We start from the raw sequence: 56870 nt of genomic DNA, 5'->3' as shown, positions 1-56870 counted from the left end.
CGGCGGGGCGTCGACCTCGGCATCAACTACTTCGACACCGCGCCGAACTACGGCACCGAGGACGTCATCGGCCGGGCGCTCGCCGGCTGCCGCGACGACGTCGTGATCTCCTCGAAGACGGTCGCCCGTCGGGCCGACGGCTCGCCCGTGTCCGGCGCGGACGTGCGGAGCGCGCTGGACGAGACGCTCCGGAAGCTCCGCAGCGACGTCGTCGACGTCTACCACCTGCACCGGGTGCAGCCCGACGACTACGGGTACGCGGCCGCCGAGATCGTCCCGGAGCTCCTGGCGCTGCGGGGGGAGGGCAAGATCCGCTTCCTGGGCATCTCCGAGAGCACCGGGAGTGACGCCCGGCACGCCATGCTCTCCCGCGCCGTGGCGGACGACGTCTGGGACGTCGTGATGACCGGCTTCACCTTCTTCAACCAGTCGGCCCGCGACGTCCTGTTCCCGGCGACGATCGCGAAGGACATCGCGGTCGAGATCATGGCCTCGGCGCGCAGCTACTTCAGCCGCCCGGAGCAGCTCGCCGCGGAGATCGCCCGTCTGGCCGACGCCGGGGTGATCGGCCGGGACGACGTCGATCCGGCCGATCCGCTGCGCTTCCTCGCCGACGGCGGGGTGCGGTCCCTGACCGAGGCCTCGTACCGCTTCGTGGCGCACGAGCCGGGGGTCCACGTCGTGCTGGTCGGGACGGGGAACCCCGCGCATCTCGAGGAGAACGCCCGCGCCCTGAGCTCCGGTCCGCTCCCGCCCGAGGTGAGCAAGCGGCTCGTCTCGCTCTTCGGCCACCTCTCGATGGCCGTCGACGCGCCGTGGCGGAAGCCGCCGGCCGCGCACGCCCCCAGCCAGGACACCAGCACGACAGGTTCAGGAGAGGATCTGCAATGACGACGACGGAGAAGACGACGCCGAAGGTCCAGGCGTACAGCATGAAGGTGCCGCTGCTGACCAGCGGCCGGACGAACCAGGTGCTGGCCCGCACCGACACCGTGGAGGTGCGCGCCAAGGTCTACGCCGAGGGCGGCGAGAACGGCCTGCACACCCACACCGACGAGGACCACACCTTCTTCATCCTGGACGGGGAGGCCACGTTCTACGACCCGGAGGACCGGCCCACCGTCGTCGGCCGGTACGAGGGGCTGATGATCCCGGCGGGGGCCTACTACCGCTTCCAGTCCACCGGCGACACCAACCTGGTCCTGCTCCGCTTCGGCGCCGACCTCCCGACGCCGGAGGGCACCGTCGCGCCGCGCCTCGGCATCGACGGGCAGCCCCTCGAGGGCAAGGACCCGCGCAACAAGCAGGTGCCGCCGGTGTTCTCCGGCGAGACCTTCGGCGAGGACTGAGCGCCCTCACTCGGCCACCGGCCGGCGATGTCCCTCAGCCGGGCATTTCGTGCGCAGAATGCCCGGCTGAGGGACAACGTTGCGGTTGGCCGGCCGACGGTCCGCTACTTCGGCTGGCAGATGACGTCGACGAGCGCCGGGGTGCCCGTGCGCTGGACGTGCTCGGCGGCACGGCGGACGGCGGCCTGGATGTCCTCCGGGTTCTCGATCGGGCCCTCCGCCCACCAGCCGAAGGACTTGGCCAGCGCGGCGAAGTCCGGCGCGGGGGTGTCGATGGCCATGCCGATGTGCGCGCGGGCGACCGGGGTGCCCCGCTGGCGGGCCAGGCGCTCCTGGTGCTCCCAGTCGTTGTAGTAGGCGCGGTTGTTGAACATCACGACCAGCAGCGGCAGCTCGTAGCGGCTGGCCACCCACAGGGCGCCGGCGTCGAACATCAGGTCGCCGTCCGGCTGGAGGTCGACGACCAGCTTGCCGGAGCCCTTGTGGGCCAGGGCCACGCCGAGCGAGATGCCGATCTGGGTCGCGGTGCCCAGCTGGCGGCCCGGGTGGCGGTAGGGGGCGTCGAAGTCCCAGGTGCGCAGCGCCCACTCGGCGGCGGTGCCGGCGGTGAGGACCCAGTCGTGCTCCTGGACGACCGCCCAGACCTCCTCGGCCAGGCGGGACGTCGCGACCGGGACCTCGTCCCGCTTGGCGGCGGCCTTGGCGCGCCAGCCGGCCCATACCTCGTCGTGCCGGCGGCGGAGGTCGTCGCGCCAGGCCTGCCGCTCGGCGGCGCGCGGCTCGTCGTCCTCGGCGACCAGGCGGCGGCACTCCTCGAGCAGCAGCGGCAGCGCCACGGCGGTGTCGGCGGTGACCTGCAGGTCGGTGGGCAGCAGCTCCGCGTAGTCCTCGCTCCAGGACGAGATGCCGACGTCGTTGAAGCCGATGTCGAGCACGGTCGTGCCCGGCGCCAGGCGCGAGGTGATCCTGCGGGTCACCGAGTCCAGCTTCTGGATGGGCTTGCCCATGTCCTTGACGTCGACGAACAGCACGCAGTCGGCGTCCTCGAGCACGGTGCTGCCGGTGACGTTGAGCGGGTGCCGGTTCGGGAAGTTCAGCCGCCAGTGCGTCTCGACCACGCCGATGCCGACCGTCTCGGCCAGCTCGACGAGCGTGTGGAAGCTCTGCGGGTCGCGCCCGGCGTAGGAGGGGACGATCACCGGCCGTCTGGCGGCACACAGCCGCTGCGCCAGGTCGCGCAGCGCGGCCGGCTCCGGCGCCAGGGGGGAGGGGACGGCGGCCAGGCGCGGCAGGTCGTCCAGCGGCACCGGCTCCTCGATCGGCGACTCCTGCAGCCCGGCGTCCAGCGCGACGTAGACCGGGCCGCGGGGCTCCTCCATCGCGATCCGGTAGGCCCGGGCCAGCACGGTCTGCACCGACGCGAGGCTGCGTGGCTCGTGGTCCCACTTGGTGTAGGCCCGCACGGCCTCGCCCTGCACGTTGGCCGCGTGGATCCAGTCGATGTTCGGCCGGCGCCGGTCGTGCTCGCCCGGCCCGGAGCCGCCGAGGACGAGAACGGGCGTGCGGTCGATGTAGCTGTAGTAGACGCCCATCGTGCCCTGCAGGAGCCCGACGAGGTCGTGCAGGATCACGCCCATCGGCTTCCCGGTCGCCTTGGCGTATCCGTGCGCGAGTGCCACCGCGATCTTCTCGTGCGGGCACTCGATCATCTCGATGTCGTCGCCGCCGTAGTTGACCAGCGAGTCGTGCAGGCCGCGGAACGACGAGCCCGGGTTCAGCGCGACGTACCTCAGGTCCAGCCCGCGCAGCACGTCCACCATGACGTCCGAGCCCCACGCGGGCTTGTCGTACGGGGCCATGTTCGCGCCGCGGGCGTGGTGCTTCTCGTAGGACGCGGGGTGCTTCCCGCTGGCATCCGGCTTCTCGGTCGAGTTCTCGGTCACGCATCCTCCTCGCTGTCGCTCGTCGGCCACGTGACCGGCGGTGCTGTGTCCCTGCGTGACCTCGCACGCTCGGTCACGTGGGTGCTCCTGTCCGGGAGGGGTGCCGGTCGAGGGCGGCGAGGATCTCGTCGGTCGAGCGGACCCGGGCGATGCGGGGGAAGACGTCGTCGGCGAAGAAGGTGCGCTGCGGGTCGCGCCCGGTCAGCCCCTCGGGGACGACGAAGACCTGCAGGTCGAGGTCGCGCGCCGCGTAGGCGGTCGACGCGACGCCGACGTGCGTCGACCCGCCCACGAGGACGAGCGTGTCGGCGCCGCGGGAGCGCATCGCCGGGAGCAGGCAGGTGCCGTGCAGGGCGGACCAGCGGTGCTTCGGGACGTCGAGGTCCCCGGGCTGCTGGCCGAGCTCGGCGATCGTGCGGTACCCGGGGTCGCCCTGCCCGTGCGGCGGGCGGACCGGGCGCGGGTGGTCGGGGCCGAACGCCCGGTGACTCCCGTCCAGGTCGGAGAGCGACCGGGCGAAGTCGAGGCCGTCCGCACGGTGGTCGGCCCGCGCCCAGGCGACGACGACGCCGCGGCGGCGGACCTCGTCGGCCAGCCGCCGCACGTGCGGGATCGCCCCGGCCGCCTCCGCACCGGCGCGGTAGTGCTCGAGCAGGTCGAACGCGCAGAGGAACGTGCGCGCGGGATCGAGCACCTCCTCGCCGCGGAACAGGGTGGGGTCGGCGGCCGTCACCGGGGGGCCGTGCGCACGTGGACGACGGCGACCGCGCCGGCCTGCGCCCGGGCGAGCGCCTCCTCGAGCGCCGGGCCGAGCCGCGCGGGGTCGGTCACCGTGTCCGAGGCCCAGCATCCGTAGGAGCGGGCCAGCCCCGCGAAGTCGATGAGGGGGTCGTCCATGCGCATCCCGATCCAGCTGTTCTCGGGCGGCCGGCCGCGGTGGCGGGCGACCTCGGCCTGGTGCGGCTCGTCGTTGTAGAAGCTGCTGTTGTCGTTGACGACCACGAGCATCGGGATCCGGTAGTGGACGGCGGTCCACAGCGCGCCGGCGGCCATGAGCAGGTCGCCGTCGCCGATGATCCCGACGCCGAGCCGGCCCTGGTCGCGCGCGGCCAGGGCGCCGCCGACGAAGGCGCCGGGCCCGTAGCCGACCCCGCCGCCGCCGGAATGGCCCAGGTAGCTGCCCGCCCCGGGGAACTTCCAGACGCCCTCGGGCCAGGTGCGGGTGTTGCGCACGCAGAGCAGGTGGTCGACCTCGCGCACGGCCTGCCAGGTCTCGGCGACCAGGCGGGACGGCGCGATGGGGGAGTCGTCCCAGCGCTCCTCGACGGCGGCCCACTGGCGGGCCTTGAGGGCGGCCACGCGCCGGCACATCGCCTCGCGGCGGGCCGTGGCGGCGCGGGCGTCGACGCAGGACCTCAGCGCCTCGGTGAGCTGGGCGAGTCCCAGCAGCGGATCGGCGAGGAGCTGCACCGACCGCTCGATCGGGGCGGCGAGGGCGTTGCTCCACGAGCGCAGCCCGAGGTCGCCGTGGGACAGGTCGATGACCAGGGGCCGGGTCCGCGGCTGCTCGCTCTGCGCGTCCCGGGCACCGCGGCTCTGGGCGGCCAGGAGGGCGGGCAGGTCGACCACGTCGACGGCGAGCACCACGTCGGCCTCGCGGAGGAGGTCCTTGTCCCCCGTGGCGTTCTGGGGATGCGCGGTGGGGAAGGCGACCACGTTGCGGTCGTCGCGGTAGCCCGCACCGAGCAGTTCCACCAGGGCGACCAGGGGCGCGGTGACCCGTGGATCGAGCCCGACCCGCCCGGCCACGACGACCGGGCGTTCGGCGGCGGCCAGCAGCTCGGCCGCCCGGAGGACGGCCGTGGGATCCGGGCCGATCGGGGGCGCCGGTGCGTGCAGCGAGATGTCGGGCAGCTCGAGCGGGGCGGGCAGCTCCGCCTCCTGCACGCCGGCGTCCAGCGAGACGTAGGCCGGGCCCTGCGGGGCGGACAGCGCGCGCTGGCGGGCGCGCACCACGTCGGCGACCGAGGCGGCCGGGGTGGCGGGCTCCGCGTCCCAGACGACGTAGTCGCGGACCAGCTGCGCCTGGGTGGTGGCGGAGTGCGTCCAGTCGACGGGGCGGCGCTGCGCGGGGTCCATCGGGCCGCTGCCGCCGAGGACGAGCACCGGCGTGCGGTCGCAGAACGCGTCGTAGACGGCCATCGAGGCGTGCATCAGGCCGACCAGGTCGTGCACGGCCGCCACCGCCAGGTCGTTGGTGGCCTTCCCGTAGCCGTGGGCGAGGGAGACCGCGATCTCCTCGTGCAGGCAGAGCAGCAGCTGCGGATCCCGGTTGCCGCCATGGTTGACCAGGGAGTCGTGCAGACCACGGAAGCTCGACCCGGGGTTGAGCGGGACGTACCGCACGTCCATCTCCCGGAGCAGGTCGACGATCGCGTCGCTGCCGTACGACCCGGCCGGCCCGTCCTCGGGCAGCCCGGCGGGCCGCTCGACGCCGGAGGTCCCGTTCCCGGCCTCCGGGCTCACGGGCGGGCCGCCGCGGTCAGCATCGCCCGCTCGGCGTCGACCGCGGCGCGCAGGTGGGCCGCGGTCACGGCGCCGGGCTCCAGTCCCAGCTCCGGCGTGGAGCCCATGGCCGAGAGCAGCAGCTTGCGGACCCGCCGCCCGTCGAGGCCGAGGCAGTGCGCGGCCAGGTGCGCGATCAGCGCCTCGTCCCCGACCAGCCCGTTCAGGCCGGGGAAGACCGTGGCCGCCTCGGCGATCGTCTGGCGCAGGATCGTGGCGATGGTGTCCTCGTCCGGCAGGCCGAGTCGCAGCACCAGGTCGGCGCGGTCGAGGAAGGCCTCGTCCACGGCGGCCGCGAAGTTCGTCGTCCCGAGGACCAGCACCTGCGGGCAGGTCTTCCGCAGCAGGTCCAGGCCGGACAGCAGCGCGTCGGTGGCCCGATGGACGTCGACCGGGTTGGTCTCGAAGCTCGCCGTGCTGCGGCGGACGGCCAGTGCCTCGATCTCGTCGACCAGCACGACGGTGTGCGGCCGGCGGGCGGCGATCTCCGGCAGCGTGTCGCTGAACAGCCGGAGCACCGCCCGCGGCCCCTCGCCGAGCATGTCGCTCGGGAAGGCGTGCGGATCCACCTCGACGAACGTCGTCGCGCCGCGCTGGGACAGGCCCAGCGCCACCTTCTGCGCCAGGCCCTGGCACAGGGTCGTCTTACCGGTGCCGGGCGGCCCGGACAGCAGGATCAACCCGTGCGGGGCGCCGTTCAGCTGACCCAGCGCCCGGCCGTGCCGCAGGATCAGCAGGGCGGTGCCGAGCAGCCGGTCCTTGAGGCCGGGCGGCGTGATGATGCTGTCCCACGGGCCGTCGTGATGGTCGGCCGGCAGCGCGTGGACCCCCACGATCCCCGGGGGATACGTCGCTGCCGGCCCAGCCGAGCTCAGCGCCATCCTCAGGGCCAGCTGGGGCGCTCGAGCGCCGGCCACTCGATGGTCGAGACGTCGCCGGCCTGCTCGTCGCGGATGTGGTCCGGCGGCTCCTCGAAGAGCACCAGCGGATCGCAGAGCACCCGCATCGTCTCCAGCAGGCTGTCGAACATGTGGATCCGGACGACCTTGGCGGTGTTGTCCGGGTCGTCGTTGAAGTGCTGGTGCCAGAGGAAGTGGTCGACCACGATCAGGTCGCCCTTCTTCCACGGGTAGTCCGTCCCGCCCTCGGGCTCGGTGCCCTCGTAGGAGTGGCCGGTGCCCTCCAGGACGTACAGCCACGCCTCCCCGGGGTGCCGGTGCATCGACTGGCGGCGGCCGGGGCCGATCTCGAACATCGCCATGGTGATGCCGGAGGCCTGGTAGCCGATCGCCTTGTCCAGCAGGAACGTGGTGCGGGTGCCGCGCGGGGTGTTGAGCAGCTCCAGGTCGTCCCAGGACGTGTGCAGCCGGCCGGAGCGGCGCTCCCCCTGCTGGCGGGCGATGCGGCGCTGCCGGCGGGCGTAGGGGTCGTCGCCCTCGACGGGCTCGCTGACCGGGGGACGGGGGGGCAGGGTGGAGAACTCGGCGTGGCCGGCGTCCTCGAGGACCGACATGCCCATCGTCTCGAGCATCGGCTCGCTGGAGAAGGTCATGTAGCGGAGAGGGGCGGTGCCTTCGGCGGCGACGCCGGTGCGGTGCCAGGCCCAGCAGGGCAGGTGCACCGAGTCGCCCGGCCCGACGTCGATGTGCTCGCCGTCGATCTCGAACCACCCCTGGCCGCCGACGACGAGGACCATCGCGTCCCACGAGTGCCGGTGCACCGTCGTGGTGACGCCGGGGTCGATCTCGTGGACGAGGGCATCCATCGTCCGCGTCTGGCGGTCGCCGTCGGCACCGACGTAGACGCCGACGCGGGAACCGCGCTCCGTCTCGACGAGCGGTGCGTCCTCGACGGTGACGATGGTGCGCCAGTTGGCCCGCCAGTCCTCGACGAACTTCTTCCGACGGCTCTTCTGGACGTGGTAGTGCGTGACGGAGGTCGTCGTCTTCGTGGCCATGGGCATCCCATCCGCTGGCTAATGGTCCTACCAAACAACCATAGTGCCGCCGGTGTGGCAAGCGTCATACGAGGGTGCCCTGGGGCCGCCGGCCCGATCGCCGGCCCGATTGCAGAACGGCCGCCGCGCAGGCGCCGGAGTGGCGCAGGTCACGGCCAGGTCGCAAATGGGCTCGTGGTCTTACCAACAGACCATTGGTGAACTATGGTCCCCGTCACGTCCAGGCGCAGCAGTCGGCCTGGAGAACGTCAGCAGTCCCCGCACCGTCCCACGACGCACACGACCTCTCCGGGAGAACACGCATGACTCGACGCACCGTACGACGACGCAGCACGCGGGCAGCGGTGCTGCTGCCGGTCATCGGCCTGCTCGCCACAGCCTGCGGTGGAGGCTCGGAGGAGGGCGGCGAGGCCGCCGGGGGTGGCGGAGAAGCGGCCGCCGAATCCTGCTACGAGGGCGAGACGGCGACGTTCGTCGTGCCCTTCTCCCCGGGTGGCGGTTACGACGTCATCGCCCGTGGCCTCGCACCGTTCCTCGAGGAGGAGCTCGGCGCGTCCGCCGTCGTGGTCGAGAACCAGCCGGGTGCCGGCGGGCTCACCGCGGCGAACACCCTCTATGCCGCGGAGCCGGACGGCCTGACCTTCGGTCTGTTCGCCGCGCAGGGCATCGTCGGCGCCTCGATCGCCGGTGCGGCCGGCGCGAGCTACGACCCGGAGAAGTTCACCTACGTGGCGCGCCTCGCCGAGGACGCGCGAGTGCTCCTGGCCAGCCCGCAGAGCACCCTCACCTCGGTCGAGGACCTGGCCGACGCCGGCCCGTTGCAGTACGCCACATCCGGCACGGGTGCCGCGGACCACGTCGACGCCAACGTCCTGCCGACCATCCTCGGCCTGGACAACGTCGAGATCGTCACCGGCTTCGAGGGCTCCTCGGAGACCGAGCTCGCGGTGACCGCCGGCACGGTCCAGATCGGCAGCGGCACGCTCGGCACCCGGCTCAACGGGATCGAGAACGGTGACCAGATCCCGCTCCTGCTGATGGGTCGCGAGCGGGCCGACGAGCTGCCCGACGTCCCGGCCCTGCTCGAGCTCGACCTCGAGAACCCCGAGCTCGCCGAGGCCTACATCGGCCTGCAGGAGGTGGGCCGTTCGGTCTTCGCCCCGCCGGCGATGGAGGAGAACTGCCTGACGCAGCTCCAGGACGCCCTCGAGAGCACCCTCTCGAACCCGGAGTTCGAGGAGCAGATCGCCGGCAGCGTGGACGTGCCGTTCGAGTACGCGGACGGCGAGGAGCTGCGGAGCGCCGTGGAGAACGTGCTCGGCGCTCCCGAGGAGCTCGTGGCGCTGCTGGAGAAGGCATACGCCGGCCAGTGACGCACGACCCGCGGTGAGCCTGTGCTCGCGGCGGTCGGAACGGGGCAGGGTCGAGGACGACCCTGCCCCGTTCGCACGTCCGGGCCGGGCACCGTCCGGCCGGAACCGGGAGCCCGGGGAAGGATTGCGCCCGGATCGAGGATTGACGCGTTCTGCCCCACCCACCTATGGTCTGAATAACAGACCATTTGCGAGCCGAACTGCTGGTATGCCTCCCAGCGGGAAGGGGACGGCCCGCTGTGAGCTCGCTCCCGGAGGAATCCGGACCCCGCACCGCGCCCGCCCAGGTGGAGCTGCTGGACCGCGCGCGCTACCCCGACGGTCTGGTCGCCACCCTGGACCCTGAGGTCGGCGAGCGGATCGGCGCCGCTCCCGGGGACGCGGTGCTGGTCCGGACCGGCGCCGGCCACGAAGCCGTCGTGCGGCTGGCCGGATCCCCCCTCGAGGACTCCTGCGCCGGGATCCTGCGGCTGGACGCCCTGACCCGGCGGTTCCTCGTCGCGCGGCTCGGTACGGACGTCGAGGTGGCGGCGTGCCAGCCGCGCGAGTCCGCCGAGGTCGGGCTCGAGGTGGACACCGCCGTCGAGCGGCACGGCGCCGAGGGGCTGCGCGAGCGGCTGCACACCCACCTCCGGGAGGCCCGGACGCCGCTGGTGCGCGGCGCGGCACTCGCCCTCCCCGTCGGGCCGCTCGGCAGTCAGGTCGTCGTCCGCGTGGCCTCGGTCGACGGGGTCGGGATGGTCGCCGCGCACACGGACCTGCGGCTCGCGGGCGCCGACCTCAAGGAGCTGACCCACCCGGTCAACGCCGGGCTGGCGGACGTCGGCGGGCTCGGGACGGCGGTCGAGGAGCTCCGCGAGGTCATCCAGCTGGCCATCACGCGGCCCGAGGTGCTGACCCGGCTGGGCATCACCCCCGCCCGCGGCGTGGTCCTGCACGGGCCGCCCGGCAGTGGCAAGACGCTGCTGTGCCGCAGCCTGGCGGGCGAGCTGGACGCGGCCTTCTACTACATCTCCGGCCCGGAGGTCGTCGGCAGCCTGCACGGGCAGACCGAGGAGAGCCTGCGGGCGGTCTTCTCCGACGCGGCCGACCATGCGCCCGCGATCATCTGCATCGACGAGATCGAGGCCCTCACCCGCAACCGCAGGGCGCTGTCGAGCCACGCCGACCTGCGGGCGGTCGCCCAGCTCCTGTCGCTGATGGACGGGCTGCGGCGGGCCCGCGGGGTCTTCGTCGTCGGTACGACCAACCAGGTGGAGCTGATCGACCCCGCGTTCCGCCGTCCCGGCCGGTTCGACCGCGAGATCGAGATCGCCGAGCCCGACGAGCGCGCCCGCCTGGAGATCCTCACGGTGCAGTCGCGGTCGATGCCCCTGTCCGCCGAGGCGCGGGCGGCGCTGCCCCGGCTGGCGGAAGGGACCGTCGGCTTCAACGGGGCCGACCTGGCGGCGGTGTGCCAGCGCGCGGGGCTGGCCGCGCTGCGGCGGATCACCGCGCGCGGGGGGCTGCGCGGGGCCGAGGGCCTGCTCGCGACGAGCGAGGCGGTGGGCGTCGACGACCTCGTCGCCGCCAAGGCCGCCGTCCAGCCGGCCGGCGTCCGCGACGCGCACTTCGTCACCGTGCCGCCGCGGAAGCTCGCCGGCCGCACCCCGGCCCTCGACCGGCTGCGCCAGGTCAGCGCCGTCGCGCTCGGCGGAGTGGGAAACGAGGGGAGCGCCGCGGGGTCGGGTGTGCTGCTGACCGGGCGCAGCGGTGCCGGCAAGACCGCCACCGTCGCCACGCTGGCCCGCGAACTCGGTCTGCGGCTGGTCGTCGTGACGGGCCCCGAGCTGGCCAGCCGCTGGCTCGGGGACACCGAGGAGTCGGTGCGCGGGCTGGCCAAGGTGACCAAGCGGATGCGCCCGAGCCTGCTGCTGCTGGACCACCTCGAGGCCATGGCGCCCCGGCGGACCGAGGGGCGCGACCCGGGCGACATCCGCATCGCCGGTCAGCTGGCGGCGATCCTCACGGAACTGACCAGCACCGCGGGGGTGATGGTGGTGGGCGCGACCTCGCAGCCGGAACTCGTCGACGAGCTCGTCCTCGGGGCGACCGGCCTGCGCCTGCGCGTCGACGTCCCCCTGCCCGACGACGAGGACCGGGCCGCCATCCTCGCCGCCCACCTCGAGGCGATCGGTGCCGAGCTCCCGGAGAACGACCAGCGGGCACTGGCCGAGCTGGCCGACGGGCTGACGCCCGGGGATCTCGTGCTCGCCGTCGACCTGGCCGCCGCCCTCGCCCGCGGGACGGGCCGGTCCCTCGCTGATTCCCTCGCCCACGAGCTCTCCGACCTGGCCGTCCGGCCGGCCGGCCGGCAACGCCAGGAGGCGCACCGATGAGTGACGAACGGATGCGGCGGGCCGCTGAGCCCGAGCCGAGCGAGGGGGACACCCGGCTCTACGAGCCGAGGATCTACGAGCACTCGTTCAAGGTGCACGACCGGATGCGCAACGGCCGGGTCGTGGTCCGGGACTCCGAGCGGCAGTGGGACATGCACCGGCAGGCCAACTCGAAGCGGTACCTGTCGCCGCTCGAGCCCGACCTGCAGGACACCTGCCTGCAGAGCTGGGAGGTCTTCCGGCAGGTCTTCCCGGAGCGCTCCGGGCGGCACCGCCACCAGGGCGGGCTGGTCATCTTCATCCTCGCCGGCAAGGGCTACTCGGTCTACGACGGCGAGCGGCACGACTGGGAGGCCGGCGACCTCCTACTGCTGCCCATGACGCCCGGCGGCATCGAGCACCAGCACTTCAACACCGATCCCGAGCAGCCCGCGGAGTGGATCGCCTTCATCTACTGGCCGTTCTTCGACCACGGAGGGTGCGAGATCATCCAGATCGAGTCGTCACCGCTGTACGAGGCCTACATCGCGCGCAAGGCGAGCCAGGGCCAGTCCTTCCGGGCGGGTGAGTGACGTGGGCGAGCAGCAGCGGCCGAACCGGCTGGGCCGGCTCATCGACCTGCGCGACAAGCAGCGCGCGACCTGGTCGGCCGGGCAGTCCGTGGTGGCCGGCCGCGACCTCCCCTGGGAGGACAACGAGCTCGGCCGGCAGAAGTGGTACATGCACCCGGACATGACCGAGAACAGCCTGTCCTCGCTGCTGTTCTGGGTGCAGGAGATCCCGCCCGGCGGCAGGAGCGGCCGGCTGCACTACCAGGGCGGCACCGTGGGCTACGTCTGGGTGGGCCGCGGCTACACGCTGATCGACGACGAGCGCCACGACTGGAGCGCCGGCGACGTCCTGAACCTGCCGGTGCGCACCGACGGCATCACCGTGCAGCACGTCAACCTCGACGAGGACGAGCCGGCCCGCCTGGTGCTGACCGAGCCCAACCTCCTCGACGCCCTGGGCGTGGACCGCGGCTGCGGCTTCCACCCGCTCGCCGAGGGCGAGGAGCCCCCCAAGCCGGACGTCGACACGACGCTCCGCCGCGACTGATCCCCAGAGGAGTCCCCATGGCCGCCGGACAAGGCAGTTCAGGAGAGGGCAGGGTCTTCGTCCGCGAGATGATCTCGCAGACCTACGGCCTCGACGAGTTCCGTCGCAGGCAGCTGGCCGCTCCCCGCGTACGCAGCCCCGAGGACGACGTGTCGATCCTCGGCAAGCAGGGCTACACCGAGGGCCAGGACGCCTGGTGGCGGGTCGGTCCCGGCGACGACCCGTTCTGGACCCAGACCCTGCAGGTCCACCTGGTCGAGCTGCCCGCCCGGGGCGCGGCCAAGGGCCACGGCCACCAGAACGAGGCGCCGTTCTACATCCTCGAGGGCGCCGGCTACGAGATCCACGACGACCAGCGCTACGACTGGATCAAGGGCGACCTGGTGCTCGTGCACACCGACTCGGTGCACCAGCACTTCAACCCCTACGACGAGCCCGCGCTCACCCTCGTGATCAAGGCGAAGGCGACCTGGCTGTTCGCCGGGCTGATGCAGCAGGGCAGCCGCAAGGCCTTCGACCGCGAGGACGAGTTCGGCCCCCGCGAGGACTGGTCCCGCATCTGGACGCCGGGCGTCACCGGCCTGAAGAAGATCGTCGGCAAGGACGACGCCTCCTGGGAGACGACGCAGCTGGGGCGGGTCCGCGTGCTCTGCGGCCCGGAGCGGCCCGACGTCCGCCAGTTCAGCGCCGACGTCTTCGAGCTCGAGATCCCCGCCGGCAGCCGGTCGGGCAAGCACTGGAAGATGGCCGACGAGATCCTCTACGTGGTCGAGGGCGAGGGGTACTCGCTGCACTGGGAGGTGCAGGCCGAGATCGCCGAGAAGTACTACGCCCGCATCGCCACCGAGCCGACCCGCCACGAGATCGGCAAGGGCGACACCCTCTACGTCCCCCAGAACACGGTGGTGCAGCACTTCGCCGCCGACGGGTCGCCGCTGCTCCTGCTCTCGGCGCAGAACCGGCTGTTCAAGAAGCTCGGCTACGACCGGGTGCACTACCTCGAGGACGCCCCCGAGTTCGGCGGCGCCGACGTGCTGGGCGCTCCCGAACCCGCCGGGATCCTGGACTGAGGGTCCGGCGGCCGATCCTAAAGGTCTGTTGGTAGGACCAAACCCTGTGTAGCGTGGCTCACGATCCGCCGCGCGCGCAGCGCGCCGCTGCGAGGCCCCTATGCGATCCGAGGAGACGTCGATGACCGAAGGTGCACGCCCCAGCGTCGGAGTGGTGGGGCTGGGGGCGATGGGCCGCCCGGCGGCCGAGTTCCTCGCGGCCTCGGAGTTCGACACCTTCGCCTTCGACCTCGACGCGGCGGCCCTCGACGCCATCGGGCAGAAGGGCGCGACGCCGGTGCCGTCCCTGAAGGACCTGGCGGGGAAGTCGACCGTCATCTTCGTGTTCGTCCCCTCCGACGACGACGTCCGCACCGTGTGCCTGGGGGACGACGGGCTGCTCGCCGGCGCGCAGCCCGGCTCCGTCCTGGCCATCTGCAGCTCCGCCCTGCCCGAGACGTGCGCGGCCATCGCCGCGGCGGGGGCGGAGCGCGGCGTCGACGTGCTGGACGCGGCACTGACCGGCGGCGTCCGCGGTGCGGAGGCGGGTGAGATCAACCTGCTCGTCGGCGGCGAGGAGCAGGTGCTCGACCGCATCCGCCCGGTGCTGGAGCCCTGGTGCGGCTCGGTCCACCACATGGGCGCCCTGGGCACCGGCCAGGTCGGCAAGACGGTCAACAACCTCGTGCACTGGGCGCAGATCTCGGCGATCAACGAGGCGCTGCGCTTCGGCCAGCGGCTCGGCGTCGCCCCGGCCAAGCTGCGGGAAGCGCTCAAGGACGGCCCGACCGACAGCCGCACGCTGCGTGAGATCGAGCAGATGCGCTTCACCTGGCACAAGAAGGACCTCGCCAACGCGTTCGCCATGGCGCAGACCGTGGAGCCCCCCATCGAGCTGCCGGTCGCCGCGACCGCCCGCGAGGCGATGCTCTCGATCACCGTCGACAGCGTGGCCGCGCTGCTCGCCGACAAGCAGCCCGACACCGACCCCGCGCAGGCCTGAGCGCCCGCAGGAGGAGCAGATCCATGCCGCAGTACCGGGTAGCCGTCGACACGGGCGGAACGTTCACCGACTTCGTCTTCCTTCGGGAGGACACCGGCGAGCTCTCGATCGCCAAGCGGCTGTCCACGCCGCACGACCCCTCCGTCGCGATCATGGAGGGCGTCGACTCCCTGCTGGCCACCCCCGAGGCCGAGGGGGTGACCTACTTCTGCCACGGCACCACCGTCGGCACGAACGCCCTGCTCGAGGAGAAGGGTGTGCGCACGGGCCTGCTGGTCAGCGAGGGCTTCCGCGGCATCTACGAGGTGATGGAGCAGTCGCGGCCGCACGGGCCGGCGCTGTTCGACCTCAACTACAGGAAGCCCGCCCTGCTGGCGCCGCAGAGCCGGACCGGGGAGGTGCGCGAGCGGGTCGACTACCGCGGTTCGGTGCTCGTCCCCCTCGACGAGGAGGCCCTGCGGACGACGCTGCGCGGGCTCGAGGGCGAGGACATCGAGTCCATCGCCGTCTGCCTGCTCTTCAGCTACCTGCACCCCGCCCATGAGCAGCGGGTCCGCGAGATCATCGCCGAGGAGCTGCCCGGCTGCGTCGTCTCGCTGTCCTCCGACGTGCTGCCCCAGATCCGCGAGTACGCCCGCCTGTCGACGACGGTCATCAACGCCTACCTGCAGCCGATCCTCGAGCGCTACCTCGGCAACCTGCGCACCCGGCTGATCGACGTCGGCGTCACGACGGCGCAGGCCTACGTCATGCAGTCCAACGGCGGGACGGCGACCTTCGACAAGGCCGCTCAGAAGGCGGCGGCGACGCTGCTGTCCGGCCCGGCGGGAGGCGTGACCGCCGGCGCCCGGCTGTCCCGCATGTGCGGCGTCAACAACATCATCACCTTCGACATGGGCGGCACGTCGTGCGACGTGGCCCTGATCGAGGGCGGCGCGCCCCGGCTGACCAACGGCGGACTCATCGCCGGCCGCCAGGTCGCGCTGCCCGGTCTCGACATCGACACCGTCAGCGCCGGGGGAGGCACCCTGGCCGGCGTCGACGCGCAGGGCGTGCTCAAGGTCGGCCCCGACAGTGCCGGCTCGGTGCCCGGACCGGCCTGCTACGGCCGCGGCGGCACCCGTCCGACGGTCACGGACGCCAACCTCGTGCTCGGCTACCTCTCGGCCCGCTCGCGGCTGGGCGGCTCGCTGGCCCTGGACACCGACGCCGCGGCGCGGGCCGTGCGCGAGCACGTCGCCGACCCGCTGGGCATGGACGTCCTGGACGCGGCCAAGGGCGTCGTCGACATCGTCAACATCCAGATGGAGGAGGCCATCAAGGGCATCTCCACCATGCGCGGCTACGACCTGCGCGACTTCGTCCTCGTCGGGTTCGGGGGTGCCGGCCCCGTGCACACCGCCGCGATGATGGAGGACCTGCACATGGCCGGGGCGCTGATCCCGGCCCACCCGGGCGTGCTCTCGGCGCTCGGCCTGATGATGGCCGACGTGCAGCACGACTACGTGCGCTCGCGGCTGGACGCGCTCGACGAGCTCTCCGGCCCGGACATGCTGTCGATCGTCGACGGCCTCGTCGCCGCGGCCCGGGCCGACCTGTCCGAGGAGGGCTTCGCCGACGACGCCGTCGAGATCGACTACACCCTCGACATGCGCTACCGCGGCCAGGGCTACGAGGTGCCGGTCAAGGTGTCCCGGGGGGCGCTGGAGCAGGGCGACACCGCCACGATGCGCAAGGCCTTCGACGCCGAGCACCTCGACCGCTTCGGCCACGCCGCCCCCGAGGAGTCGGTGGAGGTCGTCTCCTACCGGGTGACCGGGCGCGGTCTCGTCCCCGAGGTGAAGCTGCTCGAGCACGAGCCGGTCGGCCGCCCGCTGGCCGAGGCCCAGGTCGACACCCGGCCGGTGCGCTTCGGCGACTCGGTCGTCGACACCCCGATCTACGCCCGCGAGCTGCTCGACGTCGGGGTCACCTTCACCGGGCCGGCGATCGTCGACCAGGAGGACACCACCGTGGTCGTGCTCCCCGGCCAGCCGGTCGAGGTCGACCGCTGGCGCAACCTGCGCATCTCGCCGGCTCCGACGTCGTCGGAGTCCAGGTCTCAGGAGGCCACCCGATGAACCGCCCGATGAAGGTCGCCCCCGTCACCTTCCAGGTGCTGCGCGCCCGGCTGTCCGGGGTGGTGCAGGAGATGCAGTTCTCGCTCTTCCGCACCGGGTTCTCGACGATCATCCGCGAGTCCCAGGACGCCTCGTGCGCGTTCCTGGACCCGACGGGCCGGGTGGTCGCGCAGCACGTCGTCCTCCCGCTGCACATCGGTGCCTTCCCCGCCTGCACCGCCGCGGTGCTGCGCGACTTCGGGGACGACCTGTGCGAGGGTGACGCCTACCTGATCAACCACACCTACGAGGGCGGCAGCCCGCACGCCCCGGACTTCTTCGTCATCTGCCCGGTGTTCATCGACGGCGAGCTGCTCGGGTTCGCCGCGTCGATGGCGCACAAGGGCGACATCGGCGGGCCGGTGCCGGGCAGCTGCTCGGCCTCGGCCACCGAGATCTACAACGAGGGCCTGCACATGCCCGCCGTCCGCTACCAGCGCGACGGCGAGACGAACCGCGACATCGAGCGGATCATCGCCGCCAACAGCCGCACCCCCGAGGTCGTGCTGGGCGACACCCGTGGCCAGCTGGGCTCGGTGCGGGTGGGTGAGCGCCGGCTGCAGGAGATCGCCGAGAAGCACGGTCTCGACGAGCTGCGGAACTACTTCGAGGACGTGCTGGCCGTCTCGGAGCAGCGGGTCCGCGCCGCGCTGGCGGAGTGGCCGGACATGGAGGTCGAGGCCGAGCGGTTCGTCGACGACGACGGCATCGATCTCGAGCACTCGTTCCGGCTGCACGTGACCGTGCGCAAGGCCGGCGACCGGATCGAGTTCGACTTCACCCAGTCCGACGACCAGACCCGCGGCCCGGCGAACATCCGCCCACCGCTGCTGCGCGCGGCCTGCGCCTACGTGGTCATCTCGCTGCTGGGCCCCGACACCTACGTCAACTCGGGCCTGCTCGACGCCATGGACATCACGACCCGTCCGGGCAGCGTCGTCGACCCGCACTTCCCGGCGGCGGTCAACACCTACAACCCGACCGTCCACGCGGTCGTCGACGCGGTGTTCGACGCGATGAGCGCCATCGTGCCCGGGCGGGGCCGCGCCGACGGCTGCGCCAGCCGGTCGTTCGTGATGAGCGGCGGCCGCGAGCCCGGCACGAAGAAGTACGTGCAGTACGAGATCTTCGGCGGCGGCACCGGCGCGCTCAAGGACCGGGACGGCGTCTCGGGCTCCTCGGTCAACCACACCAACGGCAAGATCGCACCGGTCGAGATCGTGGAGAGCGAGTACACCGCCCGCGTCAAGCGGCTGGAGCTCATCCCCGACTCCGGCGGCGCCGGCCGGTTCCGCGGCGGGCTGGGCATCCTGCGCGAGTACGAGGTCGTCGAGCCGGCCCGCTTCTCGCTGCGCTCGACCCGGCACAAGGTCGCCCCGCTCGGCGTGGACGGCGGGCACCGGGGCCGGATCGGCCGGCTGACGGTCAACCCGGGGACGCCGCAGGAGCGGGTGCTGCCCTCGCGCTACTCCGACCTGCCGCTGAAGCCCGGCGACACCTTCCGCCTGGAGACCCCGGGCGGCGGGGGCTACGGCAACCCGCTGGAGCGGGACGCGGACGCGGTCGTCGCCGACGTCGCCTCGGGCTACGTGTCCGAGGCCGCGGCCCGGGAGGACTACGGCGTCGTCGTCACGCGCGACGCGAAGGGCACGGTCGTGCTGGACCGCCAGGCGACCGGGAAACTGCGCCACGAGCGCGCGCTCGACGCACCGGCCTCCGACGTCGGGGTGCCGGCCCTCGCACAGGAAGTGATCGCCGAATGAGCAGGCTGGCAGGAAAGGTCGCCGTCGTCACCGGGGGCGGGCGCAATGTGGGCGAGGCGATCGCCCTGCGCTTCGCCCGCGAGGGCGCGAAGGTCGCGGTCGTCGACCTCGACAAGGACCGCGCCCAGCGCACGGTCGACCTGGTCGAGCAGGAGCACCCGGGCGCGGCCGCGGTCTTCGTCTGCGACGTGTCCGAGTCCGCGTCCGTGCAGGAGATGGCCACCGCGGTCGCCGGCACCTTCGGCGGGGTGGACATCCTGGTCAACAACGTGGCCATCACCGACCGCGGCGCCACCGTGCTCGACCTGGACGAGGACGAGTGGGACCGGGTGCTGAAGGTGACGCTGACCAGCGTCTTCCTGTGCACCAAGTACGTCGGGAAGCAGATCGTCGAGACCGGCCGCGGCGGCGCGATCGTCAACATCGGGTCGACGTCGGGCTACCGGGCCCGGCCCAACGCCACCGCTTACCCGGCCGCGAAGGCCGCCGTCATCAACCTGACCCGGTCCTTCGCCGCGCAGCTGGCGCCCTACGGCATCCGGGCCAACTCGGTGACGCCGAACAAGGTCGGCTCGCCCGTGGGGCAGGACGTGGAGCCCACCGACCGGAAGCGCTCGAACCTGGTCGGCCGGGGCGGGCGTCCCGAGGACATCGCCGACGCCGTGCTGTTCATGGCGTCGGAGGAGTCGAGCTTCATCACCGCCACCGACCTGCTGGTCGACGGTGGCGTCCTGCACGGGCCGATGGACTGATCGGCCGTGCCCCGCTTCTCCAACGTCGGCGGCGTCGAGGGCTTCGGCCCGATCGACACGTCGGACGACCAGCAGCCCTTCGACTGGGTCTGGCAGGCCCGGGTGTGGGCGCTGAACAACGTGGTGCCCCCGCGGTTCGGGCACAGCACCGACGAGAAACGCGACCTGAGCGAGCAGCTGCCCGCGCGGGTGCACATGGAGCAGGGCTACTACGAGCGCTGGCTGACCCGGCTGGAGATCCTGCTGGTCGACGACGGCGTGCTGGCGCCGGGCGAGCTGGACGCGGCCGTGGCCTCCGTGGAGCAGCAGCTGGCCGAGTCGGGCGGGAACGGGGGACACCGGGAATGGAACGAGGAGAGCGGCGGCGCCCAGCCATGGGCGACGAGGTACGAGTGAGCTCGGTCGATCCTGACGAGTTCCGCAGGGTGCCGGGCTATCTGCGGGGGCAGGTCGGCGTCGTCGTGGGGGAGTGCGGGAACAAGCCGCTGCCCGTCGGCCACGGGGCGGGCGAGGTCTTCCGCGAGCCCGAGCCGGTGCTGACCGTGCGCTTCGACGCGGAGCGGGTCTTCGGCGCCACAGGGGCGGGCTCGTACCTGCACGCGGACCTGTGGCTCAGCAACCTGGAGGAGGTCTCGTGAGTGCCGATGCGACGAACGAGCGGATCAACCGGCGGGTGGCGGTGCTGGAACGGCTGCTCGAGGAGAAGGGCGTGCTGCAGCCCGGCGAGCTCGACCCGGTCATCGAGAACTTCATCGCCCGCGCGATGCCGTTGAACGGCGCACGGCTGGTGGCCCGCGCGTGGGTCGACGACGACGTCCGCCGGGCGCTGCTGGCGGACGCCGGCGCCGTGGCCGCATCGATGGGGATGCCCGTCGGGCCGGCCGGTCACGGCGAGGTGGACCTGCGGGTCGTCGAGAACACCGACGAGGTGCACAACGTCATCGTCTGCACGCTCTGCTCCTGCTATCCGCTGCGGCTGCTCGGCACCCCGCCGTCCTGGTACAAGACGGCGGCCTACCGCTCACGGGTGGTCCGCGACCCGCGCGGCGTGCTGGCCGAGTTCGGCCTGCACCTGCCCGACGACCGCCGGATCACCGTCTGGGACAGCACCTCCCACGTGCGGTACATGGTGCTGCCCCGGCGTCCGGAGGGCACCGACGGCATGAGCGAGGACCAACTGGCCGCCCTGGTGCGGCGCGACGCCCTCATCGGGGTCGCCGAGGTGCCGTCGCCGGCCGATCGTCCGGTGCCGAGCGGAGCCGGCTGATGCCGGGCGCGCGCACGGTCTACGACGAGCTCCTGGTCGGTGCGGTCGACCTGCACTGCCACGTGGACCTCGAGTTCTCGACGACCCAGTTCCGCAAGGCGCTTCCCGAGTGGGAGTGGCTGCCCCGCGCGGAGGCCGCCGGCGTCCGCGCCGTCGTCCTGAAGTCGCACCTGTGGCCCTCGGTGTCGCTCTCCCCGTTCATAGCCCAGCTGTACTCGGGCAGCGTCGAGGTCGAGACGAGCATCACCCTGAACCCCGCCGTGGGCGGCGTCGATCCCTGGGCGGTGGAGGCGGCCGCGGCGATGGGGGCCAAGGCGGTGTTCCTGCCCACCTGGGGATCGCGCAACGACCGGGAGCGCGGCGGGTTCCACCGGCGGCTCGCCGCCGCGTTCGAGCACTTCGACCCCGAGCGGTTGTGCACGCTCTCGATCACCGACGAGTCCGGCGCACTCACCGACGGCGCCCAGGAGGTCCTGCGGCTCGCCGTCGAGCACGACCTCCTGCTCAGCACAGGGCACGTGTCCTGGGCGGAGTCCCTGGTGCTCGCCCGGGAGGCGCACCGCATCGGCTTCGAGCGGCTCCTCTTCGGGCATCCCATGTCCGGATCCGTCGGGGCTCCGGTCGAGGCGATCACGGAGGCCGCCGGGCTCGGCGCCTACATCGAGGTCTGCTGGCCGACGATCGCTCCGGGCCGGTACGACCCCGCCGAGGTCGTGCGGCTCGTCCAGGACCTCGGCGCCTCGCGGTTCGTCTTCACGAGCGACTTCTTCAGCGGCAGCAATCCGTCGCCGTCGGACCTCCTGCGGATGCTCCTCGGGGTGCTCTACGACGCCGGGCTGTCGGTGGAGCAGATCCGGTCGGCCGCCGCCACCAACCCTGCGGCCCTCCTCGGCAAGTCCCCGCTCCCGGCCTGACGGCATCGGTCCGCGGGACCCCGCCGCGGTGGCGGGTCGACGCCTTGTGCGCCCAGTCACAAAGGGCTTATGGTCTTACCAATGGTTCTCGACGGCCTGCCAGGTGCTTTTTCCCCGCACCGGGAACCGGACAGCGCGAGGCCGGACGACACGATTCCGAACAGGACGGTGGATGCTTTGCCACAGCAGTCGGAGGTTCCTTTCCGCGGGATGCTGATCGACGGGCAGCTCGTCGAGGCGACCGGTGGGGGCACGCTCGAGTCGGTCAACCCGGCCACCGAGGAGGTCGTCGGCGCCGTTCCCGAGGCCACGGCCGACGACGTCGACCGCGCCGTCCGCGCTGCGGAGAAGGCCGGTCCCGCCTGGCGCGACCGCACCTGGACCCAGCGCGCGGCGGTCCTCCGCCAGTACGCCCAGGTCCTCGAGGACAACCTCGAGGAGCTCGCCCACCTCGACGCCATCGACTCGGGCAACCCGATCACCAGCATGCGCGCCGACGTCCAGAGCGCCGTCGGCGAGATCCGCTACTTCGCCGGGATCGCCGGCGAGACGAAGGGCCGCACCATCCCCAGCGGCCCGGACGCGCTGACCTTCACCGAGTTCGTGCCCTATCCCGTGGTCGCGCGGATCGTGCCGTTCAACCACCCGGTCAAGTTCGCCTCCGCCAAGTCCGCGGCCCCGCTGGCCGCCGGCTGCCCCGTCATCGTCAAGCCCGGTGAGCAGACCTCGCTCTCGGCGCTCCGCCTCGGCGAGCTGGTCAAGGACCTCTTCCCGGCCGGTGTCTTCAACGTCATCACCGGCAACGGCGCGACCGCTGGTGCGGCCCTCGCCGGACACCCGCGGGTGCCCCGTGTCGCCTTCACCGGCAGCGTCGCGACCGGCCAGCGGGTCGCCGCCCTCGGCGCCGAGCAGGTCAAGCACCTGAGCCTGGAGCTCGGCGGCAAGAACCCGCTGATCGTGTTCCCCGACGCCGACGTCGCCACCACCGCCAAGGCCGCCGTGGCCGCGATGAACCTGGCCCGCTGCATGGGCCAGTCCTGCGGCTCCGCCTCGCGCATCTTCGTGCACGAGGACGTCAGCGAGGAGTTCCTCGGCGCGCTCGTCGAGGCGGTCCGGAAGCTCAAGGTCGGCGATCCCATGGACGACGACACGGACATGGGCCCGCTGGCCTTCCGGGCGCACTACGACAAGGTGATGGGCCTGATCGCCAGTGGCGTCGAGGAGGGGGCCAAGCTGCTGCACGGCGGCGTCCGCCCCGAGGGCCTGGACAAGGGCTTCTACGTCGAGCCGACCGTGTTCGCGCAGGTGGACATGAGCATGCGGATCGCCCGCGAGGAGATCTTCGGGCCGGTGATGTCGGTGCTCACCTGGCGCGACTACGAGGACATGCTCGAGCAGGTCAACAGCCTCGACGTCGGCCTGACCGGGAACATCTGGACCAACGACATCTCGCTCGCGCTGCGCACCGCGCGGCGGATCCACTCCGGCTACATCTCGGTCAACGGCACGGGCAAGCGCCCGATCGGTTCGCCGTTCGGCGGCTTCAAGCAGAGCGGCATCGGCAAGGAGAGCGCGCTGGACGAGCTGCTGAGCTACGGCCGGGAGCAGTCCGTCACGGTGACCCTCCGATGACGGAACCGGCCCGCACGATCGCCGACGCCGTCGTCGTCATCACCGGCGCCGCGCACGGGATCGGGGCGGCCTACGCCCGCGCGCTCGTCGCCGAGGGCGCCGCCGTCGTGGTCGTGGACCTGGACGGGGACGGAGCCGAGAAGCTGGCCGGCGAGCTCCGGGAGTCCGGCGGACGGGCGCTGGCCTTCCGGGCCGACATCTCCGACGAGGCGGACCTGAAGGCGATGGTCGACGGCACGGTCGCGGAGTTCGGCACGATCACCGGCCTGGTCAACAACGCCGCGGTCTTCTCCGTCGTCCCCATGTCCCGGTCACCGTTCGACGAGATCACGCTGGACGAGTGGGACCTGATGATGCGGGTCAACGTCCGCGGCACCTGGCAGGCCTGCAAGGCGGTGATCCCGGCGATGCGAGCGGCGGGCTACGGCAAGATCGTGAACATCAGCTCGGGCACGGCGCTCAAGGGGTCGGCCAGCCGGATCCACTACGTGACGTCGAAGGCGGCGATCCTCGGCTTCACCAAGGTCCTCGCCCGCGAGGTGGGCGGCGACGGCATCCGGGTCAACTGCGTGGCACCGGGCAGCACGCTGTCCGAGGAGGCCCCGGACGAGGGCACGATGGCCTACCGGCAGACCCAGGTCGGCGGGCGCGCGATCCAGCGGGTGATGCTGCCCCCGGACGTGGTGGGGGCCGTGCGGTTCATGCTCGGCCCGGAGAGCGACTTCGTCACCGGGCAGACCCTCGTGGTCGATGGCGGCAGCCACATGCACTGACGCCGGGAGGGGCCGGGCCCGCTGGGCCCGGTCCCGGCCGTCAGTGGTCGATGCGGGCGGCGAAGCGCTCCATCACGCGGAGCTGCGCGCCGGGGGACACGACGGCGTCGAGCTCCCGGGCGGCCCGGATGGACTGCCCGATCATGGTGGTGCCGGCGGTGAGAACGGTGCGGATCCGCGGGGTGGCCGAGCGGCGCGGGTGGACGATGCGCTCGAGGCTGAGAGCGGTCATGGAGAACTCCTAGGGCGGGACGCCCCGGCCTGCGCGACAACTGAAATCGCGCCCGAACGATCGCGTGGCGTCCTCGTTACATGTAAGTCCTCGGCACGGGGGAATGCTCCCTTGACCTGCGGTGACGCTCCTCACCGCCCGTTCGGGTGAGAGCAGGGACACGCCTCGTCAGGGCCGGAAGCCGGACATCGCGGGCTCCAGCCACCGCGTCCCGAAGCGGCCGGACTCCACGTCGGGCTGCTCGAGCAGCCAGCGGTGGAACGGGATCGTCGTGGCCACGCCGTCCACCTCGAAGGTGCGCAGGGCGGCCTTCGTCCGCCGCAGCGCCTCGGCCCGGTCGCGGCCGTGCACGATCAGCTTGCCCAGCAGGGAGTCGTAGAACGGCGGGACGACGTAGCCCTCGAAGCAGTGGGTGTCCAGGCGGACGCCCGGCCCCTCCGGTGGGGCCCACCGCGTGATCTGGCCGGGGGAGGGGCGGAAGCCCTGCTCCGGGGACTCGGCGTTGATCCGGCACTCGATCGCGTGCCCCGTGAACGTCACCTGCTCCTGGGTCAGTGGGAGCGGGTCGCCGGCGGCCACCTGCAGCTGCAGGCGCACCAGGTCCAGGCCGGTCACCATCTCCGTGACCGGGTGCTCGACCTGGATCCGCGTGTTCATCTCCAGGAAGTAGTGCTCGTCGCGCTCCTCGTCGTACAGGAACTCCACCGTGCCGGCGTTCTCGTAGCCGATGGCCCCGGCGAGCAGGACCGCGGAGCGGCGGATGGCCTCGCGCGCGTGCTCGGGGACGGCGGAGGCGGGCGCCTCCTCCAGGACCTTCTGGTAGCGCCGCTGCAGGGAGCAGTCGCGCTCGCCGAAGTGCAGCACCCGCCCGTGCCGGTCGCCGAAGACCTGGACCTCGATGTGCCGGCCCGTGGTGACGTAGCGCTCGGCGTAGAGCGTGGCGTCGCCGAACGCCGCCCGTGCCTCGCCCGAGGCGCTGTCGAACGCGTCGGCCAGCTCGCCGGCGTCCCGGACGATGCGGATGCCGCGTCCCCCACCGCCGGCGGCCGCCTTGAACAGCAGCGGGTAGCCGATCCCGTCCGCCACCGCGCGGGCCTCCCCGACGTCGGACAGGCGGTCGGACCCGGGCACGAGCGGGACGCCGGCCTTGCGGGCCACCTCGCGCGCGGCCAGCTTGTTGCCCATCGTGTGGACGACCTCGCTCGCCGGCCCGACGAAGCGCAGGCCCTCGCGCTCGCACGCCGCGGCGAAGGCGGCGTTCTCGGCCAGGAACCCGTACCCGGGATGCACCGCGTCGGCACCGGTGCCGAGCGCCGCGGCGAGCAGCGCGTCCTGGTTCAGGTAGCTCAGGCCCGGTCGCGCCGGACCGACGCACACGGCCCGGTCCGCCAGGCGCGCGGCCATGCTGTCGCGGTCGGCCGCGGAGACCGCGACCACCGACTCCAGGCCCAGCGCCCGGCAGGCCCGGACCACCCGGACGGCGATCTCACCCCGGTTGGCGACGAGGACGCGGTTCACGCGACGGCGGGACGCAGCCGGAAGAGCGGCTGGCCGTACTCCACGAACTCCTCGTTGGCCGCCAGCACCTCGACCACCTCGCCGGCGGTCGGTGAGGCGACGCCGTTGTACATCTTCATGACCTCGACCAGGCCGAGCGTGGCGCCCTCCTCGATCTGCGACCCGACCTCGACGAAGTTCGGCGCACCCGGCTGCGGCGCACGGAAGAACACCCCCAGCATCGGGGCGGTCACGGTCACCAGGTCGGCAGCGACGGGAGCCGCCCAGGCCTGGGGCGGCACCGGAGGCGCCGTCACCACCGGGGGTGCCGTTCCCGCCGGGGGTGCCGGAGCCGCGACCGGGGCGGGAGCCGGCGCCACGACCGGGGCCGGAGCCGCGACCGGCGCCGCTGCGGCGGGGACGGGTGCCCTCCCACGGGCCTGGGTGGTGACCCCCGTGCGGTCGGCGACGATCCGCGAGCTCCCCACCTCCACCTCGAGGTACTCGACGTTCGACCGTTCGAGCAGCTCCAGGATCGAGACCACGTCGTCGTGCGTCAGCTCCACAGCACCATCAGCTCCTTCCGGCGAGATCGGGGATCTCGCACGTCTCGTCGGCTCCGCGCTCCGCGCTCCGGGGAGGCTCATGCCTCGTCGGCGCCGGCGGGGGAGCCCTTGCGCATGGTCAGCTTCAGTCCCGGCTGCTGCAGGGACACGAACGCGTGCCGGTCCTGCTCGGCGAGCCGGCGGATGAGTTCCAGCAGCGGGCCGTCGGCCGGTGCCGGGGGACGTGGGTCCCGCACGCTGCCGACGACGTCCACGGCGTCGTCCCCGACGATGCTCATCAGGATGAGGTCCTCGTCCGGGGTGTCCCGGCCGTAGTGCTCGCGCAGCTGCGCGAGCGTCACCCGTGGCGCCTCGAAGGCGGCGATCTCCCGGGCCCGGGGCCGGTCGAGGATCCGGTCCCGGACGTCGGGGTCCATCCCGTCGACCGCCTCGTCGCCGCCGTGCCGGCCGAGGGCGTACTCGATCGTCTTGTCGGTGACCTGTCGGTACCGCTCGCCGGTGATCACGTTGATCGCCGCCTGGCTGCCGACGAACTGCGACAGCGGGGTCACCATGATCGGGTAGCCGAAGTCGGCGCGGACCCGGGCGGTCTCCTCGAGCACCTCGGGGAGCCGGTCCTCGACCCCGGCGAGCCGCAGCTGGTACTGCAGGTTGGAGATCATTCCGCCGGGCACCTGGTGCCGGTACAGCCGCTCGTCGTACTCGTACGGCACGCCGATCTGGAAGCCTTCCCGCTTCGCGATGGCGGTGAAGTGCTCCGTCGCCGGGCGCAGGACGTCGGTGTCGACGTCCACCTCGTAGCCGAGTTCGCGGAGGTTCGCCGCCACGTTGTAGACCGAGGGCTGCGAGTTGGCGTTGGCGAGGGGCGGCACCGCGGTGTGCACGACCCGCACCCCGGCGCGGACGGCCTCGATCGCGTTCAGCGGCCCCAGCCCGTTGTTGCAGTGGCCGTGGAACTCCCACGGGATGCTCCCGGCGGCGGCCATCATCTGCGGCAGCAGGGTCCGCGTCCGCTCCGGCGTCAGCATCCCGCTGACGTCCTTGAAGCAGAGCCGGTAGGGCGCGATGGCCCCGGCCTCCTTCGCCTTGCGCACGAAGTACTCGTCCGTGTGCTTGGGCGAGACCGAGTACATGACGTTGATGACCGGAGTCATGCCGAGCCGCTCGAAGCGGGGAAGCTGCGCGGCGACGGCGTCGAAGTTGTTCCAGTTGCTGCCGGTCCGGGTGTGCCGGATGCCCAGCTCGACCGCCTTGGAGATGAGCAGCTCGCCCACCTCGGGCACCACGGCGCCGCTCATGCTCGACCCGTCGATGGGGCCGTGCCACCGCAGCGGCGTCCGCTCGGCGGCGGCCGAACCCTGCCGGATCCAGTCCCAGGGGTTCTCGCCGAGGTGCCGGACGAACTTCTTCAGCCGGCTGCCGGTGGCGATGAACTCCATGCTGTCGAAGCCCGCGGCGTCCAGGTGCGGCATGGCCGGCAGCATGTGCCGGGTCCGCATGTTCATCGCCCAGAGGCTCGCCTGGCCGTCGCGGATGGTGGTGTCGACGAACCGCACTGCCTCGCTCATGACTGCCCCTCGACGTCCGTGCCCAGCAGCTCGTCCGAATGCTCCCCGAGATACGGAGCCCGCCGCACCGCGGGCAGCGCGAAGCCCCCGAACAGGGCCGGCGGGCGGATCTGCGGCATCGGCCCGATGCCCGGCTCGTCGAGCACGTCGATGATCCCGAGGTGCCGCAGCTGCGGGTCCTCCAGCGCCTCGCTGACGGCGTTGACCGGCGCGCACGGGACGCTGTGCGCCTGCAGCACCTGCAGCCACTCGTCCCGGTCGCGGCCGGCGAAGATCGGCGAGAGCTCCGCGCGCAGCACCTCGTAGTGCCGCTGCCGCCCGCCGCGCTCGGCGAAGCGCTCGTCGGTGAGCAGGTCCTCCCGGCCGACGGCGGCGCACAGGCCCTGCCAGAACTTGGGTGGCGAGGAGAGGTGGATGAGGACCTGCCGGTCGTCGCGGGTCCCGAAGACGTAGGCCTGTGAGCTGTGCGGCCGCAGGTAGGGCGTCTCGTCCCGTCCCTCGACGACGTTCTTGGCGACAGCGGAGTGCAGGAAGTGCACGAGGGCGCCCAGCATGCTCACCTCCAGGTGCTCCCCCCGGCCCGTCCGGTGCCGCTGGTGCAGCGCCGCCAGGACGGCGAACGCCGCGGAGTGCCCGGTGATCGCGTCCGCGAGCGCCGGCCCGCGCAGCCGCGGGTCCTCCGGGTCGAGCAGCAGGCCGGCCAGGCCGCTGTAGCCCAGTGCGACGCCGTCGTACGCCGGCATGCCCGCGTACGGCCCCCCGCTGCCGAAGCCGGTGATGCTGCAGTGGATCAGCCCGGGCTGCAGGTCGCGGAGCACGTCCCAGCCGATGCCCAGCCGCTCCATGACGCCCGGCCGGAAGTTCTCGACCAGGACGTCGGCCGAGCCCGCGAGGTCGAGCAGGTGTGCCCGGCCGTCGTCGGACTTCAGGTCCAGGACGACGCTGCGCTTGCCCCGGTTGAACGCCACGAAGGTCGCGTTGAGCCCGCCGGACTCCCACTTCCGGAACGGGTCGCCGGTGGGCGGCTCCACCTTGATCACGTCGGCGCCCATCTCGGCGAGCAGCACCGCGGCGCACGGCCCGGAGATGTAGGAACCGAGGTCGAGCACCCGGACGCCGGTCAGCGGCAGCTCTGGGCCGGCGGGAGCGGTGCCGCCGATGGTCGGGGCGTCCTCGGTCGCTGTCACGAACCGTCCTCCTGGAGGTCGGGGAGCTTCAGGGCGCGGCCGGCCAGGGCGGTCACGGGAGGGTCCTCCGATCCGCGGCGCGACGGGTTCGTCCGACTCCGCGGGCTGCGGTTGTGTCCCGGGTCACGGCCGGCTGGCCAGGACCCTAACAAGGGCCAGGAGGGTTGGTAAGACCTATAGACCATTACCTGGCAGACGTGCTTCAGTGGACCCGTCGCTGTGTCGCCGGTCACATCCGCGGTCGGCGCGAGGGCCGTGCCAGGGGAGGGTCACCGGTGGACGAGCTCGCCGCGGATCCGGGTCCGAGGAGTGCACCCGCATGAAGATCCGGAGGCAGTTCGCACATCGGTTCCGCGCGGTGACACTCCTGCTGCCGGTCGGCCTCGTGGCCGCGGCTTGCGCCCCCGAGCAGGGGAGTCGGGATCCCGAGCCCAGCGCATCGTCGTGTTACGAGGGGGAGCGGATCTCCTTCGTCGTCGCGTACGGCGAGGGCGGCCTCTACGACCTCTTCGCCCGCACGGCGGCGCCGCACCTCGAGAAGGAACTCGGCGGGACCGTCGTCGTCGAGAACCATCCGGGCGCCGGGGGGCTCACGGCGGCGAGCGAGATCTACACGGCCGAACCCGACGGGCTGACCATCGGGTTCTTCAGCGGTCAGGGGCTCGCCGGTGCCGTGCTGGGCGGGTCGGCGGGCGCCACCTTCGACCTGGGAGGAGTTCACCTTCGTCGCGCGGCTCGCGCAGGACGACCGTGTCCTCGTGACCGGTCCGGAGAGTGGGATCAGCTCGGTCGAGGACCTCTCGGGCCGGGACAGGCTGGCCTTCGCGAGCGCCGGCCCCGGCGGCGCCGACCACATCGACGCGACGATCCTCATTCCCGTCCTCGGGCTCGATGCCGACATCGTCACCGGCTATGCGGGCAGCGCGGAGACCGCGCTGGCGGTGACATCGGGCGACGCCCACCTCGCGAGCGGCACGGTGCCCAGCCGCATGTCCTCGATCGAGAGCGGCGATCACGTTCCGGTGCTCGTCATCGCGGAGGACCGCAACGAGGCGTTCCCGGACGTGCCGGCGCTGCTGGAGCTCGACCTCGACGACGACCAGCGCGCGCTGGCCGAGGCGCACACGTCACTGCAGTCGGTGGGTGTCGACGTCCTCGGGCCGCCCGGGATCCCCGAGGACTGTGCCGGCGAGCTGGAGGACGCGTTCGAGGCCACCCTCGCCGACCCCACGTTCGTCGGGGACATGGAGGAGCGGTACCAGCCGGTCGAGTTCACCCCGGGGGACGAGCTGGCGGACGTCATGCAGTCGGTGCTGGAGGCGCCCGAGGAGTACCGCGCGCTGCTGGAAGGCGCCTACGCGAACCAGTGACGGTGGGCGGACCGCCGGCCACCGGCGCGGGTCTCTCGACCTGCCGCGACCGGGTCTCTCGACCTGCCGCGACCGCCTCGAACCGGCGCCGCTCCGGGACGACCCCGCGAGCGGCGGGGAGGCCGTCGCTCCGGTCTGCCGCACGGCGGGAAAGTCTTTGGTAAGACCTATGGACCATTGCCCGCCCGCGTGCTTCAGTAGGGGCCACTATGACGCCGGCCACGTCCGCGGGGCCGCGGGCAGCACGCCCGTCTGAGGGAGGCCGTGAGTTGGACGAGCTCGGCGCACACTGCTGGGACGACGTCATCGGCGCGGACGAGCGGCTCATCGCAAGCCGCTACGAGACGAAGCGCCCGCTGGGCACGCGACCGGCCCTGCTCATGATCGACTGCTACGCCAAGGTCTTCGGCGACCGCCCCCGGCCGCTGGCCGACGCCATCGACGAGTGGCCGGCCACCTGCGGCCTCAACGCGTGGGACGCCCTGCCCGCCATGGAGAAGCTGCTCCACGGAGCCCGTGAGGCCGGCATCCCGGTGATCCACACGACCGGGGAGGCCCGGCCGGGCTCGCGGCTCGGAGCCGCCACCCAGCGCGCCCGGGTACCCGGGGAGGACGACGTGGTGGGCTACGAGTTCATGCCGTCGCTGGCGCCCGTCGAGGGCGAGCTGATGGCCCGCAAAGCCCGCGCCAGCGCGTTCTTCGGCACCCCGGTGACGACCTGGCTCCGGCAGGTGGACGCCGACACGCTGATCGTCGCCGGCGAGTCCACCAGTGGTTGTGTCCGCGCCAGCGTGGTCGACGCCTACTCGCACGGCCTCGAGGTCGCGGTGGTCGAGGAGGCGACCTTCGACCGCAGCCTGCTCTCCCACAAGGTGAACCTGTTCGACATGCACCTGAAGTACGCGTCCGTGCTGCACCTCGGTGAGGTGCTGCAGTATCTGGCCGGCCTCCGGTCCGACGTCCTGGAGGGAGCCCGGGCCTGACCGGGGCTGTGATCGGCGCGCCACGCGCGCAGCGGTCGCGCAACCCGTCCTCTTCCCGGCACCCTGACCGGCACGTCGGGCCACCTGGCCCGTCCCCCAGCTGACGTTCGCTCCCGACCACACCGAGGTTTTCGCCATGCTCGAAGTCTTCTTCAGCAGCCTGCTGGGGATCTTTGAACCCACGACCCTGCTGACGATGCTCGTCGGCATCGCCATCGGCTTCGCCGTCGGGATCCTTCCGGGCCTCGGTGGCTCGGTCAGCCTCGCCCTCATGCTGCCGTTCACCTTCTACATGGAGCCGGTGCAGGCGTTCGCGTTCCTGCTGGGGATGCTGGCCGCCAGCGCGACGACCGGCGACGTGACGTCCGTGCTCCTCGGCGTCCCCGGCGAGGCGACCTCCGCCGCGACCGTGCTCGACGGTTACCCGATGACGAGGAAGGGGCAGGCGGGACGCGCGCTGGCCGGCGCCCTGGTCGGCTCGGCGCTGGCGGGCATCATCGGCGCGTTCCTGCTCGCGGCGGCGGTCCCCGTCATGCGGCCGGTGGTGCTGGCCCTGGGACCGCCCGAGTTCTTCATGCTCACCCTGGTGGGTCTGAGCTTCGTGATCGCGCTCTCCGGCCGGTCGATGGTCAAGGGCCTGATCATGGCCACGGCCGGCTTCATGATCTCGATGGTGGGCCTGGACGCGCAGGCCGGTGTGCCCCGCTACGCCTTCGACCAGCTCTACCTCTGGGACGGCATCAACCTCGTCGCCCTGGTCGTGGGCCTCTTCGGCGGCGCGGAGCTGCTGCAGCTGATGCTGAGCAAGGCCAGCATCGCGACGAAGACCGCCACCGCCGATCCGTACGCCGGGATGGGCCAGGGCGTCCGGGAGACGTTCAAGTACTGGCGGGTCGTCCTGCGCTCCAGCCTGATCGGTGTCGGTGTCGGCGTCATCCCGGGCCTGGGCGGGTCCGTCTCGCAGTTCATCGCCTACGGCTCCGCCCGCCAGGCCTCCAAGCACCCCGAGGAGTTCGGCAAGGGATCGATGGAGGGCGTGATCGCCGCCGGGGCGAACAACAACGCCAAGGACTCCGGCTCGCTGATCCCGACCATCGCCTTCGGCATCCCGGGCAGCGTGTCCATGGCAGTGCTGCTCGGCGCCTTCATCATCGCCGGCCTGCAGCCCGGGCCCGAGATGCTCACGACCAACCTGGACGTGACCTTCTCGATGGTGTGGATCACGGTGATCTCCAACGTCATCGCGGTCGTCGCGGCGTTCCTGCTGATCAAGCAGCTGGTGAAGCTGTCGTTCCTGCGCGGGACCTGGCTCGTTCCCTTCCTGCTGATCCTGCTCTCGATCGGCGCATTCACCGCGAACAACAACCCGGCCGACATCGCCGTGATGCTCGTCGCCGCCGCATTCGGCGTCATCTGCATCCACTGGGACTGGCCCCGGGTGCCGTTCCTGCTCGCCGTCGTCCTCGGGGGGATCGCCGAGCGGTACCTTTTCCTGTCGTACTCCCTGGACGGGTGGACCTGGCTCAATGATCCGATCGTCCTGGGGCTGATGGCCGTGATCGCGTTCGTGATCGTCGGTCCGATCCTGCGAGCGGCGCGCAAGCGCCGCGCGGCGGCGCGGGCGGGTCGGAACGACGCGGCCGAGGTGACCCAGTGACGAAGGCCGTGGAGGCTCCGGTGGCAGAGCAGGAGACAGTGACGGGGCCGCGCCCCGGCGAGTGGGTCATCACCGTCTTCATGCTGGCGTTCTTCGCCGCTGCCTATCTGATCGCCCAGGACTATCCGTTCCGCGCGGCGCTGTTCCCGCAGATGGTGTCGGTGCTCGGATTCCTGCTGAGCGTGTTCCGCCTCATCGGGTTGGTCCGGGACACCGTCCGAGGCCGGCGCGCGCCCGTACCGGCCCCCGCCGTCGCGGCCGCACCGACTGCGACGGTGGAGAAGCCTGCGGCCGCGCCGGCCGGTGCGGCTGTCCCGGCGGCGGGGACCGGGGCCGCGGCCGTCAGCGCGGACGCAGATCCGGACGCGGATCCGGACGGCGAGACGGTGGGAGCCGTCGCCGTGCCCGCGGAGCTGGAGCTCGTCGACGACGACCGTGAAGACGACGCGAGCATGGAGTACGTCTTCGCCAGCGCCGGCGGCCGGGCCTGGCTCGAGGCGCTGTCGTGGATCGTGGCCTTCTTCGTCGCCTTCTTCACGCTCGGCGCGTTCCTCTCGGTGCCGCTGTTCGCCCTCCTCTACCTGCGGTTCTCGGGCCGGACGTCGTGGTTGTCCGCCGTCATCTACGCAGTGGTGACCGGCGTGCTGATCTACGTGGCGTTCCGCGAGCTGGTCTACATCCCGCTGCCGACCGGCTACCTCCCCTTCATGCAGTTCTGACCGGCGCACCCCGCGAGGACCGACGTCCTCGTCGGGAGCATCGGGTACACCGGACGACCACGTCCGGTCGTGGACGGCCGGCGCCGGCCGACGGAGTGCGCTGAGGCCCTGTTTTTCCCTCCGGAACGGGTCCTCAGCGCACTCCGTCCGGTTCCGGCACCGGACCGAGGCTGTGCGTCCGGCGTCGGGACGTTGTCTCGACCGGCGGCTCCGGCTGCTACGGCGCCTGCGGCCGAGGGCGCCGGTACATCAGGACGATCACGGCGAACGCTCCGGCCGCGACCACGGCGCCGGCGACGAACACGCCCCGGAACCCGGCGAGCAGGGTGTCGGGCGAGGCGCCGACCGTCGCCGACGTGCCGGCGAACGCCTGGTACAGGAGCACCACCACCGCGATGCCGACGGCCCTCCCCAGATTGCGGAGCGTCGAGACGATCCCGTTGGCCATCCCCACCTGCTCCCGTCCCAGGGCGCCCATGACGGCCGAGTTGTTCGGGGAGTTGAAGAGCCCCAGGGCGGCCCCGAGCAGCGCGAGCAGCCCGCCGACGGCCCACAGTGGGGACGACGAGCCCAGGAACGCCGTCCCCGACATGGCCGCCATGATGAGGGTGAGCGCGACCAGCGCCGGCCACATCGAGCCGACGCGGTCGCTCCACCAGCCCGAGAACGGCGAGACGACCAGCATGGTCACGGCCGGCACCGTCATGAGCAGGCCCGTCCGCCCGGTCGACAGCCCGAGGACCTCGTAGAGGTACAGCGGGAACAGGAAGGGCGGGAAGACGGTGAGCACGTAGTAGAGGAAGCCCGCGAGGTTGCCCAGCCCGAACACCCGGTGACGGAACAGCCTCAGGTCGACGAGGGGGTGGGCGACCCGGAACTCCCAGAGCACGAAGAGCAGCAGGAGCGCGCCGGCACCGAGCAGCAGCGCGACGACGCCTGCGCTGGCCCACCCGGCCCGCGGCCCGGTCCCGAGCCCGAGCAGCAGCGCGGCCGCGAAACCGGCGAAGAGAACTGCCCCTGCCGGGTCCAGCTGCCGCAGCGATCCGCCGGTGCCCCGCACGGACGGCAGGAAGACCAGCGTGCCGACCGCGCCGAGCAGGCCGACGGGCAGGTTGATGAAGAAGATCGACCGCCAGCCGAACGCGTCGGTCAGCAGGCCGCCGAGGGCGGGACCGAGCAGCGTGCCGGCGGCGACGATGCTCCCGATGAGGCCGAGGACCCGGCCGCGCTGACGGGCGGGGAAGGTCGTGACGGCCGTGGCCATGATCGTGGCCATGAACATCGACGCGCCGATGCCCTGGAACACCCGGGACGTGATCAGCACCGGAAGGTTGGGCGCCAGCGCGACGACGAGCGAGGCGCTGACGAACAGGGCGAGTCCGGTGTTCAGGATCGGCTTGCGCCCCACCATGTCGGCGAGCCGCCCGAAGACCGGCAGGATCGCCGTGATGGCCAGGAGATAGGCCAGGAGCACCCACTGGAGCTCGTCGAGCCCCACGCCGAACTCCCGGGCCATCGTCGGCAGCGCGACGGTCACGGCCGTGGAGTCGACGTTCGCCATGAACGTCCCGGTCGTGATCGAGAACAGGACGAGCCAGCGGGCGGCCCCCGCGGGCCCCCGGGGTTCCACCGGGACGCCGGCGTCGGGTCTCGTCGCCGACGTCACCGGATGCGGCTCCTGTTCCTCACTGCGCGGCTCTAGGCCGTCGGTACCTGGCTGTGGTGCGGGTCCGCCTCGAACACCAGCGACTTGATGGTGACCGGCACGGTGTTGGACGGGTGCCGTACGCGGCCGATGTCGATGTAGTCGAAGTCGCGCAGCGCCAGCCCGTCCACGACCAGCAGGCCCGTGGTGACGCCGAGCTCGTCGTGCAGCAGCCGGCCCAGGGTCATGGCGACGTCGCCGTCGAGCATCACGTAGATCGGCCGTCCCTGGGCGAGGCGGTCGGCCAGGCCGTCGCGGATGCCACAGGCGAACGGGAACAGCCGCCGGTAGCTGGGCAGCCCCTCCCAGGACATCGCCAGCGCGAGGTCGGCGTCGGCGTGGACCGCGTCCAGCGCGACGAGGTGCCGGCGGACGGCGGCCGCCACGGCATCGGCGTCGACGTCGTCCCCGAGCTCGTAGACCGGGCGCAGGACCTGCAGGTTCCGGCGGGGGAGCAGGGCGTCCGGGTCGGAGATCCAGCCGGTGTTGCCGCTGAGCTGGACGCTGTACTCCGACGCCCCCAGCGCCGTGGCCCGGATGCACTCGCCCGCCGGCAGCAGCGGGAAGGGCAGCGCGCCCGAGTCGATCCGCCGGCGGATGGCCCGGCCGAGCGGTCCGCCGAGGTCGCCGAACAGCCGGCTCTCCCGGTCGTAGACGTACTCCGCGACGCCGCCGGAGAACATCACCCCGTCGACGCCGTCCGGCGGGCCGAGGGGATCGGTGAGGAGCAGCGCCTCGACGGCGTCCGGCAGCGGGTCGGCGGTGAGGGCGGCCACGAGGACGTCGGCCATCCCCTCGGCCACCTCCTCGATCTGGTCGGGCCGTGCCGTGTCGCCGAGGTCCCAGTGGTGGCCCGCCCGGGCGGCGTGGTCGCGGCCGGCGGGGTCGAGCCGGACGATGCGGCCTTCGTCGTCCACGACCTGCAGGCGGCCGCCGACGTGCACCGCGGCCGTCTGCAGGACTCGGCCGCGGTCGAGGAGGGCGAGCTTCGTCGTCCCTCCGCCGATGTCGACGTTGAGGATGCGGAGCCCCTCGTCGTAGGACACCTTGGCGGCACCGGAACCGTAGGCGGCCAGCATCGCCTCCATGTTGTGCCCGGCCGTGGCCGTGACGAGCTCCCCGCCGCGCTCGGCCAGCACGCCGGCGATGGCCTCGGCGTTGCGGCGGCGCAGCGCCTCGCCGGTCAGGATCACCACGCCGGTGTCGATCTCCTCCGGACCGATGCGGGCCTCGCCGTACGCCCGGTCGATGATCGAGCCGAGCGCCTCGGCGTCGATCGCCTCGCTGCTGGCGTAGGGGGTCAGGGCGACCGGGGAGCGGTAGACGGTGTCGCGGCTGATGACGATGTAGCGGCTGGTGAGCTCCTCGCCGATCCGCCGCAGGTGCAGCCGGCTGAACACGACCTGCGTGCCGGAGCTCCCGATGTCCATGCCGACGCTGTGCAGCGTGACGTTGTCCTGCTGCCAGATCGGGTTGTCCTCGAGCGGCAGGTCGGCGTCGTCGTGGTCGTGGTCGTGGTCGGGCGTGAACGTCGAGTGCACCGCCTGCGGCTCGGCGTGCTCACGGCCGTAGACGGGTTCCTCGGCGCCGTGGCCGTGGCTGTGGTCGTGGTCGTGGTCGTGATGGTGGTGCGGATGCGTCACGGGAACTCCTCGAACGACGACGTGCGGTCCGCCAGCGAAGGGCGGACCGCACGTCGGGGTGGAACAGCGGTGGGATCAGGCAGCCGACTTGGGCGGCAGGTTCTCCTGCTCCTGCTCGTACGCCTTGTCCATCTGCGGCTCGAGGCCGTGCTTGGCCAGGGCCTCCTTGAACGTCTCGCGGACGTAGGACGACTCGTCGGCGTAGTCGATCTGGTCGCCGCCGATGCGCTGGCTGATCCAGGCCTTCGGCACACCCTGCGCGTTCCGGATGGACACGACCTCGTGCTTGAAGGCGAGGTAGCGGGCCGGCTCGGTCCCGGTGTTGAAGTGCTGGTGGTACCACATGTTCGGCGGAACGATCAGCGTGCCGGGGCCCCACTCGTAGCGCGTGGGCTCCTCGCCCTCGGGCCACATGAGGCTGTAGCCCTCGCCGGACAGGATGATCACGTGTGCGCCGGGGCCGTGGCGGTGGCCCTTCTTGTACGTGGCCGTCGGGAACTGCGAGATGTGGCTGTTCATCGAGCCCTTGGCCATGTTGAAGCGGATGTGCCCGCCTCCGGCGCCGCGCTCCTTGGCCTCGATCAGCGGCAGGTTGATCGAGTCGGCGACGAAGTTGGTGTCGAGCAGCAGGCCCTTCTGCTCGCCCTTGGGCGCGAAGTAGTCCGGCTCGCCGTTGAAGCGCTTCGGGAAGTCGTGCGCGGTGCCGAACACGAACTCGATGTCGTCGTAGAGGTTGATGATCCCCGGGGCGTTGGTCGAGGAGACGAAGCGCGCGGTCTCGTTGCCCGAGCCGTTGAAGTGCTGGTGGTTGGCGTTGAGGGGGATGGCGAACAGTGCGCCCGGGCCCCACTCGAAGGTGACCTCGGCGCCGCTGTCGTTCCACACCTTCGTGGAGCCGTGGCCGGAGAGGACCAGGATCATCTCCTCGAACAGCTGGCGCTGCGGGGCGAGCTCACCCCCGGCCGGGATCTCGGCCACGTAGCAGTCGTTCGACGTGCGGCTGGCCTCGTGATTGATGAAGACGCCCTTGCCGCCGCGACGTGCCCACGGCTTGAGCTCGACCTCCTTGAGGTCGGCCACGTAGTGCGCCGCGATGATGTCCAGGCCCTCGTCGGCCACCCAGCGGGTGTACGGGGAGTCCTTCTCGGTGGCGAACTTCGCCGCCAGGTCCTTGTTGACGAGTGCGTCCTTGGCCATGGGCGGCCTTCCTGGTCAGGCGCGCCAGCCAGGGCGCGCCGGGATGAACGGGGCGGTGCCCCGGAACCGCAACGTATTGGTAGGACCATAAGTCCATCGATTCCTGAGTGTCAACGACGGGCCGCTGCCAGGCGGCGGCGTCGACCAGGCGGGGGCGTGCGGTGGCCAGCCTCGCCACCGCCTGGGCCACGGGCACGGCCAGCAGCAGGACCAGCCCACCGCGCCATCCGCCCGGTGGCCCCGTGCACCTGGCCGACCGCCAGGGGACCGGGTCGCGGCCACCAGGTGGCCCACCCCCCTGCGCCGCGGCCGAGCCCGGCCGTGGGCACGTGGCGTGCGCGCTCCTCGCGGTCATGATCCCTGCGGCGCCCGGGGTGTGCGCACCCGGACATCGGCGGCGCCCGTCCGGAAATCATCCGTTCGGGACTCCAGTCCGCTCCCGCTCGTGTCGATACCCCTGGCACGAGCAGCACGAGCACAGCCGGGAGCGGACAACGTGGGCACAGTCAGTCGGAAGCTGCGGGGCACAGGCCTCGTGGCGGCATTCGGTCTCGTGGCGGTGGTCGCCATGGAGAGCGCGACGCCCGCGGCGCTGGCCGCCCCGGCTCCCTCCGGGGGCCCCCTGCAGACGGTGTCCGCGGTGATCGTCGACGGCGACGGTGCCGAGGTGGTCAGCCGCACGGTTCCGGCGAGCCAGGTCGAGCGGGTCACCGAGCAGCTCGAGGCGCAGCCGGGCACGGAGAGCGTCGCCGTCACCACCCCTGTCGCGCTGGCCGGCACCCCCGACCCGCTGCGGAGCAGCCAGTGGGCGCTCGACACCCTGGGGATCGACGCCCTCCCCCCGACCGCTCCGGACGGCGCCACCCAGCTGGTCGCGGTGCTCGACACCGGCGTCCTGGCCGCGCACGAGGACCTGGCCGGTCGCGTGCGCTGTGACCTCGGCGCGGACTTCGCGTCCGACGCCGCGACCGTGGACCCGGCCGGCACGGGCTGCGTCGACCCGAACGGGCACGGCACCCATGTCGCCGGCCAGATCGCCGCCGTCGGCCAGAACGGGCTCGGCGTCACGGGCATCAGCAGTGCCTCGGTGATGCCGGTGCGGGTGCTGACGGCGAACGGCAGCGGAACGTCCGACGCGGTGGCCCGCGGGGTCATCCACGCGGTCGACAACGGCGCCTCGGTCATCAACATGAGCCTGGGCGGGCCCTACAACCCCGTCTACGACACGGTCGTGCAGTACGCGGTCGACCGCGGCGTGACGGTCGTCGTGGCCGCCGGCAACAACCGCGCCACGGGGAACACGGTCAACTACCCGGCCGCCACGTCCGGCGCGATCGCCGTGGCCGCGACCGACAACACCGGCGCCCCGGCCTCGTTCAGCTACACCGGCCCGACCAACTTCATCTCCGCCCCCGGCGTCTCGGTCCTGTCCACCGACCCCGCCCAGGGCTACGTCTCCCGGAGCGGCACCTCGATGGCCGCCCCGCACGTGGCCGGGCTCGTCGCCCGGTTCGTCGCCGGCCACCCGGGCGCGACCGTCGCGCAGGTCCGCGGCGCGCTGCAGAGCACCGCGACCGACGTCCAGGCCCCGGGCTACGACAACGACACCGGCTACGGCGTCGTCGACCCGGCCGGGCTGCTCGGCCTGACGGGCCTGCCTCCGGCGCCGCCCACGCCCGCCGCCCCCACCTCCCCGCAGGCTCTGGTGAGCGGAGCCGACGTCGCGCTGTCGTGGACCGCAGCGGCGGGGGCCGCCGCGTACAACGTCTACCGCGACGGCGTCCTCATCTCGACGGGAACGAGCACCTCCTACACCGATCGCGGCGTGGGGAGCGCGCACGGCTGGGCCGTCTCGACGGTCGCCGGCGGCTCGGAATCGGCGCGCACGGGGGCCACGGTCGTCACGCCGCCGCCGCCCCCTCCGCCGCCCCCGGCCCCGGCCCCGGCTCCGGCTCCGGCTCCGGCCCCGCGGGTCGCCCCTGCCCCGGCGCCCGCGCCGGTCGTGGCCCCGACGCCGTCGCGGACCGTGCGCACCTGCACCACCCGCATCGTCCGGGTGCGTGGGCACCGCGTCGCGAAGGTGACCTGCAAGACCGTCGTCGTGAAGGCACCGGTGAAGAAGGCACCGGTCGTGAAGGCGTCGGTCAAGAAGGCGCCGGTCAAGAAGGCAGCGGTCAAGAAGGCGCCGGTCAAGAAGAAGGCTCCTCCGCGCCGTCGCTGACGCCGGCGACGCGCCCGGCGCCGGACCACCGACGTGGTCCGGCGCCGCGTTCTGCCCCGGTGCGTGGGAGTCTGACCACGTGGCAGCGGCTGAGCTCGAGACCGTCCAGCGAACGGCTACCGCCCGGTCCTACAAGGGCCACGACATCCACGCGGCGCCGGGCGTGCACGAGTACGCCGTGGAGCTGGCGCGGGCGGCCCTTCCGGACGGCGGGCGGGTGCTCGAGGTCGGGGCCGGCTGCGGTTCCCTGGCGCTGCGGCTCCGCGACGCCGGGTTCGACGTCGTCCCGACCGATCTCGACCCGCCGCACGAGTGGATCTTCCGGCTCGACCTGGACCACCCGGAGTGGACCGACGACACCCGCGGCCCCTTCGACATGGTGGTGTGCGTCGAGACGCTGGAGCACGTGGAGAACCCGCGCGGGGTGCTCCGGTCGATCCGGTCGATGCTCCGCCCCGGGGACAAGCTCCTGGTCAGCACCCCGAACGTGGCGCACCCGCACTCACGGCTGAAGATGCTGCTCCGGGGGGCGCCGTACCTGTTCGGGCCGAGGCACTACTACCAGCCCGGCCACATCTCGATCCTGCCGCACTGGATGCTGACCGAGCACGTCCGGCTGGCGGGGTTCGACCAGATCGTGGTGACCAGGGGCGGCGACACCGAGTACCACGGCCTGCGGCAACTGGTCCATCGCATCGAGACCGCACTGCTGGCAGCCATCGGTCTGCGAGCGCGGGCCGACCAGGGCGAGGGGATCTGCGTGTTCGTCACCGCTGTCGCGGTGTGATCGGCGGGCCCGGCCTGCCGGCCGGAGCGTCATCGCGACGGGCAGGACTGGGCGGCGGACGTCGGGGCACTAGCCTCTGACCCGCCGGGAGGGCTCGCCTAGTGGCCGATGGCGGCGGTCTTGAAAACCGCTATGGGGTAACACCCATCGTGGGTTCGAATCCCACGCCCTCCGCTCATCCGTTTCCGCCGAGGGGCGGGCGGAAGGCGAAGCGAGCGACGCCGACCCGCCGTCCCTCCACCGACAGGCTCGCCTCGGCGAAGGCGGCGGCGCGGCCGCGGCGCAGGACCGCGCCGTCGACGACGATCCGCTCGCCGTCGGCGGGCCGGACGAACTGGTAGTGGCCCTCGGCGACCTCCATGCCCGGGCCCACGGCGCGCGCGGCGGCGGCCAGCGCGATGCCGTAGAGCGCGCCGCCCTGCACGTGGCCCACGCGGTTGGTCACTTCGGGCCCGACCTGCATCGTCCCCTGCGCGGTGCCCTCGGCAGTGGACTCCGACCAGACGGGGGAGGTCAGTTCCTCCGCGGTCGACGTCCCGCGCTCGCGCGCCCGTTCGTGCGCCCGGAGCGTGGCCGTCACCGCTGCGCGCTCGCGCTCGTCCAGGTCCGCCTCGGCCAGCGCCTCGATCGTCGGTGCCGGTTCCCGCTCCCACGGCAGGGGCGGGAGCTGCCGCCCGTCGGGCACGGGCAGGGCCAGGAACCAGCCCTGGGCAGCGCCGACCAGTTCACCGCGGGCGTCCCGCAGATCGCAGCGGGCCAGGCCGTCACCGGTGTCGCTGTCGGCCCAGAGCAGGGTCGGATCGGCGCGCACGGGGGCGCGGGCGGAGGACCCGACGTGGTGCAGGGTGAGGCTGGCCGTGCCGAGTCGCCGCCCGGCGCCGAGCGCGGCGCGCACGGCCGAGCCGACGGCCAGGTCGGCGATCGCGGCGAGCGCGACCGGCGGGACGACGTCCGGGATGACAGCGGGATCGGGATCCAGGTGCGGCCGCGGCCGGCCCTCGTCGGGCCGGGAACTCGCGATCCCGAGGAGGTGGCCGTAGTAGTGCATCCCCAGGGCGCGGGTGCGCGCCGCGGCGCGCAGGGCGGCCGCCAGGACGGCGTCCCCGCCGTCGGACGGGGTGGCCGGACGGGCGTTGCCTGATGACACTCGAACACCTCGGGTCGGTCCGTCGGGAGCTCCACCGACGCTATCCGGGGCACATGCGTCCCTCGTCCCCGGGGACCGGCCGGGACGCTGTGGGGTGACACCCCTCGCGGGTTCCGGATCCCACGGCCTCCGCTCGCGCTACCGGAACAGCGGGACCTCGCGGAGAGGATCCCCGCCGTCGATGAACAGGCGCCCGTCCTCGGTCAGGGCGGCGGCCACCGCACGGCGCACGCGCTCCCGCAGCTCGGGATGCCGGCCGTCGAGTGCGCCCACGCGTACGGCGAAGGCCAGGTCGTAGGGCTGCTCGCCCGGCTCGAGAGCGAAGTCCTCGGCGGCGACCTGCCGGACGCTCATCCGCCCCGAGGCGATGGCCTCTCCCGAGGCGGCCGCGGCCTGCGCGACCGCTGCCGCGGACCGATCGATGGCGAGCACATGGCCTGTTCCGATGCGGGCGGCGACCGCGCGGGCCGCCGCACCCGGGCCGCAACCGATCTCGAGGACGCGCAGCCCGGGTCCCACGGGGAGGGCGTCGACGATCGCCGCGAGCCGGGCCGACAGGCGCCCCGGTGGCCCCTGACCAGCCATCCGGGCAGCATGCCAGCGAAGCCCGGGGCGGGACGTCGTTTCGACATGCAGGTCACGGGCACCCGCCACCCAGGGGAATTCGTCGAGACCGAAGGTGGCACCACATGAAGGCAGTGACCTGGCAGGGCGTCCGGCAGGTATCGGTGGAGGACGTGCCCGACCCGTTCGTGGAGGCTCCGACCGACGCCGTCATCCGCGTCACCACGACCAACATCTGCGGCTCCGACCTGCACCTCTACGAGCCGATGGCCCCGTTCATGGGCAAGGGCAACATCCTCGGCCACGAGAACATGGGCCAGGTCGTCGAGGTCGGCTCGGAGTGCGGCGACCTGAAGGTCGGGGACCGCGTGGCCATCCCGTTCCAGATCTCCTGCGGCAACTGCTGGATGTGCCGGCAGCAGCTCTACACCCAGTGCGAGACGACGCAGGTGCGCGACCAGGGCATGGGCGCGGCACTGTTCGGCTTCTCGAAGCTCTACGGCGAGGTCGCCGGCGGCCAGGCCGAGTACCTGCGGGTGCCGCAGGCGCAGTTCACCCACATCAGGTTGCCCGAGGGGCCGCCGGACGACCGGTTCGCCTACCTCTCCGACATCCTGCCCACCGCCTGGCAGGGCGTGGAGTACGCGAACGTGCCCGAGGGCGGCACCCTCGTCGTCCTCGGGCTGGGCCCGATCGGCGACTTCGCCTGCCGCATCGGCAAGCACAAGGGCTTCCGGGTCATCGGTGTCGATCTCGTGCCCGAGCGGCTGGCCCGGGTGAAGGCCCTGGGCGTCGAGGTGGTCGACCTGAACGAGGTCGAGAACATCGGCGACGCCATCCGCGACATGACCGGCGGCCGCGGGCCGGACTCGGTGCTCGACGCCGTCGGCATGGAGGCGCACGGCTCCCCGGCGACGAGCTTCATCCAGAAGGCGGCCGGCCTGCTCCCCAAGGCGCTCTCCGCGCCGCTCATGGAGACCGCCGGCGTCGACCGGATGAACGCGCTCTACTCGGCCATCGACATCGTGCGCCGCGGCGGCACGATCTCGCTGTCCGGCGTGTACGGCGGCATGGCCGACCCGATCCCGATGCTCACGCTCTTCGACAAGCAGATCCAGCTGCGCATGGGCCAGTGCAACATCAAGCGCTGGGTCGACGACATCATGCCGCTGCTCGGCGACGACGACCCGCTCGGCTGCGACACGTTCGCGACCCACCGGGTGCCGCTGTCGCGGGCGCCGGAGATGTACGAGGCGTTCCAGGAGAAGCGCGACGGCACCATCAAGGTGCAGCTCAAGCCCGAGCTGACCTGAGGCCTGCCGGGGAGGGACGGCGGCCCGCCGTTCCTCCCCGGACCTTCCGGCACCGCCGACACGCCGTGGCGGCGGGGCGACTCCGGGATGACCGGACGCCACTTTCGCGCGTTTCCGCTGGTGAACGTGCCGCATGTCGACAAGGCGGTGCCCCGGGAGGCGGGTCGTCGAGCCCGTTGGGGACTCCCGCAACGATCCGGTGACGGGGCGTCCGGGGCCGTGTCCGCGCACCCCTGGCGGAGGCCCCCGACGCCATACCTTTCGGCCTGTCCGCGGTACTTCCCCGCCGCGGCGATGGTGCTGAGGAGTCCACGCGTGACCATGGTCCCGACGCTGGGTTGGCCGACGATCGCAGTGCTGGGCTTCCTGCTCTTGACCGGTCTGGTCGTCGCGCTGGCCACCACCTCGACGGCCCGCTACGAGTTCGAGCTCAACGGCACGCGCGAGCGGCAGCGCTCCGCGGCCCGCAGCCACGGCACCCACCCCGCCGGCCGGCGTTCGGCGGGCCGGCCGGCCGGCGCCGCGGACGCCCAGGCACAGCCCCGGACGGTCGACCTCGCCGTCCGCCAGGCGCCGGCGACGCCGACGGGAGGCCCCGGCTGGTGGCTCGTCGACGAGTGGGCCCAGGTCGTGGCCGGGCCCTTCGCCGACCGGGTCGACGCCGACTGGGCCGCCCTGGCCGAGGGGCTGCCGGCGGTCTCGGTCCACGGCATCCCGAGTGCCGACGGTGGCGTGGCGCCGCGGCCCTCGCCCGAGGAGCGGGCGTGGTTCGCCGAGCTGAGTGATCAGCTGGACCGGCTCCCCAGCGCCTGGGACGACCTGGTGGACGACACCGACCCCCTGACGACGCTGGTGGTGGAGATCGCCGCGGCGCTGGTCGAGGCCGGCCTCCCGCTCCAGGACGTGTCGCAGGGGCGCTCGGCCGGCGGGGTCTGCCTGATGCCCGACTGGCCGTCGCGGGGCGTCCGGGTCAGCTGGCGTCCCCACGACCGGATGGGCCGGCACGCCGTCCGGGGTCCGGCGGCCCACGCCATGGTCGAGCAGCAGATGAACGTCGCCATCGGCGACGTCCTCGCGAACCTCGGCTTCGTGGTCGAGCCCCTCGGCGCGACCGGCGGCTCCCTGGTGACGGCTCTGCGCTGACCGTCTGGGCTCAGGCGCCGAGGATCTTCGCCTTCTGCGCGGCGAACTCCTCCTCGGTCAGGATCCCGGCGTCCCGGAGCTCACCGAGCTTCCGGAGCTGCTCCACCATGTCGGTCTGCGGTGCGGCCGGCCGGGGCGGCGCCGCCGGGGGAGCCCCGAACGCCGCCCCGGCCATCCCCGGGTTGACGTGCAGGTACTGCGACTGCCGCTCGACCGTCTTCTTGTGCCGCGCCTCGCTGATCAGCGGCGAGAGGATGTCGACGACGCCGTACGGGTCCTCGATGTTGTCCAGCACGACCTGGCCCGACGCCGTCCCGGACGGGTCGGCCATCCCGGTCATGCTGAACATCTCGGTCGGGGCGGCGGCGTACGAGGCGTCGTCCAGGATGAGGACGACGTCGCCGATGTCCTTGTCGCGCTGCCAGAGGGCCTGCCGGACGTCGATGTCCTTCACCGACCACAGCGGCACGTTCTCGGTCTTGGTGCCGAGCAGCCCGCTCTCGATCCAGACGCGGTCCCTGGTCACGCGGTAGCGCGCCTTCGACACCCCCATCACGCTCGTGGCCGCGCCCTTGCTCTCGCCGAACCACAGCGTGTTCGGGTCGTTGGCCCACTGCTCGGTGCGCTTGGACTGCTGCTCGGCGACCTTCTGCTTGCCCTGCTCGGCCATCGCCTTGCCCTGGTCGGCCACCTGCTTGAGCCGGTCCTTCCAGCTGACCTTCCCGCCCGGGGGTACGGCGGACGCGCCGTAGGCGGGGGGAGGAGGTGGAGGGAACGCGGCGGCCGGTGCGGGAGGCGGCGGCTGCGCGTCGAGCGGGTCGATCGTCGTTACGCCATGGTCGGAGACGTGCTCGCTCCAGGCCGTGCCGGTCCAGTAGCGCAGCTCGTGCACGCCGAGCGGGTCGGCCAGCCAGCTCGCCTCTGCCATGGGTCCTCCTCCGTCGGCCTCGTCGTCGAGGGGAGGATGGCAGCGCCGACCGGGATACGGGAGATCCGCCGGCGCGCGGGATCTGCGGAGCCGGAGCTCAGGCGGCGGAGGCCGGGCCGGGCGCCGTCGACCGGGCCGGCAGGCGGTGCACCTCGACGACGAGATCGCGGGCGGCCGCGGTCTCGGCCAGGGTGCGGGGGATCTCCGACGGGGCGAGGTATCCCGCCGCCGTCCGGTAGCGGAGCACGACCGGGCAGGCCACGGAGCCGACCGGGAGGGTCCCGGCGGAGTCGCCGCTGAGCACCGGCGTCCCGGGTGCGGCGGTGGACAGGGAGAGGTCCCCGAGCCAGCCGGTGTGGTCGCTGACCACCACCCGCCCCAGCCGGGGCCAGGGGACGGCGCTCCCGATCACCTCGACCCGCACGTCGAGCGCGGTGAGGATGTCGGCCGCGCCGCACACCCGCAGCCGCTGCCGGGCCCGGATGGCACCGCGGGGCAGCAGCGCCTTGCGGACGGAGACGACGGCGAGCGTGCGGGCCACCCGCAGCCGCCGGCGTCGCTGCGTCGCGCGCGGCGCGGGCCGGGCCGCAGGCGTTCCGAGCCGTGCGGCGGGGGAGGCGGGAAGAGCGTCGGCGAGGTGCGGGAAGGACGTCGTCGCGGTCACGGCCGAAGGCTCCGGCGTCCGGATGGCCGGCGGGTGGACGCATCCCGGACCCGCCACGACGAGCGGGCGAACGGTGCGGCTCTCCGGCCGGCCGGCCGGTGGACGCCTGCGTGATCGACGTACCCCCCGCTTTCGGTACCGAAAGCGGGGCCTACGCCGTCTGCTCTCGGTACCGAAAGCGGGCGGGTCAGCGGAGGCGGCGGGCGGCGGCGACGAGGGTGCGCGCGGTGAGCCGGCCGTCGGCCAGCCCCAGGTCGACGACGTCGTCGAACACCCGCTGGTCGGCGGCGGCGGCGCGGAAGGCGGCGTCCATCACCACCGGCCAGCGGCTCGCCCAGGACGCGGTCGACGAGTGCCGCAGGTGCCGGCCGAGCCGCCGGCTGACGGCCCGCCGGTAGGCCCGCCCCGCAGCGGGCCCGTGCACCGCCGCCGCACCGGCCAGCGCGCCGGAGAGGACGGCGTAGAAGATCCCCTCCCCGGTGAGCGGATTGATCAGCGAGGCGGCGTCCCCGGCGAGCAGCACGCGGCCGTCGGGCAGCCGGGGGCGCCCGGTGGACAGCGGCAGCCGGTGGGCGCGGAGGCCGGCGGGTTCGGCGCCGGGCAGCAGGGCGTCGAGGCCGGCGAGCAGGCCGGCCCGCGTGACCCCGCTGGACACCAGTTCCCCGTAACCCACGTTGGCCCGCCCGGCGCCCAGCGGGAACGACCACGCGTACGCCGGCCACCGCTGCCCGGTCGTCGCGATCACCTGCACGCCGCGATCGCCTCCGGGGTCGGGGGCGTACCCCCGGATCGCGATGGCGGTGTGGCGCGGCCGGTTCGGGGCCACCCCCACCGCCCGGCGGACGACGGACTCGGCGCCGTCCGCCGCGACGACGACGCCTGCCGTGAGGGAACCGTCCACCTCGACGTGGGCCGGGTGCGCGGTGAGGCCGCGGACGGTGTGCCGGCGCAGCTCGGCCCCGGAGGCCACGGCCGCCTGCAGCAGCCGGTGGTCGAAGACCTCGCGGGGGACGACGAAGGCGGGGCGGTGCATCGCCCGCTCGACCGTCGTCCCCCCGGGGGACCGGAGCCGCAGCCGCGGCACGGCCGGAGAGCCCTCCGTCAGTGCGGCCGGGTCCAGGCCGAGGCCGGCCAGCACGTCCAGCGCCTCGGGGGCGATGCCGTCGCCGCAGACCTTGTCCCGGGGGAAGACGGCGCGGTCGAGGATCAGGACCGAGCAGCCGGCCGCCCGCGCCGCGAGGGCGGCGGCCGCGCCGGCCGGACCGCCGCCGACCACGACGACGTCCCAGCGCTCTGCCATGACCCGAACGCTAGGCAGTCAGTGCTGGGCGGGCCTGGCGACGCCGTCGCGGGGCTGGGAGAGCAGCGCCCGCCAGCTGCCCTGGTCGTGCGCCGCGGGCTCGGTCGTCGCGATGAAGTCGAGCAGGATCCGGCAGAACTCCTCGGGCTCGTCGAGGTGCGGCCAGTGCCCCGCCCCCTGGAACACCTCCACGCGGGCGCTGGGCACCAGCGAGCGCACCGACTCGGCGTGCAGGGCCGGGACGATCGGGTCGCGGCTGCCCCAGACCACGAGCATCGGGACGGCGTCGGCGAGATACAGGCGATCCAGCGCGGTGACCGCCTGGCCCCGGGCGTCGACCACGCCCCGCAGCGTGCGGAGGAACGCGCGCCGGGCCTGGACGTCCTTGAGCGCGAGCAGCGCCTCGCCGGCCTCGGCCACGTCGCGCACCGGCTTCCAGCCGGCGGCCTTCCCGATTCGGTCGAGGGCCTGCATGCCGAGGCGGAGCGGTCCGGAGACGCCGGTCAGCGCGGTGAGCACGAGCTCGGCGCCCGGCAGGGTGGCTGCCCGCAGCCCCGCGGACAGCTCCGGGCCGAGCCCGCCGCTGCCGACCAGCGCGAGCCGTTCGCAGCGCTCGGGGAACTGGTAGGCGAACTGCAGGGCGATCCCGCCGCCCAGCGAGTGCCCCACGACCGTCGCCCGCTCGATGTCGAGAACCGTGAGCAGGTCGCGCATCCCGTTGGCGTAGGCGGCGATGGAGTAGTCGCCCCGCGGCTTGTCCGACGCGCCGTGGCCGAGGAGGTCGGGCGCGAGAACGGTGTGGGACTCCGCGAGCCGGTCGATCACGCCGGCCCACGTCTGGCAGTTGTTCCCGATGCCGTGCAGCAGGAGCAGGGCCGGCCCGCTGCCCGCCCGCACGAACGCGCGCCGGTGCCCGTGCACCACGCGGATCTCCCGGACAGGGGCCATCCCGCGAGTGCACCACGCGCGCGTTGCGCCGTCGTTACCGGCTCGGTGTCGTCCACTTCCGGGCGGGGTGCTCGTACGCGTCCACGAAGGTCAGCAGCTCCGCGGCGTCGGAGACCACGCCGAGCGCGTCGAGCCGGCGGCCGTCGAGGTAGCCGTCGTCGACCATGCGGCGCAGCTGGGCGAGCAGCGGCTGCCAGAACCCGTCGACGTCGAGGAGCGCCGTCGGCTTCGCATGCAGCCCGAGCATGCCCCAGGTCCAGGCCTCGAACAGCTCCTCCAGCGTTCCCGCGGCGCCGGGCAGGGCGACGAAGGCGTCGGACAGGTCGGCCATGCGGGCCTTGCGCTCGTGCATCGAGTCCACGATCTCGAGCCGGGGCAGGCCGGGGTGCGCCAGCTCGTCGTCCACCAGGTGCTGGGGGATGACGCCGACCACCTCGCCCCCGGCCGCGAGCGCGGCGTCGGCCACGACGCCCATCAGGCCGACGCGACCCCCGCCGTAGACGACGCCGACGCCGGCTGTGGCCAGATCGGTCGCGAACGCGGCGGCCGCGTCGCGGTGTGCGGCCGGGCCGGACTGCGACCCGGTGAAGACGGCGATGCGCACCGGGCGATCAGCCCCCGTACTGGCGGGTGACCCACTCGGCGATGCAGACCGGCTTGTCGCCACCCTCGCGCTCGACGGTCACCGTGAGGACGTTCTGGAGCCCGCCGGCCACCTCTTCGGACTCCTTGAGGGTGACCCGCGCGCGGACCTTCGAGCCGACCGGGACCGGCGCCGGGAACCGCACCTTGTTCAGGCCGTAGTTCACACCCATCTTCACGTCGGTGATGGTGAGCACCTGGGCGACCAGCGGCACCACGAGCGAGAGGGTGAGGAAGCCGTGCGCGATCGGCCCGCCGAACGGGCTCTCCTGCTTCGCGCGCTCGACGTCCAGGTGGATCCACTGGTGGTCGCTGCTCGCGTCGGCGAACTGCTGCACGGCCTCCTGGGTCACCTCGTACCAGTCGCTGGTGCCGAGTTCGGTGCCGACGAGTCCGGGCAGCTCGGCGAGGGTGGTGGTCGTGGTCATGCGGGGTCCTCCGTGGGGCGTGCGTCCGGTGGGATGTCCTGGTCCGCAACCTAGCGCTCCGCCGGCGGGGGTGAGCAGGGTCCCCGGCCGCTGCGGGTTCGCCCCCGGTCGCCCTCCGGACGCCGGAGCGGGTTCACTGGACGGGTGCGTGCCTCGACCGACGGCTGGGCGACCTGCGCCCAGGGCCATCGGCACTGGGGGCGGGCGGGTGCGGCCGGGCTCCTGCTGCACCGGGACGGCGAGCAGGGACCCGAGGTGCTCCTGCAGCACCGTGCGGGGTGGTCGCACCACGGCGGCACGTGGGGGACGCCGGGCGGCGCGCTGCACGAGGGCGAGCCAGCGGACGTCGGCGCGCTGCGCGAGGTGCGGGAGGAGCTCGGCCTGTCGCCGGACGACGTCGTCCTCGGGGCCGTGTCGGTCGATGATCACGGCGGCTGGTCGTACACGACCGTGCTGGCCAGGCCCGTCCGGCGGATCGACGTCGCCGACCTGCGGCTGGACGGCGAGAGCGACGGGGCCGCCTGGCTGCCGCTGGCCGGGCTCGACCAGGTCGAGCTGCATCCGGGGCTCGCGGCCTCGCTGGCCCGCCTCCGGCCGCTGCTGCGACACGCCGGGGAGTGATCGCGTCGTCCGCGTGTCGGCATGAGACGCGGATCGCTGGGTAGGCGCGACCTCGCACAGCGCAATCCTCTTCCCTCTTAGGAGCCCGGTCCTGTCCCGCCACCTCGCTCCTGGCACTGCCACCCGCGGGGCCTCCCGCCTCGGCGCCGCCCGCCACGCCATCCGGAACCGGGCGGCCGGACGCCGGTCCGCGATCCTGCTCGCGCTCGCGCTCGCCTGCGCCGGCGTGCTGATCGCCGTACCGCTGCTGGTGTTTCCCGGCGCTCCGGACGAGGGCGGTCGCAGCGGTGACGACGGCGTCTTCTCCGACGAGACGGAGCGGGGGACCGGCGGTCAGGGTGGCGGGATCGGCACGCGGTCCTCGTCGCCCTCCGCAGCGACGACCGCTCCGGCTGGTGCTGCCGGCCCGGCCGGGGTCGGGGCGGCCGCGGGTGCGGACGACGCGCTGACCGGTACCGGTGGCGACGGGGCCCTGCCGGGTGCCGCCGTGAGCGGCGCCGGAACCGGTGGCTCGGTCATGGGCGGCAGCGGCACGGCCGGCACCGGCACGGCCGGCACCGGCTCCGGAACGGGCACCGGCTCGGGAACGGGCACCGCGGGCTCCGGGACGAGGTCCGGTACGGCGGCCGGATCCGGCGGCACGACGACGGGGACCACGGGCACCACGAAGACCTCGGGCGGGACCTCGGGTGGCAGCACCGGCGGCACCGGCGGCACCTCGGGCGGCACGTCGGGCAGCACCGGCGGCACCTCGGGTGGCAGCACGGGAGGCACCTCGGGCGGCACCTCGGGCGGTGGCGACGGCGAGGAAGCCGACTGCGTGTGCAGGGACGTGACCGAGAAGATCACCGACGCGACGGACGTCGTCGAGGACACCGTCGAGGACGTGACGAACGCACTGCCGGGCCTTCCCTGAGCTGGCACCGACCGGCCCGATTAGGTTTCGGTCCATGGCCGCCCGTGACGACGTCTCCGAGATCTTCGACAGCGCCGCGTGGGAGGCGGTCGACGCCTTCGACTTCGCCGACATCACCTACCACCGTGCCGTCGACGCGGGCGTCGTCCGCATCGCGTTCGACCGGCCCGAGGTGCGCAACGCCTTCCGGCCGCAGACCGTCGACGAGCTGATCACCGCGCTGGAGCACGCGCGGCTGTCCACCGACGTCGGCTGCCTCCTGCTCACCGGCAACGGCCCCAGCCCGAAGGACGGCGGCTGGGCGTTCTGCTCCGGCGGGGACCAGCGGGTGCGCGGGAAGTACGGCTACGAGCACGCCGCGGGCTCGAGCGGCCGGCTGCACATCCTCGAGGCGCAGCGGCTGATCCGCTTCATGCCCAAGGTCGTCATCTGCGTCGTCCCGGGGTGGGCCGCCGGCGGTGGGCACAGCCTGCACGTCGTCTCCGACCTGACCCTGGCCAGCGCCGAGCACGCCCGGTTCAAGCAGACCGACGCCGACGTCGGCAGCTTCGACGGCGGCTTCGGTTCGGCCTACCTCGCCCGCCAGGTGGGCCAGAAGTTCGCCCGCGAGATCTTCTTCCTCGGCGAGGAGTACTCGGCGGCCGACGCCCACGCGATGGGGATGGTCAACCGCGTCGTCCCCCATGCCGAGCTGGAGCGCACCGCGCTGGACTGGGGACGGCGGATCGTCGCCAAGAGCCCGACGGCGCAGCGGATGCTCAAGTACTCGTTCAACCTCATCGACGACGGGCTGGTCGGCCAGCAGCTGTTCGCCGGCGAGACCACCCGGCTGGCCTACATGGCGGAGGAGGCGGTCGAGGGCCGCGACGCCTTCCTGGAGAAGCGGGACCCGGACTTCAGCCGCTTCCCCTGGCACGTCTGACGAGTGGCCGCCCAGCTTTCGGTACAGAAAGCTGCGGAGGACAGTGCAGCTTTCGGTACAGAAAGCGGATGAGGGACGAGGAGGATGCCGTGATCGTCGAGGTCATCGGGGGCGCCGAGGAGCGCCCCGAGGCGCGGGTGGTCGACATCGACGACCTCGGCCGGCTGCACCTGGCGCTGGGTGAGGTCACCGACGAGGAGGCCGCCGAGGTGCTGGAGCGGGCGGGTCTCGGCCGCTTCCACGACTCCGAGACCGTCTACCTCGACACCGCGGCCCTCCGTGCGGCGGCCGAGCCGCGTGCGACGGCCCCCGACTGGGCGACCCGGTGGGACGCCATGGTCGCGAAGGCGCGCGCTCAGGGCTGGCTGTCCGCCGACGGCGCGAACCTGCAGGTGCACGTGGAGAGCGCCGCCGGAGCCTGAGATCCGCCGCCCCACCCGGGGTGCGCCCCCCGCAAGCGTGAGGAAACGGGAAAAAGTGATGGTCTGGCCATTGTGGTCACTCCAATCATCAGGCCAGGATGTCGCGGTGCGTATGACCAGCCGTCACCGGCACCTGTCATGAGTGGAACGCCGGGGCGACCGCTCAGCGCGGAACTCTCCGAGCAGTTGATCGCCGTCGCGGTCGACATCCTCGCCGAGGAAGGCTGGAGCAGGCTCAACAGCGACCGGATCGCCGCCCGGGCCCATGCCGGGAAGGCGGGCATCTACCGGCGGTGGCCCACCATGGCGGCCCTCGCCCGGGACGCGGTCGGGCGGTTCTCCCTGGTCGCCGTCCCCGAGGACGCCGGGTCGCTGCGCGGCGATCTCGTCGCCCTCGCCGCCCGCTGGAGCCGGCCGCTGGATCGCGAGGAGCGGGCGGTGGCGAGTCTCGTCGGTGTCGCGCGGCACGAGGAGGACCTCCGGAACGGGCTCGACACGGCGCTGGTCCGGCCCTTGGCGGACGCGGTCGAGGCCATCGGCGCCCGAGCCGTCCGCCGGGGTGAGCCGGTGGACGCCCCCCGCGTGGCGCTGCTCGGCTCGGTGCTCGAGGCGTTCTGGTGGCAGCGCTACACGACTGCCGGGGACGGCGGGATGGCGATGGAGCAGGTGGAGCGCGTCGTGGACGAGGTGCTCCTGCCGATCGTCAGCGCGGCACCCGCGCGGGCGACGGCTCCGGCCTGACCCGCGTCAGACGGCCCGGCGCGCCGCGGCCGGCCACCCGGTGATCTCCGCGGTCTGTGGCGCGACCGCCGGACAGCACTGCAGCAGCGTCGGGTTCTCCGCCAGCTGACCCAGCACATGCTCGGCGAGGCGTTCCACCGCGACGGCCGCCTCGACGGCACCGACGGCGTCGGTCAGTTCGGCGCGCTGCTCGATCAGCAGGGCACGGACGGCGGCGCACCACAGCGAGGCGGTCAGCCAGGCCGACGTCCGCAGGGTCACCGACGGCGGGGCTCCGGTGACCGCGGAGTTCCCCTCCGGGCAGGCCTCGATGAGGGCCGCGGTGAGCCGTCGGACCGCCTCGTGGTGGAGTTCGCGCTCGTAGGCGCTCAGCGCCGGCGAGGCATCCAGGGTCGCGACCATGGCCTGCATGTGGGGCTCCGTGAGCGCACGGAGGTAGAGGCGCACCGTCCCCAGGAAGTGCTCGCGGAGCGCGGTCAGGGGCTCGACGTCGCGCGGGCGGGAACGGACCGCCGCGGCCGCGCCGTCCACCCACTCGGCGCGGTCGGCGAAGAAGAGCTCTTCCTTGGTGGCGAAGTGGTTGAACACCGTCTGGACGGCGACGTCGGCTGCCCCCGCGATGTCCGCGATGGTCACCGTCTCGAAGCCCCGCTCCGCGAACATCCGCTGGGCAACCCGCTGGATCTGCTCGCGGGTCTGGGCCTTCTTGCGCGCACGCCGGTCCTTGAGATCACCCACGGTGTCAGCGTAGCAACGGAAAGTATCTGGCGCCTGAGGCATCGCGTGACGGACGGGTCACGGCCCGGTGGCGCCTCCCGCCACCCGATCCTCGTGCACCAGCCGCGACCGGTACCCATGTACTACGCGCGCCAGTCCTCCTGCACCACGCGGGCCCACGACTCGACGAGAACGCGCAGGTCGATGACGTCCAGGTCCGCTGCTGCGTCCGCGATGGTGGCCCGCCACACCCTGGGGGCAGCATCCGCGACGGCCGGGCGTGTCCCGAGTCCCTCCGCGAGCCGGTCCAGCGCGGCGTCCAGGCGTCCGGGATCGGCGGCCACCGGGTGCTGAGCGTCGTAGGTTGCGTCGGCCAGCCGGATCAGCGGCGCGGTGGACGGATCGGCCTGCGCCTCGTCGCGCAGCCCCCGCACCGTCACCTCGAAGAGGCGGGCGCAGGAGGCAGACGCGCCGGGATGGGTCGGCGCGGAGTCCGGCAGCGAGGCGAGGACCGCGCCGCAGCCCGGGCAGACCTCGCTGGCGCTCCCCGCATCGAGGGCGGACGGGCCGGACGAGGCAGGGGAGGGCACCACCCGATGGTGCCGCACAGCGACCCCGGACGCGGAACGTGGGGCCGGACGGGGCGGCGGGGTTGGCCCAGCGCGCTGGTGGGCAGCCCCGGCGCATGAGCACCTCGCACGACGCGCCGCGGCGGATCGCCGTCCTCGATGTCGACGGAACCCTGGTCGACACCAACTACCAGCACGCCCTGGCCTGGTACCGGGCCTTCCGGTCCCTGGGAGAGACCTTCCCGATCTGGCGGATCCACCGGCTCATCGGCATGGGTGGCGACCAGCTGGTCGCTGCACTCGGCGGGGACGAGGTGGAGGCCCGCATCGGCGACGAGGCCCGCGACCAGTGGGTGGCGGAGTTCGACCCGCTGATGCCGGAGACCGCGCTGCTGCCCGGTGCGCGGGAGCTCATCGTGGCGCTGAAGGAGCGCGGGCACCGCGTGGTCCTGGCCAGCTCGGGCAAGCCGCATCACGTCGAGCGCGCCCTCGACCTGCTGGACGCGCGTGACCTCGCCGACGCCTGGACGACCAGTGAGGACGTCGAGGAGACCAAGCCCGCCCCGGACCTGCTGCAGGTCGCCCTGAAGAAGCTCGGCGAGCCGGTGGATGCCCCGAGCGTCGTCATCGGGGACTCCGTCTTCGACGTGGAGGCCGCGAAGAACGCGGGGATGCCGGCGATCGTCGTCCGGTCCGGGGGCTTCGGGGACGACGAGCTGCGGAACGCCGGGGCCATCGGCATCTACGACACCCCGGCCGACCTCATGGCCGCGCTCGACGAGACCGACCTGTCCTGATCCTGCCGGGGCGGGTCCGCGGACGGTCGTGCGCCGCTCACCGGGCCCCTACCCCGTGTGACGAAACGCTACGGCGTCGGGAGGTCGCGGCCGAGCCGGCGCAGCAGCTCGTCGGGATGGTCGGTGATGAGCGCGTCGACGCCGAGGTTGCACGCGAGGTCCATGTCGCGGGTCCGGTTCACCGTCCAGACGTGCACCTCCTTGCCGGCCGCGTGGGCGTCGGCCACGTACTCCGGGTCCGCCCGCAGCACGGAGATGCCGGGGCCGACCGCCGTCGCCGATCCGGCCAGCAGCTCACGGCGGAGAGCCCGCAGCCGCTTTCCGATCAGCTGCACCGTCGGTACCCCCGGCGCCAGGTCGTGCATCCGGCGCACCGCGAACTGCGAGAAGCTCATCACCCGCACCGCCGGCTTCCCCGCCCACTCGACCGGTCCACCGGAGCGCACCAGACCGAAACGACGGAGGCAGCTCACCAGCTCCTCCTCGACCTTGCTGGTGTGCCGGGTCGGGTGCTTGGTCTCGATCGCGAGCCGCACCGTCCCGGGCGTGGCAGTGATGTAGTCGAGCAACCGGTCCAGCGTCAGGACCAGGCCGTTCTCCACGTCGGGCTCGTCGGACACGGCCCTGATCTGGTCGTCGGCCCACCGGCTCCGACCGCTCCGGCGGGCACCGAAGTGGAACTGCTCGAGCTCCCGCAGTTGCAGCGCCGAGACGACCCCCCGGCCGTTGGAGGTGCTCCTGATCTTCCGGTCGTGCACGCACACCAGAACGCCGTCGCGCG

The 56870-nt window shown here is 72.9% G+C and carries 55 protein-coding genes and 1 tRNA gene (2 of these 56 cut by a window edge); 32 read left to right on the top strand and 24 right to left on the bottom strand.

Annotation, left to right across the window (positions count from 1 at the left end):
• On the top strand, positions 1-891 hold the 3' portion of the coding sequence (locus E4P39_RS11640) for an aldo/keto reductase (protein ID WP_135136743.1). The gene continues 123 nt to the left of window position 1, outside the view; the window shows 891 of its 1014 coding nt (coding positions 124-1014); the start codon falls outside the window, past its left edge; its stop codon occupies positions 889-891.
• On the top strand, positions 888-1349 hold the full coding sequence (locus E4P39_RS11635; protein WP_135136741.1) for a cupin domain-containing protein: 462 nt from the start codon (positions 888-890) through the stop codon (positions 1347-1349). The genes E4P39_RS11640 and E4P39_RS11635 overlap by 4 nt, the downstream gene beginning before the upstream one ends.
• Positions 1350-1453: 104 nt before the next feature.
• On the opposite strand, the gene E4P39_RS11630 is transcribed toward E4P39_RS11635, so the two are convergent.
• The 5 genes from E4P39_RS11630 to E4P39_RS11610 all read right to left on the bottom strand — a co-directional run bounded on the left by E4P39_RS11630 (position 1454) and on the right by E4P39_RS11610 (position 7814).
• Positions 1454-3292 carry a thiamine pyrophosphate-binding protein gene (locus E4P39_RS11630; protein ID WP_135136739.1) on the bottom strand — a complete coding sequence of 613 codons (1839 nt, stop codon included), beginning with the start codon at positions 3290-3292 and terminating at the stop codon, positions 1454-1456.
• Between the two features lie 73 nt (positions 3293-3365).
• Positions 3366-4025 carry an isochorismatase family cysteine hydrolase gene (locus E4P39_RS11625; RefSeq protein ID WP_167761805.1) on the bottom strand — a complete coding sequence of 220 codons (660 nt, stop codon included), beginning with the start codon at positions 4023-4025 and terminating at the stop codon, positions 3366-3368.
• Positions 4022-5818 (bottom strand): thiamine pyrophosphate-binding protein, encoded by a 1797-nt coding sequence (locus tag E4P39_RS11620; protein WP_135136735.1) that lies wholly within the window; start codon positions 5816-5818, stop codon positions 4022-4024. Before E4P39_RS11620 ends, E4P39_RS11625 begins: the two co-directional genes overlap by 4 nt.
• The gene (locus E4P39_RS11615; protein WP_209306490.1) at positions 5815-6690 is read right to left on the bottom strand and encodes an AAA family ATPase; all 876 of its coding nucleotides are present in this window, start codon (positions 6688-6690) and stop codon (positions 5815-5817) included. Before E4P39_RS11615 ends, E4P39_RS11620 begins: the two co-directional genes overlap by 4 nt.
• 50 nt (positions 6691-6740) lie before the next feature.
• Positions 6741-7814: a cupin domain-containing protein gene (locus E4P39_RS11610; RefSeq protein WP_135136731.1), complete on the bottom strand. Its 1074-nt coding sequence runs from the start codon at positions 7812-7814 to the stop codon at positions 6741-6743.
• 302 nt (positions 7815-8116) lie between these two features.
• Here E4P39_RS11610 and E4P39_RS11605 point away from each other — a divergent pair, with 302 nt between their 5' ends.
• The 15 genes from E4P39_RS11605 to E4P39_RS11535 all read left to right on the top strand — a co-directional run bounded on the left by E4P39_RS11605 (position 8117) and on the right by E4P39_RS11535 (position 23975).
• Positions 8117-9187: a tripartite tricarboxylate transporter substrate binding protein gene (locus tag E4P39_RS11605; RefSeq protein ID WP_135136729.1), complete on the top strand. Its 1071-nt coding sequence runs from the start codon at positions 8117-8119 to the stop codon at positions 9185-9187.
• Between the two features lie 239 nt (positions 9188-9426).
• Positions 9427-11565 (top strand): AAA family ATPase, encoded by a 2139-nt coding sequence (locus tag E4P39_RS11600; RefSeq protein WP_135136728.1) that lies wholly within the window; start codon positions 9427-9429, stop codon positions 11563-11565.
• Positions 11562-12137, top strand: a complete 576-nt coding sequence (locus E4P39_RS11595) for a cupin domain-containing protein (RefSeq protein ID WP_135136726.1) — start codon at positions 11562-11564, stop codon at positions 12135-12137. Before E4P39_RS11600 ends, E4P39_RS11595 begins: the two co-directional genes overlap by 4 nt.
• Before the next feature lies 1 nt (position 12138).
• A complete protein-coding gene (locus E4P39_RS11590; protein ID WP_135136725.1) occupies positions 12139-12663 on the top strand; it encodes a hypothetical protein in 525 nt (174 codons plus the stop codon).
• A 17-nt stretch (positions 12664-12680) separates the two neighbouring features.
• Positions 12681-13733: a cupin domain-containing protein gene (locus tag E4P39_RS11585; RefSeq protein WP_135136723.1), complete on the top strand. Its 1053-nt coding sequence runs from the start codon at positions 12681-12683 to the stop codon at positions 13731-13733.
• Between the two features lie 100 nt (positions 13734-13833).
• Positions 13834-14715 carry an NAD(P)-dependent oxidoreductase gene (locus tag E4P39_RS11580; protein WP_135136722.1) on the top strand — a complete coding sequence of 294 codons (882 nt, stop codon included), beginning with the start codon at positions 13834-13836 and terminating at the stop codon, positions 14713-14715.
• A 23-nt stretch (positions 14716-14738) separates the two neighbouring features.
• Positions 14739-16835: a hydantoinase/oxoprolinase family protein gene (locus E4P39_RS11575; protein WP_135136720.1), complete on the top strand. Its 2097-nt coding sequence runs from the start codon at positions 14739-14741 to the stop codon at positions 16833-16835.
• Positions 16832-18637: a hydantoinase B/oxoprolinase family protein gene (locus E4P39_RS11570; protein ID WP_135136718.1), complete on the top strand. Its 1806-nt coding sequence runs from the start codon at positions 16832-16834 to the stop codon at positions 18635-18637. The genes E4P39_RS11575 and E4P39_RS11570 overlap by 4 nt, the downstream gene beginning before the upstream one ends.
• Complete coding sequence (locus tag E4P39_RS11565) at positions 18634-19389, top strand: glucose 1-dehydrogenase (RefSeq protein ID WP_135136716.1); 756 nt, start codon at positions 18634-18636, stop codon at positions 19387-19389. The genes E4P39_RS11570 and E4P39_RS11565 overlap by 4 nt, the downstream gene beginning before the upstream one ends.
• 6 nt (positions 19390-19395) lie before the next feature.
• The gene (locus tag E4P39_RS23210; RefSeq protein WP_135136715.1) at positions 19396-19785 is read left to right on the top strand and encodes an SH3-like domain-containing protein; all 390 of its coding nucleotides are present in this window, start codon (positions 19396-19398) and stop codon (positions 19783-19785) included.
• Positions 19782-20027, top strand: coding sequence for an SH3-like domain-containing protein (locus E4P39_RS23205; protein WP_167761802.1), 246 nt, complete (start codon positions 19782-19784; stop codon positions 20025-20027). Before E4P39_RS23210 ends, E4P39_RS23205 begins: the two co-directional genes overlap by 4 nt.
• Entirely contained in the window at positions 20024-20656 is a 633-nt protein-coding gene (gene nthA / locus E4P39_RS11550; protein WP_135136711.1) for a nitrile hydratase subunit alpha, read from the top strand. Before E4P39_RS23205 ends, nthA begins: the two co-directional genes overlap by 4 nt.
• Positions 20656-21570 carry a DUF6282 family protein gene (locus E4P39_RS11545; protein ID WP_135136709.1) on the top strand — a complete coding sequence of 305 codons (915 nt, stop codon included), beginning with the start codon at positions 20656-20658 and terminating at the stop codon, positions 21568-21570. The genes nthA and E4P39_RS11545 overlap by 1 nt, the downstream gene beginning before the upstream one ends.
• A 210-nt stretch (positions 21571-21780) precedes the next feature.
• Positions 21781-23202: an aldehyde dehydrogenase family protein gene (locus E4P39_RS11540; RefSeq protein WP_167761800.1), complete on the top strand. Its 1422-nt coding sequence runs from the start codon at positions 21781-21783 to the stop codon at positions 23200-23202.
• Entirely contained in the window at positions 23199-23975 is a 777-nt protein-coding gene (locus E4P39_RS11535; protein WP_135136706.1) for an SDR family oxidoreductase, read from the top strand. The genes E4P39_RS11540 and E4P39_RS11535 overlap by 4 nt, the downstream gene beginning before the upstream one ends.
• A gap of 40 nt (positions 23976-24015) precedes the next feature.
• On the opposite strand, the gene E4P39_RS11530 is transcribed toward E4P39_RS11535, so the two are convergent.
• From E4P39_RS11530 to E4P39_RS11510, 5 genes are all read right to left on the bottom strand, one after another.
• Entirely contained in the window at positions 24016-24207 is a 192-nt protein-coding gene (locus E4P39_RS11530) for a hypothetical protein (RefSeq protein ID WP_135136705.1), read from the bottom strand.
• A 168-nt stretch (positions 24208-24375) separates the two neighbouring features.
• The gene (locus tag E4P39_RS11525) at positions 24376-25725 is read right to left on the bottom strand and encodes an acetyl-CoA carboxylase biotin carboxylase subunit (protein ID WP_135136703.1); all 1350 of its coding nucleotides are present in this window, start codon (positions 25723-25725) and stop codon (positions 24376-24378) included.
• A complete protein-coding gene (locus E4P39_RS11520; protein ID WP_167761798.1) occupies positions 25722-26270 on the bottom strand; it encodes a biotin/lipoyl-containing protein in 549 nt (182 codons plus the stop codon). The genes E4P39_RS11525 and E4P39_RS11520 overlap by 4 nt, the downstream gene beginning before the upstream one ends.
• A 77-nt stretch (positions 26271-26347) precedes the next feature.
• Complete coding sequence (locus E4P39_RS11515; protein WP_135136700.1) at positions 26348-27838, bottom strand: biotin carboxyl carrier protein; 1491 nt, start codon at positions 27836-27838, stop codon at positions 26348-26350.
• A complete protein-coding gene (locus E4P39_RS11510; protein WP_167761796.1) occupies positions 27835-29025 on the bottom strand; it encodes a CoA transferase in 1191 nt (396 codons plus the stop codon). Before E4P39_RS11510 ends, E4P39_RS11515 begins: the two co-directional genes overlap by 4 nt.
• Before the next feature lie 668 nt (positions 29026-29693).
• On the opposite strand from E4P39_RS11510, the gene E4P39_RS11500 reads away from it, so the two are divergent.
• From E4P39_RS11500 to E4P39_RS11485, 4 genes are all read left to right on the top strand, one after another.
• Complete coding sequence (locus tag E4P39_RS11500) at positions 29694-30395, top strand: tripartite tricarboxylate transporter substrate-binding protein (RefSeq protein ID WP_135136697.1); 702 nt, start codon at positions 29694-29696, stop codon at positions 30393-30395.
• A 269-nt stretch (positions 30396-30664) separates the two neighbouring features.
• A complete protein-coding gene (locus E4P39_RS11495) occupies positions 30665-31378 on the top strand; it encodes an isochorismatase family protein (protein ID WP_167761794.1) in 714 nt (237 codons plus the stop codon).
• Positions 31379-31514: 136 nt separating this feature from the next.
• Positions 31515-33035: a tripartite tricarboxylate transporter permease gene (locus E4P39_RS11490; protein WP_135136694.1), complete on the top strand. Its 1521-nt coding sequence runs from the start codon at positions 31515-31517 to the stop codon at positions 33033-33035.
• Positions 33032-33754 carry a hypothetical protein gene (locus E4P39_RS11485; RefSeq protein ID WP_135136693.1) on the top strand — a complete coding sequence of 241 codons (723 nt, stop codon included), beginning with the start codon at positions 33032-33034 and terminating at the stop codon, positions 33752-33754. The genes E4P39_RS11490 and E4P39_RS11485 overlap by 4 nt, the downstream gene beginning before the upstream one ends.
• Before the next feature lie 217 nt (positions 33755-33971).
• On the opposite strand, the gene E4P39_RS11480 is transcribed toward E4P39_RS11485, so the two are convergent.
• The 3 genes from E4P39_RS11480 to E4P39_RS11470 all read right to left on the bottom strand — a co-directional run bounded on the left by E4P39_RS11480 (position 33972) and on the right by E4P39_RS11470 (position 38299).
• The gene (locus E4P39_RS11480; RefSeq protein WP_135136691.1) at positions 33972-35420 is read right to left on the bottom strand and encodes a DHA2 family efflux MFS transporter permease subunit; all 1449 of its coding nucleotides are present in this window, start codon (positions 35418-35420) and stop codon (positions 33972-33974) included.
• A 32-nt stretch (positions 35421-35452) separates the two neighbouring features.
• Positions 35453-37102: an ethanolamine ammonia-lyase reactivating factor EutA gene (locus tag E4P39_RS11475; protein ID WP_135136689.1), complete on the bottom strand. Its 1650-nt coding sequence runs from the start codon at positions 37100-37102 to the stop codon at positions 35453-35455.
• Positions 37103-37177: 75 nt separating this feature from the next.
• Positions 37178-38299, bottom strand: coding sequence for an ethanolamine ammonia lyase-activating protein (locus tag E4P39_RS11470; RefSeq protein WP_135136687.1), 1122 nt, complete (start codon positions 38297-38299; stop codon positions 37178-37180).
• A 496-nt stretch (positions 38300-38795) separates the two neighbouring features.
• On the opposite strand from E4P39_RS11470, the gene E4P39_RS23200 reads away from it, so the two are divergent.
• The 3 genes from E4P39_RS23200 (at position 38796) to E4P39_RS11455 (ending at position 41481) form a co-directional block, all read left to right on the top strand.
• Positions 38796-40520, top strand: a complete 1725-nt coding sequence (locus tag E4P39_RS23200; RefSeq protein WP_135136685.1) for a S8 family serine peptidase — start codon at positions 38796-38798, stop codon at positions 40518-40520.
• A gap of 79 nt (positions 40521-40599) precedes the next feature.
• Positions 40600-41307, top strand: a complete 708-nt coding sequence (locus E4P39_RS11460; RefSeq protein WP_135136683.1) for a class I SAM-dependent methyltransferase — start codon at positions 40600-40602, stop codon at positions 41305-41307.
• Positions 41308-41394: 87 nt separating this feature from the next.
• Positions 41395-41481, top strand: a tRNA-Ser gene (locus E4P39_RS11455).
• Position 41482: 1 nt separating this feature from the next.
• On the opposite strand, the gene E4P39_RS11450 is transcribed toward E4P39_RS11455, so the two are convergent.
• Together E4P39_RS11450 and E4P39_RS11445 are read right to left on the bottom strand one after the other, a co-directional pair.
• Positions 41483-42454 carry an acyl-CoA thioesterase domain-containing protein gene (locus E4P39_RS11450; protein WP_135136681.1) on the bottom strand — a complete coding sequence of 324 codons (972 nt, stop codon included), beginning with the start codon at positions 42452-42454 and terminating at the stop codon, positions 41483-41485.
• Between the two features lie 138 nt (positions 42455-42592).
• Positions 42593-43039: a class I SAM-dependent methyltransferase gene (locus tag E4P39_RS11445; RefSeq protein ID WP_135136679.1), complete on the bottom strand. Its 447-nt coding sequence runs from the start codon at positions 43037-43039 to the stop codon at positions 42593-42595.
• Positions 43040-43143: 104 nt separating this feature from the next.
• On the opposite strand from E4P39_RS11445, the gene E4P39_RS11440 reads away from it, so the two are divergent.
• A complete protein-coding gene (locus E4P39_RS11440) occupies positions 43144-44331 on the top strand; it encodes a zinc-dependent alcohol dehydrogenase (RefSeq protein WP_135136677.1) in 1188 nt (395 codons plus the stop codon).
• 321 nt (positions 44332-44652) lie between these two features.
• Positions 44653-45474: a hypothetical protein gene (locus E4P39_RS11435; protein WP_135136852.1), complete on the top strand. Its 822-nt coding sequence runs from the start codon at positions 44653-44655 to the stop codon at positions 45472-45474.
• Positions 45475-45484: 10 nt separating this feature from the next.
• Here E4P39_RS11435 and E4P39_RS11430 read toward each other — a convergent pair whose 3' ends face one another.
• The 6 genes from E4P39_RS11430 to E4P39_RS11405 all read right to left on the bottom strand — a co-directional run bounded on the left by E4P39_RS11430 (position 45485) and on the right by E4P39_RS11405 (position 50384).
• A complete protein-coding gene (locus tag E4P39_RS11430) occupies positions 45485-46402 on the bottom strand; it encodes a PH domain-containing protein (RefSeq protein WP_135136675.1) in 918 nt (305 codons plus the stop codon).
• A gap of 97 nt (positions 46403-46499) precedes the next feature.
• Complete coding sequence (locus E4P39_RS11425) at positions 46500-47066, bottom strand: hypothetical protein (protein WP_135136673.1); 567 nt, start codon at positions 47064-47066, stop codon at positions 46500-46502.
• Between the two features lie 187 nt (positions 47067-47253).
• The gene (locus E4P39_RS11420; RefSeq protein ID WP_135136672.1) at positions 47254-48366 is read right to left on the bottom strand and encodes a geranylgeranyl reductase family protein; all 1113 of its coding nucleotides are present in this window, start codon (positions 48364-48366) and stop codon (positions 47254-47256) included.
• Positions 48367-48384: 18 nt separating this feature from the next.
• Positions 48385-49314 carry an alpha/beta fold hydrolase gene (locus E4P39_RS11415; protein ID WP_135136670.1) on the bottom strand — a complete coding sequence of 310 codons (930 nt, stop codon included), beginning with the start codon at positions 49312-49314 and terminating at the stop codon, positions 48385-48387.
• Positions 49315-49348: 34 nt separating this feature from the next.
• Positions 49349-49918: a TIGR00730 family Rossman fold protein gene (locus E4P39_RS11410; protein ID WP_135136668.1), complete on the bottom strand. Its 570-nt coding sequence runs from the start codon at positions 49916-49918 to the stop codon at positions 49349-49351.
• Positions 49919-49925: 7 nt separating this feature from the next.
• Positions 49926-50384, bottom strand: coding sequence for a MaoC family dehydratase (locus E4P39_RS11405; RefSeq protein ID WP_135136667.1), 459 nt, complete (start codon positions 50382-50384; stop codon positions 49926-49928).
• A gap of 144 nt (positions 50385-50528) precedes the next feature.
• Between E4P39_RS11405 and E4P39_RS11400 the strand changes: the two genes are divergently transcribed.
• The 5 genes from E4P39_RS11400 to E4P39_RS11380 all read left to right on the top strand — a co-directional run bounded on the left by E4P39_RS11400 (position 50529) and on the right by E4P39_RS11380 (position 54006).
• Positions 50529-51005 (top strand): NUDIX hydrolase, encoded by a 477-nt coding sequence (locus E4P39_RS11400; protein WP_135136666.1) that lies wholly within the window; start codon positions 50529-50531, stop codon positions 51003-51005.
• A gap of 226 nt (positions 51006-51231) precedes the next feature.
• Entirely contained in the window at positions 51232-51921 is a 690-nt protein-coding gene (locus E4P39_RS11395) for a hypothetical protein (RefSeq protein ID WP_135136664.1), read from the top strand.
• Between the two features lie 34 nt (positions 51922-51955).
• Positions 51956-52843: a 1,4-dihydroxy-2-naphthoyl-CoA synthase gene (locus E4P39_RS11390; RefSeq protein WP_135136662.1), complete on the top strand. Its 888-nt coding sequence runs from the start codon at positions 51956-51958 to the stop codon at positions 52841-52843.
• A gap of 68 nt (positions 52844-52911) precedes the next feature.
• A complete protein-coding gene (locus E4P39_RS11385) occupies positions 52912-53265 on the top strand; it encodes a hypothetical protein (RefSeq protein ID WP_245159778.1) in 354 nt (117 codons plus the stop codon).
• A gap of 138 nt (positions 53266-53403) precedes the next feature.
• Positions 53404-54006 carry a TetR/AcrR family transcriptional regulator gene (locus E4P39_RS11380; RefSeq protein ID WP_135136661.1) on the top strand — a complete coding sequence of 201 codons (603 nt, stop codon included), beginning with the start codon at positions 53404-53406 and terminating at the stop codon, positions 54004-54006.
• Between the two features lie 6 nt (positions 54007-54012).
• On the opposite strand, the gene E4P39_RS11375 is transcribed toward E4P39_RS11380, so the two are convergent.
• Both E4P39_RS11375 and E4P39_RS11370 read right to left on the bottom strand, forming a co-directional pair.
• Positions 54013-54744 (bottom strand): TetR/AcrR family transcriptional regulator, encoded by a 732-nt coding sequence (locus E4P39_RS11375; RefSeq protein WP_167761792.1) that lies wholly within the window; start codon positions 54742-54744, stop codon positions 54013-54015.
• Positions 54745-54866: 122 nt separating this feature from the next.
• Positions 54867-55313 carry a DUF5946 family protein gene (locus tag E4P39_RS11370; RefSeq protein WP_135136658.1) on the bottom strand — a complete coding sequence of 149 codons (447 nt, stop codon included), beginning with the start codon at positions 55311-55313 and terminating at the stop codon, positions 54867-54869.
• A gap of 95 nt (positions 55314-55408) precedes the next feature.
• Here E4P39_RS11370 and E4P39_RS11365 point away from each other — a divergent pair, with 95 nt between their 5' ends.
• Positions 55409-56089 carry an HAD family hydrolase gene (locus E4P39_RS11365; RefSeq protein ID WP_135136656.1) on the top strand — a complete coding sequence of 227 codons (681 nt, stop codon included), beginning with the start codon at positions 55409-55411 and terminating at the stop codon, positions 56087-56089.
• A gap of 68 nt (positions 56090-56157) precedes the next feature.
• On the opposite strand, the gene E4P39_RS11360 is transcribed toward E4P39_RS11365, so the two are convergent.
• Positions 56158-56870, bottom strand: the 3' portion of a protein-coding gene (locus E4P39_RS11360; RefSeq protein WP_135136655.1) for a glycerophosphodiester phosphodiesterase family protein. It continues 124 nt past the right edge of the window; the window shows 713 of its 837 coding nt (coding positions 125-837); its start codon lies off the right edge, out of view — the gene reads right to left on this strand; the stop codon is at positions 56158-56160.

This window comes from Blastococcus sp. CT_GayMR19, from assembly GCF_004570385.1.
Classification (GTDB): domain Bacteria; phylum Actinomycetota; class Actinomycetes; order Mycobacteriales; family Geodermatophilaceae; genus Blastococcus_B.
This window is presented reverse-complemented; position numbering and strand designations above follow the sequence as displayed.

Excerpts from the sequence above, each read along its gene's own strand:
- E4P39_RS11635 (WP_135136741.1), top strand. The coding sequence starts at position 888 with ATGACGACGACGGAGAAGACGACGCCGAAGGTCCAGGCGTACAGCATG.
- E4P39_RS11610 (WP_135136731.1), bottom strand. The coding sequence starts at position 7,814 with ATGGCCACGAAGACGACGACCTCCGTCACGCACTACCACGTCCAGAAG.
- E4P39_RS11605 (WP_135136729.1), top strand. The coding sequence starts at position 8,117 with ATGACTCGACGCACCGTACGACGACGCAGCACGCGGGCAGCGGTGCTG.
- E4P39_RS11595 (WP_135136726.1), top strand. The coding sequence starts at position 11,562 with ATGAGTGACGAACGGATGCGGCGGGCCGCTGAGCCCGAGCCGAGCGAG.
- E4P39_RS11585 (WP_135136723.1), top strand. The coding sequence starts at position 12,681 with ATGGCCGCCGGACAAGGCAGTTCAGGAGAGGGCAGGGTCTTCGTCCGC.
- E4P39_RS11580 (WP_135136722.1), top strand. The coding sequence starts at position 13,834 with ATGCGATCCGAGGAGACGTCGATGACCGAAGGTGCACGCCCCAGCGTC.
- E4P39_RS11575 (WP_135136720.1), top strand. The coding sequence starts at position 14,739 with ATGCCGCAGTACCGGGTAGCCGTCGACACGGGCGGAACGTTCACCGAC.
- E4P39_RS11570 (WP_135136718.1), top strand. The coding sequence starts at position 16,832 with ATGAACCGCCCGATGAAGGTCGCCCCCGTCACCTTCCAGGTGCTGCGC.
- E4P39_RS11565 (WP_135136716.1), top strand. The coding sequence starts at position 18,634 with ATGAGCAGGCTGGCAGGAAAGGTCGCCGTCGTCACCGGGGGCGGGCGC.
- E4P39_RS11545 (WP_135136709.1), top strand. The coding sequence starts at position 20,656 with ATGCCGGGCGCGCGCACGGTCTACGACGAGCTCCTGGTCGGTGCGGTC.
- E4P39_RS11540 (WP_167761800.1), top strand. The coding sequence starts at position 21,781 with ATGCTGATCGACGGGCAGCTCGTCGAGGCGACCGGTGGGGGCACGCTC.
- E4P39_RS11535 (WP_135136706.1), top strand. The coding sequence starts at position 23,199 with ATGACGGAACCGGCCCGCACGATCGCCGACGCCGTCGTCGTCATCACC.
- E4P39_RS11530 (WP_135136705.1), bottom strand. The coding sequence starts at position 24,207 with ATGACCGCTCTCAGCCTCGAGCGCATCGTCCACCCGCGCCGCTCGGCC.
- E4P39_RS11515 (WP_135136700.1), bottom strand. The coding sequence starts at position 27,838 with ATGAGCGAGGCAGTGCGGTTCGTCGACACCACCATCCGCGACGGCCAG.
- E4P39_RS11490 (WP_135136694.1), top strand. The coding sequence starts at position 31,515 with ATGCTCGAAGTCTTCTTCAGCAGCCTGCTGGGGATCTTTGAACCCACG.
- E4P39_RS11470 (WP_135136687.1), bottom strand. The coding sequence starts at position 38,299 with ATGGCCAAGGACGCACTCGTCAACAAGGACCTGGCGGCGAAGTTCGCC.
- E4P39_RS11445 (WP_135136679.1), bottom strand. The coding sequence starts at position 43,039 with ATGGCTGGTCAGGGGCCACCGGGGCGCCTGTCGGCCCGGCTCGCGGCG.
- E4P39_RS11440 (WP_135136677.1), top strand. The coding sequence starts at position 43,144 with ATGAAGGCAGTGACCTGGCAGGGCGTCCGGCAGGTATCGGTGGAGGAC.
- E4P39_RS11435 (WP_135136852.1), top strand. The coding sequence starts at position 44,653 with ATGGTCCCGACGCTGGGTTGGCCGACGATCGCAGTGCTGGGCTTCCTG.
- E4P39_RS11430 (WP_135136675.1), bottom strand. The coding sequence starts at position 46,402 with ATGGCAGAGGCGAGCTGGCTGGCCGACCCGCTCGGCGTGCACGAGCTG.
- E4P39_RS11420 (WP_135136672.1), bottom strand. The coding sequence starts at position 48,366 with ATGGCAGAGCGCTGGGACGTCGTCGTGGTCGGCGGCGGTCCGGCCGGC.
- E4P39_RS11415 (WP_135136670.1), bottom strand. The coding sequence starts at position 49,314 with ATGGCCCCTGTCCGGGAGATCCGCGTGGTGCACGGGCACCGGCGCGCG.
- E4P39_RS11405 (WP_135136667.1), bottom strand. The coding sequence starts at position 50,384 with ATGACCACGACCACCACCCTCGCCGAGCTGCCCGGACTCGTCGGCACC.
- E4P39_RS11390 (WP_135136662.1), top strand. The coding sequence starts at position 51,956 with ATGGCCGCCCGTGACGACGTCTCCGAGATCTTCGACAGCGCCGCGTGG.
- E4P39_RS11385 (WP_245159778.1), top strand. The coding sequence starts at position 52,912 with ATGAGGGACGAGGAGGATGCCGTGATCGTCGAGGTCATCGGGGGCGCC.
- E4P39_RS11380 (WP_135136661.1), top strand. The coding sequence starts at position 53,404 with ATGAGTGGAACGCCGGGGCGACCGCTCAGCGCGGAACTCTCCGAGCAG.
- E4P39_RS11365 (WP_135136656.1), top strand. The coding sequence starts at position 55,409 with ATGAGCACCTCGCACGACGCGCCGCGGCGGATCGCCGTCCTCGATGTC.